Below are 57,671 nucleotides of genomic sequence, written 5' to 3' on the forward strand. Positions count from 1 at the left end.
CGGCACCGGGATGCTCGTCACCGCAGATGCGCCTGATGTGCAGGCGAAGGCGATGACCCACGCCTCGGCCAAATGGCGCTGGATCGCCGACGCGGCAGCATCGGGTCACCCCGGCCGCCACGTGCTGCGACTGAGCTACGGCCGCGCGGGGCAGCCGAGCACGATGGCCGACGACGAGCTGTGCGCACAGGCCGTTCGCGACGTGCGCGTGCTCACCGACGTCGACATCGCCGATCGGGCTGTGGCGGCGACGGCGGTGCATCGCTGGCTGAACGTGCAGCCGAGTGCTCGGGCTGATGAGATCCGGCAGAGAGTGGATGCCGCAGCCGCGAACCTCCGAGACCTCGCGGTGGTCGGGTCGTGGCGTTCGGGAACCGGCCTCGCTTCGGTGCTTCCGTACGCTCGTGAACAGACACTGAGACTGCTGGCTCACCCCGAGCGCCCTCGAAACGGCACATCGGGTGCGAGCACAGCAGACACAACATATGAAGAGGTGGCAAAGTGACAGGCACGACCATTCGTCTCGGCACACGAGGCTCTCGACTGGCGGTGGCGCAGTCGCAGCTGGTCGCCGACGCGCTCGAAGAGGCGACCGGACGTTCCGTCGAGCTCGTGCAGGTGGTCACCCACGGCGATGTGTCCAAGGCATCGCTTGCGCAGATCGGCGGCGTCGGCGTCTTCGCGACCGCCCTGCGGCAGGGGCTCGCCGCCGGCGACTACGACGTGGTCGTGCACTCGTGCAAAGACCTGCCCACCGCGCAGGAACAGCACCTCGACATCGCCGCAATGCCCGAGCGAGCTGATTCGCGCGACGTGATCGTGACCCGTGGCGGTGAGGGCCTGAGCGGTCTCGTGCAGGGTGCTCGGGTGGGCACCGGGTCGACACGTCGTCAGGCGCAGCTGCGCCGGGCACGCCCCGATGTCGAGATCGTCGACATCCGCGGCAACATCGACAGCCGCATCGGTCGGGTCTACGACGATCTGGACGGCGTCGTGCTGGCCGCCGCGGGGCTGGAACGGCTGCCCTCGGCGGCCGCCCACCACCACGAGGCTCTGCCCGTCGACACCTGGGTTCCCGCACCGGCGCAGGGTGTGCTCGCCGTCGAGACGAGGCGGGGAGAAGGCAGCCTGGTCGCGACCCTCGACCATGCGCCGACGCGTCTTGCTGCGACGCTCGAGCGTGCTGTGCTCGGCGGTCTCGGCAGCGGATGCGCCGCTCCGGTCGGCGTGCACGCGATCGTCTCCTCTGACCTGCGGTCGGTCGAGCTGCATGCCCGCGTCTATGACCTGTATGACGCGCAGCACGACGTCGCCGTCGACGAGGTTCTCGAACTCGGGAAGATGCTCGGCGCGGGTGCTGCACACGGCGCCCGGCAGCTCAGTGCAGCTGGTGCGGCCGACGCAGCGGCGATCGAGGCGTGGACCGCTGCGGAGGGCGAACGCGTCGCGCAGCAGCTCATCGCTGAAGGCGCCGCCCGAATCATCGCAGCGGCAGACGCACGGAGGTCGGAGTGACCGACAGCGCAGCTGTCAGCGCCGACGCACACGAGGCTGCCAGCGCAGGGCTGCGCGGATGGCGTGTGCTCGTGCCTCGCGGAGGGCCAGGCGGTGAGCGCATCGCCGCTGAGATCGCCGCTCGGGGAGGGGAGCCGGTCGTCGCGCCGTTGATCCGCAGCATTCCGCCAGCAGACGCCTCGAAGCTCGAACATGCGGTCGAGCGTCTGCAGTCGGGAGACTACGCCTGGCTTGTGCTGACCAGTCAGCGCACGGTCGATGCCCTCGCCGACTGCGGTCTGGCGTTCTCAGCGTCTGCCGGCACGCCGCGCTTCAGCACCGCGTGCGTGGGCGCCACGACGGCCGCAGCTGCGGAGGAGCGGCTCGGCCTCGGCCCAGATCTGCTCCCGCAGAAGCAGAGTGCGCACGGCCTGCTCGACGTCTTTCCACGACCTGACCACGCTCGTGCCCGGCTTCTGCTGCCGCACTCTGCGCAGGCACATGACTCGCTCGAACGGGGGCTGCGCGCGCTCGGATGGCAGCTCGACACCGTCGACGCCTACCGCACCATCGGCATCGCACTGTCGCAGCACGCCATCGAAGACGTGCGCCGCGGAGCGATCGACGCCGTGCTCGTCACCAGCGGCACGGTGGCGCAGCAGGTCGCCATCCAGTTCGGAGCATCGGCCGCGCAGACCGTGCTCGTCTCGATCGGAGAGCAGACGACGAACGACGCCGAGACACTCGGCCTCAACGTCGCGGCGACGGCGCGCGAGCACAGCATCCCCGGTCTGCTCGACGCCCTCGCCGAGGTCGCCGCCGGCCGCCGTCGCACCGGCGCGGCCACCACCATCTCGCGTGCACCCAGCATGCGTGCACCCGACGTGCGCGCACCCGGCGCTGCGTCGGCGCACGCCGCACCTGCACGCACAACAGACATCACAGACGACAACCACTGAGGAGTCAGCATGAACGACAGCACATCTCACGACATCAGCTCTGCCCGGGGTCTGCCCGCCGGAGGATCCCACGTTCCCGGTGATCCCGGGGCCCCGGCGCTCGCGGCCTTCCCGCGTGTGCGTCCTCGGCGTCTGCGCCAGTCGCCGGCCGTGCGCCGCATGGTGCGCGAGACCCGCATCGAGCCGTCGCAGCTGATTCTGCCGCTGTTCGTGCGCGAAGACGCCACCGAGCCGGTGCCGATCTCGGCACTGCCCGGCCAGGAGCAGCACACCATCGACTCGCTGCGTCGCATCGCCGCCCGCGCTGCTGAGGCCGGCATCGGCGGCGTGAATCTGTTCGGCATTCCGGCGCACCTCGACGCCGTCGGGTCGCAGGCGGATGCCGCAGACGGCATCGTGCAGCGCGGCGTGCGTGCGATGGTCGAAGAGGTCGGCGATGCGATCGTGATCCAGACCGATCTGTGCCTCGACGAGTTCACCGACCACGGCCACTGCGGCGTGCTCGATGCGCAGGGTCGCGTCGACAACGACGCCACGCTGGAGCGCTACGGCGCGATGGCGCTGGCTCAGGCCGAGGCCGGTTCGCACATGCTCGCGCCGAGCGGCATGATGGACGGCCAGATCGGCTACCTGCGCGACGTGCTCGACGCCAACGGCCACCAGGACGTCATGCTGCTCGCCTACGCGGCGAAGTACGCATCCGGGTTCTACGGGCCGTTCCGTGAGGCCGTCGACTCGCAGCTCAAAGGCGATCGCCGCACCTACCAGCAGGATCCCGCGAACGGTCGCGAAGGCGTGCGCGAGGCTCAGCTCGACATCGCCGAGGGGGCCGACGTGGTGATGGTGAAACCGGCTGCGTCGTTCCTCGACGTGCTCTACCGGGTGTCGCAGATCAGTCCGGTGCCGGTCTGGGCCTACCAGGTCTCGGGCGAGTACGCTTCGATCGAGGCCGCCGCCGCGAACGGCTGGCTCGATCGCGAACGGGTGATCGACGAGTCGGTCACCGGCATCTTCCGCGCCGGGGCAGAGGCCCTGCTGACCTACTGGGCGCTCGAGGTCGCCGACCGTCTGAAACACGGCAGCTTCGGGGAGTGACCCTGCCGCTGCGCGCCCAGTCGGTTCGGGTGCGCACCGTCTGCGCGGTCTGCGCGCGGGCTGCAGCCGACCACACGACCACGTGGGCAACAGACGGGCGCGAGCGGCGCATCCGCAGAAATGACTTCATCACAATCGAGAGGTGACACAGAACATGACTACGAACGCAGAACTGTTCGAGCGCAGTGGGCGCATCATTCCGGGCGGTGTCGACTCGCCGGTGCGGGCCTTCGGATCGGTCGGCGGCGTGCCCAACTTCATCGCCAGCGCCTCGGGGGCGCACGTGCGCGACGTTGAGGGAAACGAATTCGTCGACCTCGTCGGGTCGTGGGGGCCGGCGCTGCTCGGCCACGCGCAGCCTGAGGTCGTGGCGGCGGTGCAGGCCGCCGCAGCTCGTGGGCTGTCGTTCGGCGCTCCGACCGAAGGCGAGGCAGAGCTGGCCGAGGTCGTCGCGCAGCGTGTGCGTCGCGGCGGGGTCGCCCCTGTCGAGCGGCTGCGCTTCGTGTCGACTGGCACCGAGGCGACCATGACCGCCATTCGACTCATGCGCGGGGCAACCGGCCGCGACCTCATCGTGAAGTTCGCCGGTCTGTACCACGGACACAGCGACTCGCTGCTGGTGGATGCCGGGTCGGGTCTCGCGACGTTCGGTTTGCCCGCCTCTGCTGGTGTGACGGCGGCGGTCAGCGCGCAGACGATCGTGCTGCCGTACAACGACATCGAGGCCGTGCGTGCGCTCTTCGCCGAGCGCGGTGACGAGATCGCCGGCGTGATCGTCGAAGCCGCTGCGGCGAACATGGGCATCGTGCCGCCGCTGCCCGGCTTCAACGCCGAGCTGATCGAGGTCGCTCATGCGCATGGCGCGCTGGTGACGCTCGACGAGGTGCTGACCGGATTCCGCGTGAGCGACGCCGGATGGTGGGGGTTCGAGAACGCCGATGCGGCCGAGCCGTACCGTCCCGACCTGATGACCTTCGGCAAAGTCATCGGCGGCGGCATGCCGATCGCTGCCGTGGGCGGCGCAGAAGAGTACATGAACCTGCTCGCGCCGCTCGGCCCGGTGTATCAGGCCGGAACACTGTCAGGCAATCCGCTGGCGATCGCCGGCGGGCTCGCCACACTGCGGCTCGCAGACGCCTCGGTCTACGAACGAGTGAACGCTGCCTCTGAGGCGCTGCAGGGCGCGGTGTCCGAGGCGCTGGACGCTGCCGGCGTCGCGCATCGCATCCAGCGTGCGGGGTCATTGTTCTCGATCGCGTTCGGTGAGCACGACGGTGCGCTGGTGAACTACGACGAAGTCAAGGCGAGCGAGACGTGGCGGTATGCGCCGTTCTTCCACGCGCTGCTCGACGGGGGAGTCGCGGCACCGCCGTCGGCGTTCGAGGCGTGGTTCGTCTCGGCCGCTCATGACCAGAGCGTGATCGATCGCATCGCCGAGGTGCTGCCTGCCGCCGCTCGTGCGGCAGCCGCTGCCGAGCGCCCTGCGACCCCGCCGATCGGCGGGTAGTGGCGGCAACCCCGGCGCGGGCAGGCTGCTCGGCGTAGGCAGCCTGACGTAGGCAGTGCCTGGCGTGAGCGGTCTGGCGCGGGCAGCGCTTGGCGTGAGCAGCCTGACATGGGCTGACCCGTTACTGAGGGCATCTGGCACAGTCGACGTCAAGCAGACGAAGACACTTCGCTGACGCCACCTGCTCAGCCAGGAGCAGATTGAGCTGAGGCCAGAGAAGACAAGAGGCTTCCGGCATTTCGCGGTGCCGGAAGCCTCTTCTGGGCTGTGTTCAGTGCACTTGCGCAGTTCCTAGGCCGGCTCACGCCCCGGTTCACCATCCCTTTTGCGCGCTGGTCTGTGTTCAGTGCACTTTCTCATTGCCCAGGCCGGTTCGTGCTCGCTGCACCACACGTTTTGCCCGTCCTGCCACTTCAAACCCGCATCGATCCATGGCAAATGCTGTCCCAGCCCATCGAGTCATGCCAAGTTCCATGTCTCGATGGTTGTTGAGGTCATTTCCCATGTCTCGATGGGTGGCGACGGCATTTCCCATGCCTGGGTGCGGCGTGATCGGCATCTGTGAGAGACAGAGATGGGGCCGCCGAACGAATCGGCGACCCCATCGAATTCAGCGGCTCGGCTCAAACGAGCAGAGCGATCACGCCCACTTCGAGGCGAGGTGATCGGCCTCGATCCAGCGCACGGTGCCCGACTTCGAGCGCAGCACGATGCTCTGCGTGTGGATGTAGCCGTTGCGCGGCCCCTTCACACCCTTCAGCAGCACGCCGTCGGTCACACCCGTGCCGACGAAGTAGGTGTTGTCGCTGGCGACCAGCTCGGAATCGGTGTAGATCTTGTCGATGTCGAGACCTGCGTCGATGCCACGCTGACGCTCGGCGTCATCCTTCGGCGCCAGACGCCCCTGCATGACGCCCTTGAACGCCTTGATCGCCGCTGCGGTGATCACGCCTTCGGGGCTGCCGCCGCGGCCGAGCAGCATATCGGCGTCGCCCCAGGGGCTTGCCGCGTTGATGCCGCCGACGACGTCGCCGTCGAGAATCAGGTTGGTCTTCGCCCCGACCGAGCGAATGCGCTCGATCAGCTCTTCGTGACGCGGGCGGTCGAGCACGATGACGGTCATCTCGCTGACGGGCTTGCCGAGTGCCTTTGCCAGCTCGCGGATGTTCTCTTCTGGGGTCATCTCGAGCGAGACGACGCCTTCGCCGATCGAGCTGGTGACGATTTTGTCCATGTAGAACACCGTCGAGGCGTCAAGCATGCTGCCGCGGTCGGCGACGGCCATGATCGACACGGCGTTGGGGCGGCCAGCCGCGGTCTGCGTCGTGCCGTCGATCGGGTCGACTGCGATGTCGGCCTGAACGCCGGTGCCGTCACCCACGTGCTCTCCGTTGAAGAGCATCGGCGCGCGGTCTTTCTCGCCCTCGCCGATCACCACGACGCCGTCGAATGCAACAGTGTGCAGGAACTGGCGCATGGCGTTGACAGCGGCCCCGTCGGCCTCGTTCTTCTGGCCACGGCCGACCCACACCGACCCGCGGATCGCCGCGGCCTCAGTGGCACGCACCAGCTCCAGCGCAAGGTTGCGGTCGGGCTGCTGAGACTGTTCAGTCATCTGAAAACTCCTAAAAGCTGCCGACCGCATTTCGATCGGCGCGTCAGCCTCCATCTTACCCGGTACCGGTGACAACGGCGGCTGAAAGCGAGTGCCGAAATCACCCGCGCAGCAGCTCGGCCGCGAGCGCCGCGGCAGTTGGAGAGATGCGGCTGTGTCCGGCCGGCTCCGCTCGCGAGGCGAGTCGCTTCTCTCGGGTCTCGCGAACATCCCCGAGATTGGCGAACAGGGTGACGTAGCTGCTCACGTCGGCATACAGCGCCGACTCGTCGACGCCGCCGCCGCTCGCCGTGCGCCAGCCGAACGCGGTCATCTCGGCGGCGATCAGACGCATCTCGGGCTCGCGGCCCTCGGCGGCGACGTGCAGCAGGTAGAGCAGCCGGGTGAACTCTCGTGGATCGTCCAGAGTCTCGGCGCCCAGCCGTGCGCGCAACACGGTGACGAAGACCGCCGCGTCGGTGCAGGCCTGGCGACCGGCGCGCGACAGCAGAAGCCGTCCGCCGCGCACGTAGAGCAGCCCGAGCCGCTGCAGCAGTGCGCGCAGGTTCGCGACCGGCGGGGTCGAATCCTCGCGTGTGGCGCTGCCTGGCCAGCCGTCGCACGAGGGCAGCAGCTGCGCGACGGCCGACACGATGTGCGGGCGCAACCGCCCGGCCTCGGTGAGCTCGGCCCCGTCGTCGCCGATCAGGTCGAGCACGGCCATGATCGGTGCGAACGCTGCGGCGAACATGGTGTCGCGCTGCGCGTCGTCGGTGGATGCCTCGCCCGCGCCCGCCCCGCCATCGTGCGCCCGCAGCAGTCCGTCGACGATCTGCGCGCGATGCAGGGTCTCTTCGGCGATCGACGCCGGTGCCAGCCGCACGAGTCGCTGCACCGCGGCGCCCAGGTGTTCGAGCTGTCGAGCTGCCAACAGCTCGATCGACGCAATCACTTCGGCGACCGAGAACCGGTCTGGGGTGCGCTCGGCGAATGCCGACGGGTCACCCGCCGTGACCAGCCTCCGCGTGTTCTCAAGCGGGGCGGCCCGTCGGCCGTCGACGCAGGTCGCGGCAGGGGCATCCGCAGTCGACGTCTCCGGTGTCTCAGAGAGTTCGACGACACGCTCGAGACGCAGCGTCACCTGCCAGTGATCACCGTAGTCATAGACGTAGAACAACCGGTCGCCCGGCTGCTGCAGGGCTTCGTCGAGGTGAACTGAGGCCTCGGGTGTGCCTTCGGCGTCGCCCTCTTCGAGGTCGTATTCGCAGATGAAGGGCTCGACGCCTTGGCTGAGCGGCGACCCGCCGAGCGCGAAGCGATGCAGATGCGTGTCTTGCCAGGCGAACGCGGCCTGCAGAATCTGGTGCACCTGATCGAGCGTGAGGTCGCTGCGCAGATCGAGACGGCGCCAGATCTGCCGTTCACGAGGTGTGGGCTGCATGGCTGAAGATGCCTTGACACTGTTGGCAACGGTCGCGTCGGGCGAGATATCGATGTCGAGGTCGAGATCAACGCGGATGCGCAGCATCGCCGGTCGCGCAAGTCGAGGCCGGCGAAGGCTCGGGCGCTGTTCGGTGAGTTCGGACAATATGGTGTCGGTCTGTGGTGCATCGATCTCGTTGAGCAGTTGCAGGGCCTCTTCAGTAGAGAACTGACCGACGAGCGCGGCGAACCGCTGCTGCAGATCGCGGTCGCTGCGGTCTGGATCGTTCTCTTTGTCTGGGCCGTTCTCTGCGTCTGCGGCGGTCATGCGCACAGCCTACGGGCTGAGCGCTTCGCACGCGAGGGGTGGGGACAGACACCGTTGCTGCGCAGCGGGTGTCTTGTCGGAACGGCCGCTCTGGGGCGTGGTCAGCGGCGCCAACACTGTGACACGGAATCCAGGTGTCAGCACGAGGATTGCAACAGGTCAGCATTCGCTGTATGGTCAGCATGTGCTGACCATTGCATCTCGGATTGAAGTCATGAATCGGCTGGGACGTGCGATGGCCGATCCCACACGGTCACGCATCCTGCTGTCGCTAATGCGCAAGCCGGGATATCCGGCTCGCCTGGCGAACGACTTGGGGCTCACCCGAACAAACGTCTCGAACCATCTCACCTGTCTGCGTGGCTGCGGCATCGTGGTGGCCGAACCAGAGGGTCGGCGCACCCGCTACGAGATAGCCGACCCCCATCTCTCTGTGGCGCTCGACGCCCTGATCGACGTCACTCTTGCAGTCGACGAGGGTGTGCCCTGCATCGACGAATGCAGGCGAGCGCTGTGACGACACTTATGACTCACGAACGTTCGGCTGTTCTGCGCAGGCGCATCAGAGGCATCGTGGCCATAACCATCGTCTGGAATGTCATCGAAGCGGTGGTCGCATTGCTCGCCGGTCATGCGGCATCGTCGGCCGCACTGATCGGTTTCGGCCTCGACTCGGTCGTAGAGGTGCTCTCGGCGGCCGCGATCGCCTGGCAGTTCGCTTCGCCGACTCCTGAACGTCGGGAACGTACCGCTCTGCGTGTCATCGCGTTCTCGTTCTTCGGGCTGGCGCTCTACGTCACGACAGATGCGCTGCTCACGCTGTTCGGCGTGCAGCAGCCGGAGCACTCGCCGGTTGGCATCGTCATCGCAGGGCTCAGCCTCGTTGTGATGCCCGTGCTGAGCTGGTTCGAACGGCGCACCGGCAGGGAACTCGGGTCTGCTTCGGCCGTGGCCGATTCGAAGCAGACTCTCATCTGCACGTACCTCTCTGCAGCAGTGCTGGTCGGTCTGTTGCTGAACAGTCTGCTGGGCTGGGGATGGGCTGATTCGGTCGCTGCGCTGGCCATCGCCGTGTTCGCCGTTCGCGAGGGCATCGAGGCATGGCGGGGTGACGCCTGCTGCGCCTCATCGGCGGCGACTGCGATCGCTGCAGACGAAACGGAGGACGAACGTCACGACGACTGCTGCGCGCCGTAGGGTGCCCGCACCGAGTGGCGATCGATTGAACGGGCGAACGACGAAGCGGCCCTGACGGCTGCACTCGCACCCGACACCTGCGTGACTCGCGCATCAGCACCGGGTCAGGACGCCTGCGGCATCGAGCCGCAACTCGACGTCGAGGTGCAGGCGTTCGAGAAACGCGCGATCATGGCTCACCACGATCACCGCACCGCGATATGCGTCGAGTGCCTCGACCAGCCGGTCGACACTCGCCATATCCAGACTGTTCGTCGGTTCGTCGAGCACCAGCGCCTGCACCGCCGGAGTCGCCAGCAGTACCTGGGCCAATGCCACACGGAAACGCTCGCCGCCGGAGAGCGAGACGACCGGAGCATCCGCCATACGGCCACGCAGCAGCAGCCGAGCGAGCTGATTGCGCAGTTCGCGGTCGCCCAAGCCCGGAGCGAAGCGTGCCACGTTCTGCACCACGCTCTCGTCGTCGTGCAGCGAGGCGAGCTGCTGCGAGAGATATCCGACGTGATCGACGAAGAGCTTGCCGTGCGCCGTCTTCGCCAGGGCGCCACCGGGCTTCGCTGCGGCGACGTCGGCCTGACCGCAGAGCATCGCACGCAGCAGCGTCGACTTGCCGACGCCGTTCGGGCCGGTGAGGGCGACGCGCTCCGGGCCCTGCACCACGAACTCACGCCCGTCGGCGCCGGTCAGGCACGCGATGCGGCGGCCCACCGGCACGTCGGGGTCGGGCAGCTCGATCACAATGCGCTCGTTGTCGCGCACCTGAGATTCGGCATCGTCGACGGCACGCTGTGCGGCATCCACTCGGTTGTCGAGCGTGCCGCGGCGGGCCGCCTGCGACTTCTCGGCCGAATTGCGCCGGTCGTTGATCACGGCTTTGACGAACTTGCGATTCACGGCGTCTTTGCGCCCCTGCCGCGCGGAGTGCGCGATGCGCTGCTCGGCCTGCGTGCGCTGCCGGCGTTCGGCCTTCAGCTCCTGCTCGGCCGACCGCAGCGCCTGTTCGGCGGCCTGCTGCTCGTTGGTGACCTGAGCCTCGTACGCGCTGAACGCCCCGCCGTACAGGGTGATGCGCCCATCGCGCAGCTCGGCGATCGCATCGACATGCTCGAGCAGCTGGCGGTCGTGGCTGACCACGAGGAGGGCGCCGCGCCATCCGTCGATCAGACGATAGACCTGCTGGCGCGCGTCGGTGTCGAGATTGTTGGTGGGCTCGTCGAGCAGCGCGATGTCAGCTCGGGAGCGCTGTACCGCGAGCTGCACGCCGACGATTGCAGCGAGCATCGCCTCGCCGCCCGACAGCGTGTCGACAGTGCGGTCGAGTCCAAGATCGACGCCGACCGCGGCGAGGGCGGCGCTCGCCCGCGCCTCGACATCCCAGTCGTCGCCGATGCGTTCGAAGAGCTCGGGGTCGACGCCGCCGCGCTCCACGGCAGCGATCGCGTCGAGCACCGCGCGCACACCGAGCAGCTCGGCGACGGTCTGGGCGGGGTCGAACCGTTGGGGCAGGCACGCGACGACGCCCGAGCGCGTGATTCGGCCATCCGTCGGATGCAGGCGGCCGGCGAGCAGCGCGAGAGTGGTCGACTTGCCGGCGCCGTTGTCACCGATGAGGCCGGTGCGGCCGGTTGGGAACGCGGCGGTCACGTGCGTGAGGATGCTGCGGCCGTCGGGCCAGGCGAAGCTCACGTCGTGCAGCGCGATGGAGGATGCGGGCGTAGAGGTACCAGGGGAGTGCTGGGTTGGCAAAATGGTCTCCAGAGTGTCAGAGGATGCTGACACGAGACCGCGCGACAGTCGGCGCAGGGGTCGGTCAGCGATGGATGCTGGAACCGAATGCCCTCAACGTGATGCCTTTGCGCTTCATCTCTTCTCACAGCGGCCGTGTGCCGCAGAGATGCTGGGAGCAACGATAGTTGAGCGGTGGCGTGCGGGCAAGGTCGCGCGGGCAGAGTCCGTCTGGTGTCGGCTCTGCCCGCGCATGGCCTCTTCTCAGCGCGCCGACGGGCCGATCAACAGAGTCGCGGCTCGTGGTCGATGACGCGACGTGGTGAACGAGTCACCGCACCGTCCATCCATTCGACGACCCAGTCGTCGTCGGCGCTGAAGTGCAGCATATGCACATTCGCACGCACCGTCGGCATAGCCATGCCGCGGTGGGTTGGTCGCGCCGGGGTGATGAACCTCGTGTCTGACATGGTCAGCAGCCGGTCCATCTGCGGCCAGTTCCAACCGGGAAAGTGCTCGGTGACGTAGCGCTCAGTCATGCCTCGACTGAGCGGAACAGGATGGTCGAAGCGAATGAGCGCTCCCAGAGCACTCCGGTCAAGGCGGAAGGCCATGGCATGTGCGGCCTCCCGGTCGGCCTCTGTGGCGGCGTCATCAAGCTGTGGCTCACCTGACGCGTCGGTGACGGCGTGCTGGGTGCGAAACTGAACTCTGGTCTCGCCATCGTCGGCGAGCGCAAGCCCCGCTGCGAGGCGCAACGTCTCAATCTGTGCGACGATGCGGTCGTTCTGCCTGTCGATGAAGGCCTGCGCAGACTGGCTGCTGAGCGATTCGGCGGATGCCGGACTCGCCTCGTCTGGCCCGGTGCTTCCGCCAGCGCGGGTGAGATCGGTCGACCCGACCACTTTGTCTCTATTCATCACCGTCACCCGCAGGAGTTCGGCTCCGGTGAGCTGATCCAGACGTGCAGCGATGATCAGTGGAGCCTGAGACCAGCGCACGCCAAGTCGGATTCGTGCCACACGGGGCGTGGCGTCGTGGTGGCTCTGCTCGCGGTCGCCGGGCAGGTTCGGGGAATCGGTGTCTTTGCACATGGTGTGCCTTCCATCAGAGCTTGCGCGCGACGTCTGTCACGTGCCCGTTCTTCTCCTGGGGCACCCGGAAAGATGGATCGGGTTGCCGTGCGGCCAGCCAGGTACTGTCAGCCACAACTCTTGAACGTGGGTCAAGACTACCGGTACCCGACGACTGCCGTGTGTCAGGCGGTTCGATCCAGATTCTGTGAAGCCGCTTTCGGCGCGGTGCGTCTGGAGGTCAGACTCGAAGGCGAGGCAGTTGTTGCAGATTTTGCAACAACTGCCTGAGATGGCAAGACCTACAGCGTCGCTCTCTGCAACCTTGACATGGATATTTCGGTTGGCTATCGCGTGAAATCTCATGAAGGCGTGCGCTTTCGGCGCTGGGCAACCTTGGTACTGCGGGATTATCTGCTCATCGGTGTGGCGATTGATCGTCAACGCCTCGAACAGCTCGGCAAGGTCGTGCAGATTCTCAGCCGCTCGACCGACGAGCTTGCGTCGGGTATGGGCTGCTGTATCGAGATTCAGGCATCGCGATCATTGACAATGGGGCACTCGCCGCGCTCACACTTCTCGTCGCGAACTCTGACCCGCGAGAGAAAGAACTGCTGGTGCACCTGATCATCAGAGTGATCACCGGTGAAAACTAGTGTGAGCGCATCAGCGGCGGGTTCAGCACACCATCCGTGACGTCGGTGCCCGGCGCCAGTCGATAGAGGGCGGCCGGGCGGCCCACTGCCTGCGCGCGTGATGAACCGGTTGCCTCAAGAAATCCGGGTGTTCCGACCGCCTTGCGATGAAAGTTGCGAGCATCGATCGATGCACCCCAGACGGCCTCGTACACCTCGCGCAGCTCGGCGATCGTGAACTCGGGCGGGCAGAAGGCCGTCGCCAAGGGGGAGTATTCGATCTTCGCTCTCGCACGTTCGACCCCGTCGGCGAGAATCCGTGCATGGTCGAAAGCCAGCTGAGCGCCGTCATCGCCCAGCACATCCGCCACATCATGCCACGCGACTTCAGCGGCGTCGCCGCCCGCGCTCGGCACATCGAAAGCCGGAGCGAGCGCGAGGTAGGCGACCGACAGCACCGGCCCGCGTGGGTCGCGATGCAGCGGGCCGTAGGTGCGCAGCTGCTCGAGATGTCCGTTGGCACGCCCACTGTCATGTCCACTGAGGTGCGCGCTCGCGTGCTGACCTGTCGGTGCGTCAGAGGTGGGAGTCTGCACAGTCAGCCCACTCGGCTGTACGCCTGTCTCTTCTTCGAGCTCACGTCGCGCGGCGTCTTCAAGGGATTCGCCGGCGAGCACGAAACCGCCCGGCAGCGCCCAGCATCCTCGAAACGGGTCGAGCATGCGTTCGACCAGCAGCACCTGCAGGCGTTGGCTGCGCACGGTCAGCGCCACGACATCCACGGTGACGGCGATGTCGGCGGCAGTGCGGGGAATCGCTGCCGAATCGGTCTCAGCTTGTGCCCCAGCGTCAGCCGCGTCGTCAGCATCATGACGAGTTCTGCTCATTGCCCGATGGTGCGGGCTCTCCTTGGCGGACATACCCACAGCATAGCACTTATCGTCATCTTGACATTTACTCGAAACTGCGGTTATCGTCAGACTGACATAAACAACCGCAACGAAGGAGCACACCATGGCAACCATCAAGAGGCTTCCCGGGGTCCGCCGCTTTCTCGGCACCCCGACCGGCTACGTCGTCCACCTTCGCAAGGGCCAGTTGACGCACGAAGGCGTCGGGCAGGCGTTCTGGTTCTCACCCGCGACCTCGGTGCTCAGCGAGGTGCCCTCAGACGACCAAGAGCTGCCGCTCATGTTTCACGCCATCACAGCCGATCACCAGGACGTCACCGTGCAGGCCAACGTGACCTTCGGTTTCGTCGACCCGGTCACGGTGTCGCAGCGCCTCGACTTCGGCATCTTTCCGGCGAAGGCGGATGCCACCTCGACCGGCCTGCAGCAGGTCACCACGATCGTGGGTCAGGTCGCACGCAGCATCGCTGTCGACCACCTGGCCACGATGTCGCTGCAGAACGCTCTGCGCACTGGGATCAGCGAGGTGCGTGCCGCCTTGGTTGGTGGCCTGCAGGCCGATACTCGTCTGCAGAGCACCGGTCTCGCCGTGCTCGGCGTGCACGTGCTGGCGATTCGGCCCGAGGTCGATGTCGAGGTGGCGCTGCAGACGCCGGTGCGCGAGCAGCTGCAGGCCGAAGCCGATCGCGCGACCTACGAACGGCGGGCCCTCGCCGTCGAGCGTGAGCGTGCGATCTCAGAGAACGAGCTGGCGAGCAGCATCGAGCTGGCCACCCGACGCGAACAGCTGGTGGTGCAGGAGGGCGCCAACGCTCGTCGGCAGGCGGAAGAGGCTGCGACGGCTGCGCTCGTCGAGACTCGAGCGGCGTCTGAACGACGCGAGATCGACGCGGCATCCCGGGCGCAGGAGGTGAGTGTCGTCGGTGCGGCCGAGGCCGAGCGCGAGACGGCGAAGCTCGCCGCCTACCGCGACGTCGATCAGCAGACCCTGATGGCGCTGGCGCTGCGAGAACTGGTCGGCTCTGGTGCGCTGCCGAAGATCGACAATCTGACGATCACGCCTGATCTGCTCACCAATGTGCTGAGCGCCTTCACCGGAAGGCGGTGAGTGCCATGCGCAGCAGAGCGGTCGTCGTCTACCGGCGCACCGAGCTCGATGAACTGCTCGATCGCCACGGCACTCGGGGGCAGGCCGAGTTCTTTCTGCGCACCCGTGGTCGCACGCTCGACGAGGTGCAGCGCCGCCACGACGCGGCTGCGGCGGCGCGCGCGGCAGTCGCGGGCGGGCTGCCCGAAGGGTGGGCGCTTGCCGAGGTCGAGCGTGAGGATCTCAGCCGCTTTCTGGTGGCACCTGAGGATGTCATGGTCGTCGTCGGTCAGGACGGTCTCGTTGCGAACGTGGCCAAGTATCTCGACGGGCAGCTGGTGATCGGGGTCGATCCGGAGCCCGGTGTCAACAGCGGGGTGTTGGTGCGGCACTCGGCTGACGAGGCGCTGAGGCTGCTGCGGGCACCGGAATCGGCCGCGGTGTCCGGGCTCACCACCGTCGAGGCGAGACTTGACGACGGCCAGAGTCTCTGCGCCCTGAACGAGGTGTTCGTCGGGCACCCGTCACACCAGTCGGCCAGATACCTGCTGCAGGTGGGGGAGTACCGCGAGCGGCAGTCGTCTTCTGGGGTCATCGTCGGCACCGGCACCGGGGCGACCGGGTGGTGCGCGTCCATTGCACACGACCGCGGAGGCAGACGCCTGCCTGCGCCGAACGACGCGAGTCTCGCCTGGTTCGTGCGTGAGGCCTGGCCGTCACCGGCGACCGGAGCGAACCTCATCGAGGGGATGCTGGGCGGATCGGCCAGCCCGGGTGCCGTCGCTGGAGGCGCCGCCGAGCTGGTCGTCACCGTCGAATCTGATCGGCTCGTCGTCTTCGGCGACGGCATCGAGAGCGATCGGCTCACCGCGAGTTGGGGGCAGGAGATTCGCGTCGGTGTCGGTGGGCGCAGGCTGCGGCTCGCCCTGTGAGGCGGGTCAGGTGCGCAGAGCGGCGACGAGCAGAGTTGCGGCATCTCTGACCTGCTCGACCTGCTCGGGCGCCAGACGCAGCCGTTCGAGCATTCGCCTCGGCACCAGCTTCGCCTGCGCACGCAGAGTCCGGCCCTCAGGCGTCAGCAGAAGTCGCCGGCGCCGGTCGTCACGCGGGTCTGGCTCTCGCGTGACCAATCCCTGCGCTTCGAGGCGACGAACCAGGCCGGTGAGTGTCGCAGTCTCCATGCTGAGTATGACCGAGAGCTCCGTCGCAGTGAGCGGGCTCTCGGATGCACCCTCGTCGTGGTCATGCTGCCAGAGCGCCAGCATGACGAGGTACTGCGGATGGGTGAGACCCATTGGCGAGAGGACGTGTCGGTACTCCTGAACCAGCAGCCGGGCGGCGACGGTGACGGGGAAGCACAGCTGCGTCTCCAGGCGAAGGAGTTCGTCGTCAGAGAGTGCGTCGTCGTGCACCGTGGGAGCATTCGGTGTGTTCACGATGACGGAGTCTCGTCGCGCGGCTGTGCCTGCCCGGGCTGAGCCGTGGAGGTTCTGCGCCTGACCTCTTCGAGGGCACGCACATCATCGGGTGAGAGGGGAGAGACCGCCGGCGGGCCGATGAATCTCAGCAGGAACCGTGTCCACTTGCTGTCATTGGGGCGGCCCTGAGAGAGAGTGCGCTTGCGTGGCTCGGCGGGAATGTCATCTGGCATGGTTATTAGTGTACTGACAGTCAGCACACATGCGACTTTTTCAGCGAGGGGTCTTCGCTCAAGGAGTGTGCCCAGAGAGAAGAAGGGCATTCAATGGTCGCGCGACACGCGCGAACTTGCATACAACATGTATCTCACAGAAATACCTCCGTGCCCGCCTATGGTCTGGCCACAAGGCATATAGAGTGCCAGGACAGCCGCCGCCCCTGCTTGACAGCCCATGCTCAGGGCCGGAAGATTGCTAGTGGCCGTACCACGATGCACGGCAACACTCCCCTGCAATGACGCGTCGAAAGCGTCATGCGGGAGCAACTATCGACAGAAAGAATTGAGATGACTCCCTCTCAAGAGACAACGGGCGCAGAACACCAGGCGATCGGTGCCTTTAAGAGCATCGTTGGTGCCGAGAACGTGCTGACGTCAGAACGCGCCACCATGCCGTTCAGCAAGGGCTACCGCTTCGGCGGCGGCCCCATCTTCGCAGTGCTGCGACCGACCACGCTGGTTCAGATGTGGAAGGCGCTGCAGGTCTGCGTCGACAACAACTTCATCGTCATCCCGCAGGCGTCGAACACCGGTCTGACGGGCGGATCGGGCCCGGGCTTCCAGCCCTATGACCGCCCGATCGTCGTCATCTCGACTCACCGCATCAACGACGTGTACCTCATCAACGACGCTCGCGAGGCCATCTCGCTCGCCGGCACCCCGCTGACGCACCTGACCGAAGAGCTCGCCAAGCACAACCGTGAGCCGCACTCGGTGATCGGTTCGACATCCATCGGCGCCTCGGTCATCGGCGGCATCTCGAACAACTCGGGCGGCAGCCAGATTCGCAAGGGTCCGGCCTTCACCCGTGAGGCGATCTTCGCCCGGGTGAACGAGCAGGGCAAGGTCGAGCTGGTCAACCACCTCGGCATCTCGCTCGGCGACGACCCCGAGGTCGCCCTCGACCGTCTGCAGCGCGGCGACTGGTCGCCCGCAGACGTCACGCCGGCACCCGCTGACACCAGCGAGACCGAGTACGCCGAGCACCTGCGCAAGATCGAGCCGACCCCGGCCCGCTACAACGCGAACCCCGAGTACCTCTTCGAGGCGTCGGGCTCAGCCGGCAAGCTCATGGTCTTCGCCGTGCGCACACGCACCTTCCCGCTCGAAGTGAACCCCACCATGTTCTACATCGGCACCAACAGCACGCACGAGCTCGAAGAGATTCGCCGCATGTTCCTCGAGGCCGACATGCCGCTGCCCATCTCGGGTGAGTACATGGGCCGCAGCGCCTTCGACCTGGCCGAGAAGTACGGCAAAGACACCTATGTGTTCCTGAAGTTCATGAGCGCCGGCCTGCAGACCCGCATGTTCTCGTTCAAGACCTGGGCAAACGGTGTCTTCGGCAAGATCCCGGGCATCGGCCCGACCTTCGCCGACACCGTGTCACAGGTCGCGTTCGACCTGCTGCCGAACCAGCTGCCGAAGCGACTGATGGAATACCGCAACCGCTTCGAGCACCACCTGCTGCTCACCGTGAGCGCCGACCAGAAGGTCGAGAGCGAGAAGATGCTCAAGGCGTTCTTCGCCGAGCCCGAGCACAAGGGTGACTTCTTCGTCTGCACTGCCGACGAAGAGAAGAGCGCTTCGCTGAACCGCTTCGGTGCGGCCAGCGCTGCGACTCGCTACGCCAACATGAAGCGCAAGCACATCGCAGGCCTGATTCCGATCGACGTGGCCCTGCGCCGCGACGACTGGGACTGGCTCGAGGTGCTGCCCAAGGAGATCGCCGATCAGCTCGAGGTGACTGCATACTACGGTCACTTCTTCTGCCACGTGATGCACCAGGACTACGTCGCCAAGAAGGGCGTCGACCCCGAGAAGCTGCACGACCAGATTCAGGAGCTGCTCGAGGCGCGCGGCGCGAAGCTGCCGGCCGAGCACAACTACGGACGTCTGTACCACATGCCCGAGTCGATGGTGGAGCACTTCAAAGAGCTCGACCCGACGAACACCTTCAACGCAGGCATCGGCGGCACGTCGCCCAAGAAGAACTGGAAGTAATGTAGCGCGCTCAGCGGTGCGCTGCTGAGCGGTAGCCTGCTGTGCAGTTCAAGAACCCGCTCGTGTGACTTCGGTCGCGCGGGCGGGTTCTTTGCTGTCTTGAGGCTGGCGTGGTGCGTTGGCGGCGGATGCTGTGGTCGCCCTGTGAACCACTCATTCACCTTTGGTTCACACGGCGTTCAGGTAGCAGTAGGTAGCACTCCATCTGAGAGGCCTACCTTCAGAGAGCTCGATGCGGCTGTGTTGAGCCGGATACTGCGTCAACGCTGACAAGTTTCGCAGACCCCCTGACCCAGCCCCGAGAGGACTCTCATGTTCATCCCTGCCCCCACCCGTGATCGTCGCCGACTCTCTATCCGTCGATCCGCACTGGCTGTATTCACTGTCGGCCTCTTGGCCGTCGGCCCGCTCTTTGGTGGCGTGGCGGCCTCCGCGAACGAACAGGGGCAGTACTACAGCAGCAAGCAGCCCTACCCGGCGCCCACAGCATCTGACATCGCCGCCTATTCGGCGGCGCCTGCCGGGTATGCCCCGTTGTACACAGAGTCGGTCAACCGTCACGGGTCGCGCGGGCTCTCCAGCTACAAGTACGATGCTCTGCTGGCGCTGATGGCCAAGACGGCCGAGGCCGAGAACGGCTTCGTCTCTGAGACGGTCAAGCAGCAGTTCTTCTCTGACCTTCAGGGCATGACCGCAGCGAATGTGGACAACGGCTATGGCCTGCTGACCGACCAGGGGCGTGAGCAGCTGCGACAGATTGGCGTTCGCGCTCAGGAGCGCAACGCTGCACTCTTCGCTCAGGCTGATGCAGATGGCGACACGATCGCCTTTGAGACTTCTGGCGAGGCCCGGGCGACGGAGTCGGGAGAGAAGTTCGAACAGGGGCTGACATCAGGTGCGGGTCAGGAGCTGATTGACAACGTCGGAGCGATGAGCGTGCGCCCCGACCTGCTGTATTTCCACAAAATCGACAACCCAGACGGGTCTGTCAAGCAGCCGGGAACACCGGAATACGACACGGCGAAAGCCTACGAAGACTACATCGCTGCGCAGACTGCAGACGGTGGAACGATCGCCGCGCACTTGGACTCCATCGAGTCGCTGCCGACCAGCGGTCAGATGGCCGACGATCTGCTGTCGACGGTGTTCACCAGAGAGTTCATCGACTCGATCGGCTCCGACGGTCATGTCTGGTACAACACGATCGACGGTTCGAAGAAGGGCGCGACGAACTGCGCACCTGGCGCCGACCCTGCTCAAGACGCAGATGCCTGCGGCGAAGCGAGCAAGAAGATCAAGTCCAAGGTGGACGCTGCGAAGTACCTCTATGAGCTCTATATCACCGGCGCCGACATGGCGGCCGAGGGCGAGTCGTTGGCGTTCGACTTCACGAAGTACTTTGCCGGCCATGAGTCTGACGCAGAATGGTTCGCCTACCTTCTCGATGCCGAGGACTTCTATGAGAAGGGGCCGAGCCTGGCAGGCCATGATGACACCTACAAGAACGCGCAGGCCTTGCTCGACGACTTCTTCGCCGGTATCGATGCTCGCGCTGCGGGCGGTACGGTCGCTGCGACGTATCGATTCGGTCACGCCGAGACGGTGGTGCCGTTCGCCGCCCTGCTGAAGCTGCCCGGTTCGACGCAGCAGGCTCCGGCAACGGCTGACCCCACGTCGACCTCCGACGTGTTCAGCTACGAGACCAATGAATTCCGGTCTGAGTCAGTTGGCCCCATGGCAGCGAACGTGCAGTGGGATGTCGTGTCTCGAGAAGGCGTCGACCCGGCAACCGGGCAGCAGTACACGCCGCTGGTGCGCCTGCTCTACAACGAGCGCGAGACGGCATTCAACGCTTCGTGCACGGCGGTGAGCCCTGGGTCTCACTGGTACAAGGAGACCGAGCTCAAGCGCTGCCTCAACGGGCAGGAGACAAGCGAAAGCGCGTTGATCGCGCTGCCAGACTCTGGGAGCGACGGCCAAGTCGTGACCCCTGGATCAGGTCAGACAACGACTTCGACTGACGCGAACGCCTCGGCACAGCAGGCAGACACGAGTGGCGCAGACAATGCTGACGCACCCGGTGCCCTCGCCAGAACAGGTGCATCATCGACGCTCATCGTGTGTGCAAGTGCAGCAGCCTTGCTGCTTGTCGTCACTGGTGTCGGCGTCGTTGCCGTAGCTCGACGCCGTCATAGCTGAGGCACTCTCTGCGACGAATCCGACTTCGTTCTCGGAGTTCGTCGACTTCGTGGTCCCTGAACTTGAGAGCCGAGGCCTCTATCGACGTGAGTATGGGTCGACCGTGCTGCGAAATATTCTCTTTGACGACGACATCTGAGGTATTCACGTCACGAAGACGATAGCTGGTGCTACCTATAAGTATGTAGACGTATAGGTAGCATAAGGTGATTCTTGATGAGTGTCAGGGGTCCTTCAATCGCTTGTCGGCGTGAACCTTGCCATCTGGCGGCGTCAGCGCGGTCTGACGCAGGAAGACCTTGCGGCAAGTCTCGGATTCAGTGCGAAGTATCTGAGCTCAGTTGAGCGAGGTAAACGTAACCTGAGCCTGGCTTCGGTCGAACGTCTGGCCAGTGATATCGGAGTTGACCCGTTGGAGCTTCTGAGACGACCCTAGAATCCGTCTGCCCTAGGGGGTGTCCCTATCGTTTAGTCAAGCTGCGAGGGTGAGTTTTTCTGGGTGTCTGGGTTGGTAGAGGGTGCTGTGTTTGAGCATGGCGTAGAGGACGTCGCAGCGGCGTCTTGCGAGGCAGATGATGGCGGCGTTGCGTCGTTTGCCTTGGGCGCTTTTCTACTCGTAGTAGGCGTGTGATTCGGGATCGCAGAAGGCAGCGACGAATGCGGAGTGGAACAGGGCGTTTTTGAGTTGTTTGTTGCCGCCGCGGGCGGGGTCTTCGCCTCGGATGGAGGATCCTGACCTGCGGGTCGTCGGGGCGATGCCCGCGTAGGCGGCAAGATGTCCCGCGGTGGGGAACCCGGAGGCGTCACCAACTGCCAGGAGGATGGCGGCTGCGGTCTTAGCCCCGACTCCTGGCATGGAGACTAAGACATGGTGAAGAGGGAAGTCGTCCAGTAAGACTTCGACTTTGGTGGCGAGCTCGTTGCGCTGGGTCTTCAGGGTCTTGATGGCGGTGGCGATCGTGGGAATGATCTGTTCAACGGCCTCGGTGCCGGCGACGGTCACGGTCTGCTCGGACAAGGCTTGGAATACGTCAGGGATCAGTTTGGTCGCTGAACGGTGCCCGGTTTTGGCCGCCCATGCGCTGACCCGTTTGATGCCAGAGCGTTTGAGGCCGGTTGGGCCGCCGTAGCGGGCCAGCAGATCGAGAACCAGATCGGTGGTGAGTCTGCTGCCGCCAAAGACGCGCTCCAGTGCGGGGTGGATCTGCAGAAACAGTGACCGTAGCCTGTTGATCGACCTCGTGGTCTCATGGGTGAGATCCTCGTCGAACCCGGAGAGCACTTTCAGATTCGCGAGTATCTCGGAGTCGCGGTCGACACTGCGGAGCGTGTCGGGCATGCGCAGGGCGGTCGTGGCGATCACGAACGCGTCACGAGCATCGGTCTTCGCGTCTCCGGCCAGCAACTGGGCGGCCTTAAGCATCGCGGAGCCTGGCAGGTAAGCGACTTGGCAGCCGCAGTCCCTGGCAACTGCGACTGGCAGCGCCCCGATCGTGTTGGGCTGATCAACGACCAGCAGCACGGCTCCGTGCTTTTGCAGCCCGGTGAGGACTTCTCTGAGTTTCGCCTCGTCCTGCGGCAGGGGCTTATCGAACAACCGTTTGCCATCATGGTTCAGCGCGCACGCATGGTGCTCTCCTTTGCCAACGTCCAGGCCTACCCAGACATTGATTTCAGAGACGATCAGATCAGTCACCGTTTTCCTCCTCGACAACGTTCAAGGTCGTACTCTCTCAAGCGAGTCTTCATCGTCAGATCCTGGCATCCACATTTCGAAGAGACTTCAACCAAAGATCAGCTGGGCCGTGTCCCTATCAGCAGTCACCCGGCGCTCTGGACCCTGGCGACAACACCCCCGGATCATGACAACGACAGGGGCAAACAGTCATACCAAGGCCAGCGACCGCCCCCTGACCATCAGGGGCACTTAACGCGGTAGGGGGGGGCAGAGCCCGCAGATAGTATTGAGCTGTGGTGGATACGAAGCAGACGAAGACGATTGGGGAGCATCATGTCGCGGCAGAGTTGGCGCGACGTGGCTGGGCGCCAGCGTTGACCCGCGATGGGCTGGAGCGTACGGACATCCTCGCCGTGCTGACGGAGCTAGAGAATCGCCGCCTGGCTGAGATTCAGGTGAAGACGGCGCGCGGCGGGAGATGGGATTCGATCAGCTGGCCGCTCGGCCCGAAGTCGCAGAGCCCGAGCCAGCACGAGCGTGAATACTTCGTCATGGTGGCCGTGCCACACGATCTGACGCGGGCACCACGGAACTTCGTCGTGCCCCGCTCCCACGTCGCTGCCGCCGCCTGGATCGAGCACATGAACTGGCTGACCGAACCGGGCATCAAGCCGGGAAAGCGCAACGCGCCGGTTGAGCGTTCGCGTGTCTTACTGTCGACGTTCGCGCGCTACGAGGACCGCTGGGATCTGCTGCTGGTCGATGAGTCCGAGGCGCCGGTGCTCCTGCCGGAGCGCTACCGCGACTTCGCCCAGGAGGCACGGGTCGGGCTGCCCGAGGGACACGCCTGGCGGACGGTGCTTCCGGAGTGGTGATGACGTGACGGCAGATAGCCGGCGACCGGCGCGCAGCACGATCCGGCTCAATGCGGCGCAGACGGCGGTGCTGGAGTGGATTCAGACAGGCTGCCCGGAGGGGGTCTATCCCGATGACTCCTACACGCACCGGACCACCGCACGGGCGCTGGCGAGCCGAGGACTCGTGCGTATTAGCGGGCACGGCGCGTCGTGGCAAGCAGAGTTGACGAAGCGCGGCCGCGTGTGGCCAGATCCCACCGAAGACGACGAGAGCCCCGCCGCGCCGACCCCGAGCGCAAGATCACCGATTGCCGTGGCGGTCGACGACGAGCATGTCGATGCGACCGTGCGGGCGATGCGTCGTGTCCAGAAGAAGGAAGCCCGAGCGACGGGGACGCCGTCCAAGAAGCTCCGCACCCGGCAGGTGCAGAAGCAGGAGACATACATGAGATACAAGGTAGTCGTCACGCGCGTCCAGGTTGCTGAGCGCTGGGTGCGGGCAACGGACGAGGAAGATGCCGCGAAGAAGGTGCAGGAGGAGTTCTCCCGGCCGTACGGCTATTTCGGATCGTGGAAGGACATCGCGTCGGAGGTGGAGGTCGTCGAAGCCGAACAGACGACAGTGATCCGGCCGAACCTTCTGTCGGAATCCGGGCCGATGTTGCTGTCGCTCAAGGATGCAGGCAAAGCGCTCGGGATTCCTTACTCCGCTGTCTACGAGCTGACCAACCGAGGAGACATCGAGCACACCAGGATCGGCTCACGCAAGTACATCTCGCGTGAGTCACTGATGGCGTTCATTAAGGAGAACACGCACCGCGGCTACTCAGGCTGAAGCGTGTCGGGGCGCGACATGGGCACCATCATCGACTTCTTCGCTCGGCCCATGCCGACACGCGACACACCCTAACTTGAAGTGGTAATTCTTTCACTTGGTGCTGTAGGCTGAGGTCAGCTGTTCACGAGAAAGAGGTTCCTCATGGCGATTCGCACGCCGAAGACCCGCGAGGCTCTCGCGCGCCTGCTTGCCCCACTTCGACTTGAAGCGTCGGTGTTCGAGCGGGCTGTGTCGCTCGCAGCAGCAGAGAGCCGCACCTTCAGCCCCGGAGCGCCGAAGTCTGCTCCGGAGTTCACCAGGTGGGCACGCACGATCGAGACGACGCATGAGGGTCTGATGCTCCTGCAGCTCGGATGGCGGCGCTTCGATCCGGACAACCTCCCGTACTTCCTGCAGCCTGACCTCAACCTCGGACTCATCGTCAGCAGCGGCAATGCGTTCACCGGCGTCACCTACGGCAGCCCGACCACCAAGAACCCCAAGGGTTCTGCCTTCGCTCGCCGTGTTGACGAGAACGGTGCAGTCGCGATGTTCGGTCAGCCGACCGAAGAGGGCGAAGTGAATGTCGACGACGTCCGCATCCTCCTCTACGACGAGCGCGACGGCCTGGTGCACCTGGAGCTGTCGCGACCGGTCGGGAGACTGGGCAGCTACGTCAACAATTGGTCTGAGCGGATCATCTTCCCTGCCTTCGATCTCGCGCTAGGTGCCTTCGGCTTCGAAGAGGACGACGACGAGGGTGACTTCGGGTTCAAGATCGCCCGGCGATAAGGCGAAGGTCCGCACCCGATGAGCACTACCTTCGTTGCCGCACGCCTGGAGATGGCGCGTTCAATACGGCAGATGACCGCCACCGCGCTCGCGGCGGAGGTTGGCGTGACCGCGCCGTGGATCTCCCAGACCGAGAACCTGAAACGCGCGCCGAGCCCTGAGTTGGTGCGCGAGTTCGCACGCGTGCTGGATTTTCCAGTGGACTTCTTCTACCGGCCTGTCACTGCGTTACCACCCACGGACGCCTTCCACTTTCGCGCCACGTCGCGACTAGCCAAGAAGGATGAACAGACCGCTCGGGCACTCTCTACATTAGCCATCGAGCTGTCCGACTGGATCGAAGCGACCTACCAGGCTCCAGCACCATCGGTCCCTGAGCTCCAAGACCTGCTCGATGCTGATGAGATCTTGCCGCCTGACCAGGCAGCCGAGCTGCTCCGTGGCGCATGGGGTTTGGGGACTGCACCGGTCAAGAACTTGCTGCAGCTGCTCGAATCCAAGGGGGCCAAGGTCTACTCGGCCGGAGGGCCCCTGCAGGCGATCGACGCGTTCTCATTCAGGCACGGTGCGACGCCTGTGATCTTCCTCAATGTGCACAAGTCGGCAGAGCGACTGCGTTTTGACCTGGCACACGAACTCGGCCACCTAGTGATGCACGGCGGGTCCCTGCATGTGGAGCCTGGCAAAGAGAAGGAGCAGGCCGCGAACGACTTCGCCTCATCCTTCCTTATGCCTCGGGCCGATGTGCTCGGCTCGATCCGGGGCAACCTCATGCTCGAGGACATTCTCGTGCTGAAGCGCCGCTGGCGAGTTAGCGCTATGGCGCTGAACCTGCGTGCTCATCGGCTCGGGGTCATCTCTGACTGGACGTACAGCACGTTGGCTCGTCAGCTCTCCAGCGCGGGCTTCCGGCGCGGAGAGCCAGGCTCTGATCTGATCGCCGAGAGCTCCAGCCTGCTGACCCAGGTGATGGCCGACCTGCGTTCCCAGGGCAGGAGCTTTGTAGGTGTTGCGCGCGAGCTCAACGTGCGCGCCCAGGACATCAGAGCTCTCATGCTCGGCTTGGTTACCTTCGCGGTGGAGGGCGAAGCGCAAATCCGAACACCGAGCCGCGGCAACCTGCGAGCGGTGTGACCGAAGCTTCACGAAAAGAGCAGATCATGAGAGAATATGAGTAGATCGCGGTATCTGGTTGGGCGAGATTGCTCCCGACCGCGACTTTTCGCGGCTTGCGCGACGCTCACGTCTGCCGAGCATGTCGGTGGCGGTCGCTACCGTGAGACATATACGAACCAAGGAATATACACGCCATCGGCGTGAGGAGAACACACAGTATGACTTCGTCCAACACCAAGTGGTCGCGCACTCGGAGCGCCAAAGCGAGCAAACGTGACGCCCCCCGTCAGGAGGTCACGCGATGACCACTTCGGTGTCGGGGGAGTCCCCGGACGGACAGTCGGAGCTGATGGCCCAGCTGCGTGACTTGGTGCCGAGCGCGTTCCTCGACGGTGAGCTTGATCGTGATGCTCTAATCGCGGCGCTCGGACTCGATGGCGACGCCGAGCCAGCGTTCTCGTTCGCTTGGCCGGGGATCGAGCAGGCGCGCCAGGACGCGCGCCTCCCTACAACGGCAACCCTGGTGCCCGACAAGGACGCCTCGTTGAACTGGCCGGACGCCCGCGACGTTCTGATCGAGGGTGACAACCTACAGGTGCTGAAGCTCCTGAAGAACGGTTACTCCCGTGCAGTCAAGCTGATCTACATTGATCCGCCGTACAACACTGGCGACACCTTCACCTACAACGACGACTTCGCCGTGCCCGAGCGACAGTACCTCGAAGAGACCGGTCAGGTCGACGAGCAGGGCAACGCCACGACCAGTCGGATCGAGACCGGCGGGCGCAAGCATGCACCCTGGCTGACGATGATGTTCCCGCGCCTCGCGCTGGCCCGTCACCTGCTGCGCCGCGACGGCGTCATCCTCGTCTCGATCGACGACAACGAGATGCACCACCTACGACTGCTGCTCGACGCCGTGTTTGGTGCAGAAAACTTCGTCGGCAACTTCATCTGGAACGGGGGTCGTAAGAATGACGCGCGCCAGATGTCGGTCGGACACGACTATGTCTTGGCTTACGCCTGCGACCATGCTTATCTTCGGGAACAAGATGCGCGATGGCGTGAACGCAAGTCTGGGCTTGATGAGATTTACGCCAAGGTGGAGGAACTCCGGGCTGCCCACGGAACTAACTACGAGGCAGCGACTGCGGATCTGCAGGCCTGGTACAAGTCCCTGCCAGATGAAGCTCCCGCCAAGGCACATAAGCACTATCGCGTGATTGACGCACGAGGCGTCTACTTCGCTTCCGATCTACGAAGCCCTAATCCGCGGCCAAACCTGGTCTACACGTTCCGTGGCTATGAACCACACGTAAACGGCTGGGCATATGGGCGCGAGAAGATGGAAGCTTTTGCCGCTGACGACCGCATCGTCTACCCAAAGAAGGACGGCGGACGGCTCCAACTCAAGTCCTACCTGCACGAGCACGAGGAGTGGGCTCCCGCGTCGGTCTTCTACAAAGACCGACGCGCAGCGTCAAAGGCGCTCGACAAGCTCATGGGCACCACCGTCTTTGACTATCCCAAAGACACAGAAGTGCTCGCGCGCCTCTTCCATGCCATCACCGACGACGGCGACCTGATCCTCGACTTCTTCGCGGGCTCGGGTTCGACTGGACAGGCAATCTGGGAGCAGAAACCGAAGGACGGCAAGACTCGCCACTGGGTGCTTGTCCAGATCCCCGAGAAGCCGGACGCGTCAGAAGAGTCGGGCAAGAACGCGCTCGCCGCTGGGTACGAGACGATCTTCGCGGTGACTGCCGAGCGTCTGCGCCGGGCGGCGGCTTCGCTGCAGCAGGGCACCCTTGATGCGCCGCAGTTGGGCTTCCGTATCTTCCGCACCCGTCCAACGAACCTGATTATCGACAAGCCGTTGTTCGCGCTGCCGGAGATGACCGGCCAGGACTACCTGTCGCGGGTGCTCGACCACACTGCGGGCTCTCCTGTGGTTGACGGGGCGAAGCCGCTCGACGTCGCCTGGGAAGTGGCACTCAAGGCCACCGGGACGAAGCTCGATGCGCGCGTGACAACGTACGAGGTCGGCGGCGTGACGGTCTACGAGTTCGCCCCGGCTGAGGGTCAGGGCGCTTCCGGGCGTCTTCTGATCTCGCTGGATGCATTCTCACTGGCGACGGCGGATGCCCTCGGACTGAGCGACGACGACACCCTGATCCTCCGCGGTGACCGGGTGGAGGACTCGGTTACGCTCACGCTGGCACCGCGCCTGCAGTCAAAGCTGATTCTTCTGGAGCGGGTGCCTCGTGAAGTTTCGTTTTGATGATCAGCCGCACCAGTCGGCCGCCGTTGCTGCGGTGGTCGATCTGTTTGAGGGTGCCCTGGTGCCGCCGCGCGATGCGCTTGCCGGGCAGGCGCCTGGCGCGGATGGTCACGAAGGCTTCACGCTTGAACGTGACATCCTTACGGACAACCTGAAGGCCATCACCGCCCGCGAGGCCGTCGAACCCCAGGCTCACCTGGATCTGCTGGCCGAGACTGACCTGCAGGGCACCGACCGTGAGTTCCCGAACTTCTCCGTCGAGATGGAGACGGGCACCGGCAAGACGTATGTCTACATCTCAACGGCGCTGCGGCTGGCGGAGCTGTATGGGCTGCGCAAGTTCGTCATCCTCGTCCACTCGATCGCCATCCGTGCTGGCGTGGTCAAGACGTTCGAGCAGACAGAGGAGCACTTCCGGCTGAAGTACCCGGGCGTCCCATACAAGTGGGGTGTGCTCGGTGAAAACTCGGCGCTGAACGACTTCACCGAGCCGTCAGGGACCGTGCAGTTCCTGATCGCCAGCGTGCAGGCACTCGACAAGCCCGACACGAACACGCTCTACGCCAGCGCCGAGCAGCCACAGTTGTGGGGTGATTCGCTCAGTGGCGTGCAGCAGATCGCCAAGGCGCGCCCGATCGTCCTGATCGACGAGCCGCAGAACATGGCGACGCCGCTGCGTCGTCAGGCGATTGCCACACTGAACCCGCTGGTGGCGCTGCGCTACAGCGCGACCCACAAGGAGCCGTTCAACCTCGTGCACAGGCTCGGCCCGAAGCCGGCGGCGGAGGCTGGCCTGGTGAAGCGGGTGTCGGTCAAGGGCATCGTTGCAGGCGAGGACGGCAAGCCGTATGTGCGCCTCGATAAGTTGCGCAGCGTCCGCAAGCGTCTGATGGCCGAGGCCGTCATCGACAAGGCCGGTGGCAAGCGATCGCCGGTGGTGTTGCAGAACGGCACGGACCTTTTCGAGGAGTCCGGTGGCCTTCCCCAGTACAGGGGTTTGGTGGTCGACAGCATCGAACGCAAACCCGACCGCGTGATCTTCGAGAACAACCTCGTCGTGCAGACGGGCACCGAAACCGGCGTCGATACCGAGGCGGTATGGCGGGACCAGATCCGCCACACCATCCGCACGCACCTGGCCCGTCAGGGGCAGATCGACTCGATGAACCGTGACGTCAAGGTGTTGTCGCTGTTCTTCGTTGAGCGGGTGGCCGACTACGCCGGTGACGAAGCGGTGCTTCCCTCGATGTTCGATGAGTTGTACCGCGAAGAGTGGGTGCGGGCCGGCCATCCCGAGAGCGAGATGCCTGACCCCACCGAGCTGCGCGTGGCGTACTTCCCGTCAACCAAGACCGGCATCCTCAAGGACACCTCTGGGCGCAGTGGCGATGCCGAGTACGAAGCTCGCGCCTACCAGGAGATCATCGCCAACAAGGAACTCATCCTTGACCGCGCCAACCCGCGCGCGTTCATCTTCTCCCACTCCGCACTCAAGGAGGGCTGGGACAACCCCAACGTCTTCCAGGTCGGCTTCCTGCGCCACACCCGCTCCGAGCTGGAACGCCGCCAGCAGATCGGGCGCGGCCTACGCATCCCCGTTGACCAGTCGGGTCGGCGCGTCATGGACCCTGCGATCAACCGGCTGACGCTCATCGTCGATGAGTCGTTCACCGAGTTCCGCGACGGTCTGAACGCTGAATACAGCACATCCGGGGGCGATTCCGGTGAGGCCAGCCCCGAGGTCGACAACGCCGACAACGAGGTCATCGTCCGCAGGCGCCCTGCTCTGTTTGAGAGCCCCGAGTTCGCTGAGCTGTGGAAGCGCATCCGCTATAAGGCCCGCTACCGCGTCACCGTCGACCCGGACGCACTGCGGATCGTCGTGGCGGCATCCGAGCACCTGGCCGATCTCGAGTTCATCGAGCGGCGTGCCAACGTCGTACAGTCGGCGGATCTCGTCTACGACGACCAGGGGCACGTCATCACAGCGGACTCTGCCGTTGCCGAGTCCCGTGGCGAGCGGATCGTAGTTGTCGGACAGCGCCTTCCTGACGTCGTGCAGCTCATCGAGGATCAGTTGCAGTACGGCAAGTTCCCGCTGCAGCTCACCCGCCCGACCCTGGGCGGGATCGTGCGCGAGATCCTGAACTATCCCGACCGGGACTACGCCCGGCACGTTCTCGATGATCCTGACCGTTGGGCGCGGATCGTGGCGAACGCCATCCGCATCGAGACAATCGAGCAGATGGTGCAAGGCATCAACTACGAACCCATCGACGAGACGGACTGGTGGGACGCCGAAGTCGTGTTCCTCGAGGTCGAGTCCAAGAACCCGCCGCAGCCGCTGCCCGGCAACCCCGATCCGAAGAACGGCGTCCTCGCCGCACCTGCGGACGGCGTGAACCTATACGACCACGTCGATTACGACAGCCACGTCGAGCGGGCCTTCGCCGCGCAGCTTGAAGCCAGCCGCGAGCACGTCAAGCTCTTCACCAAGCTGCCGCGCCGCTTCCGCGTGCGCACGCCTGTCGGTGAATACTCGCCAGACTGGGCCATCGTCTACGACGAGAACGGCACCCAGCGGATCTACCTCATCCGCGAGACCAAGGACACCCGCAACCTCGACGACGTCGACTGGGACGAGGCGATGCGCATCCGTTTCGCCGAGCACCACTTCGACGCCGCACCGATCGGGCCGGTCGACTACAACTACACGACCGACAAGGCTGGCTTGTTGATCGGCGAGGCCTCGGAGGACTTGCGATGACGACGCCCCCTGCCGCCGAGTCCCAGGAGTCATTGTCGACGTGGAACCTGCTGGCGCTCACTCCGGGCTATCTGGAGCCTGAGCACGGGCCGTACGTTGCGGTGCTCACGAAGGCGCTGGAGAACGCCGAGATCAAGAACATCGCGCTCTCTGGCAACTACGGAGTCGGCAAGAGCAGCATCCTGAAGCGCCTCTCGGAACTTAAGAACGGGCGAGTTGTCGAACTGTCGCTGTCGACCCTCGCACCAATCGAAGCCTCGACGCTCGACGGCTCGGTGCCGGTGCAGGCAACGACCCCAACGAACCGAATTCAGCAAGAGATTGTCAAACAGCTTCTCTACCGCGAAGAGCCCAATCGCGCACCGGGATCGAGATTCCGCCGCATCGAGCGGTTCGAGTGGAAGCGTGAACTCGCGCTCGCTGGAATCGTTGGCCTCGCAGTGGCCGTCATCTTCCTGCTTGCGGGTTGGGGCGCGACCATCACGGCGACGCTCAAACCACTCGTCGATCTCGCGCTCTGGGTCTATCCGATCATTCTCGCCTTGGCGACCGGAGCTACCTTCGGAGTGAGGTTCCTGCTGCACGGCCGCGTGCACATCAAGACCTTCTCAGCGGGCCCGGCCGCTGTCACGCTGGACGAGAAGTCGGTCTCGTACTTCGACCAGTACCTCGACGAGATCGTGTACTTCTTCGAGACCTCGCCGTACGACATCGTCATCTTCGAAGACATCGACCGTTTCAACGACTCGCACATCTTTGAGACGCTCCGCTCGCTGAACACCCTCCTCAACGCGGGACCTGAGATCGACCGATCAGGTCGCATCATTCGCTTCGTCTACGCAATCAAGGACAGCATCTTCGACCGCATAGGGCTGGAGTCCGAGGGTAGAAAGGACGTCGCACTCGAGGACATCACTGACCCTGCACAGGCTGAGTCGGTTCGTGCTAATCGCACGAAGTTCTTCGATCTCGTCATCCCGGTCGTGCCGTTCATCACCCATCGGAGTGCCCGCAACCTCGCCAGCAAACTGCTCAAGGGGCTCGAGCACACCGTGTCGCCCGACCTCGTGGACCGTGCTGGACGCTTCGTGCCAGACATGCGGCTGCTTAAGAACGTCCGCAATGAGATCGTCGTGTTTCGCGACAGGATCTTCTCTGGTGAGGGCAAGGAGCTTGACCTCAGCGAGACTGACCTCTTTGCGATGATGCTCTACAAGAGCACCCACCTCAGCGACTTCGAGACCATCCGCCTCGGAAGCAGCAAGCTGGACAAGCTCTACGCCGCACATCGCAAGCTCGTGAGCACGAACATTCGACGAGTTGAGCGCGAGATCCGTGCCACGCGTTCCGCGCTCACTCGCGCCGGCAAGTCCGCAGAACGGAGCGAACGGCTCGGGTCGTCGCTCCTGGCGCACATTGCTCGGACCGCTCGTGCCGCCGGGTACCAGGAACACAGCCCGCAGTATGCACTCGGGTCAACTGCACGATCTGCCGCGGATCTGAAGCAACCAGCCTTCTGGCTGGAACTCGCAAGTTCAAAGGGCGCGGCACTCACCTGGCGAAACGGCTACTACAACCAAACGATGAGCTTCACCCGGGCAGACCTAGCTGAGGCGCTCGGGGATCCGATCGACGCGGCGGTGTGGGAGCAAGCCGATAAAGAGGCACTCAACGACACCCTGGCTGACCTGCTGGAGCAGCTCACGTTCCTGCGGAGCGCCGACATGGGTGGCACCATGAAGCGGCCGGAATTTCTCGTGAAGTACGAGGAGGAGGAGCAGTCGCTCGCCGCAGTCGCTGAGAAACTTCTGACTCGCGGCCTCGCGTTCGAACTGATCCGCGAGGGCTACATCAACAAGAACTTCACCCTCTGCACGTCGACGTTCCACGGCGACCGAGTGGGGCCGGCGGCAACGAACTTCATCATCCACCACGTCGAGCAGAACCTGATGGATGTCGATTTCCAGTTGTCAGGCGAGGACGTCGATGCGGTGGTGCGCGAACGTGGCACGGCTGCGCTCGGTGAGCCCGCGCTCTACAACATCGCCATTCTTGATCGGCTGCTCCAGACCGATGTCGAGACGGCTGACATCATGGTTACATCGGTCGCACGGCTCGGAGACTCGGCTCGCGAATTTCTCCAGGCGTACCTCAACGCAGGGCAGGAGCGAGCACGTTTCCTGGGGCGTCTCGTGCGCATGTCGACCCGAGTCCTGCCGTACCTCGTGTCGGAGGCGGAGCTCGACGATGCAACGCGTCTCCAGCTCGTGAGCGACGCTCTCGCGAATCTCGCGCACGGCACCAAGTATTCAACCGACGACGCGACCACCCGCTACCTCGCGGACCACTACACATCACTTCCGGCGTTGACCAAGGATGCTGTCGACCCCAAGACGGCCGTGAGCATCGCGATTCTCTTCCTCATGGCGGGGATCAAGATCGTCGATCTCAGGGCCCTCACCGAGGCCGTTCGCAGGGCGTTCGTCTCCCGGAACGGCTACGTCATCTCGAAGTCGAACCTCCTCGGCGCGCTCGGCAAGGATGCTGACCTCGCGCTCGATTCGATCCGCGCTCTTGATGAGGAGGTCTACGAGTATCTGCTCGACAATCTCGAGGACTACCTCAAGGCGGTCCAGGGGCATTCCACCACGGTCGATTCATCCGATGGCTTCGTTACGATCATCGAGGACATCCTCGAACACGACGCAGATCACCTTGAGGACATCATCGCGGGAGCAAGCAAGGAGAGCCGCGTCCTCAACCTCGCGGACGTGCCCGAAACGTCGTGGCCCCTGCTTGCACGATACGGTCATGTCCCGGCGACGTTCGGAAACGTCATCACTTACCTCGGTGAGGGTGACTCGATCGATGCCGACCTGTCCCAACTCCTCAAAGAGGCTCGCGCGATTACTGCGGTCGACAACGCCGCGGAGGCGGACAAGGTCCGTCTTGCGCTGGCGATCCTCGCCGCAAGTACACACATTCACTCCACGGTCCGTGTGCCGCTTGTCGTGAGCCTCAAGTTGAGCGAGGCGCTCGACGCCACGGCGATTGCCCCCTCCAACAGCATGTTGTTCCCTCTGCTTCTTGAGAGCCATCTCATTGCTGACGACGCGGGGACCTATGAGCACCTTGGCCAGGTCGACTGGAAGTGGCGCGAGGAACTGATCCGAGTTTCACGCCAGTTCAAGTCGTTCATGACCCCAGAGCTCGTCGGGGAAGATCTGGCGTCGTTGCTCACGAGCACGAGCATTGGGAAGGCGATCAAGCTCAAGACGCTGGACGAAGCCACCGACTACGCAAGCGCCAGTGATGCGTCTGGCCGAGGTCAGCTCGCCCGGTTCGCAGTCGCCAACGGGCGTGGACTCCCGCTCGATGTCGTCGTGCAACTGCCCGCGGATCGTGCCGACACCGCGACCGCGCTCGCACTACTAGAGCCACATCTGGAGGTAGTCGATGACTCCAGGCTGTTCACGATGCTGCACGCGATCGGCGGCGCATATGCCCAGTTGACGCACGTGGGACATGACCGACCGACCATCCCGGATACAGCTGCGAACCGTGCGCTTCTCAAATCGCTCGAACAGCGCGGCATCGTCACTAAGGCTGATATCGAAGGGGCGTCGCTTCGTGTCAGCAAGAGACACAAGTAGGGCGACGAATCATCTTGTCGTTGAACCCGAACTTCAGCGACATCTGCCGCGGTTACTCGCCGGCGCCACGTAGAGCTTGACAATTTCGGCACGTTCCGCTTCCAACTGGTGGTGTCTGGAGCTGTCGCCCGCTTGCGTTACCAGTTGCGCTGCGGGTTCCGCCGCGTCCACTCCTGCCGTTCGCCGTAGCTCAGATCGGGGCGTTCTCCCTGGGGAAGCCAGATGCGGCCACGTGGATCGGATTCCTGGAGGTGCGTCTCTGACCAGCTGAGGTAGCCCGCGAGGGTTTCGGCATACTCGTGCTCGGAGCCTCGCCGGTCGACTGCTTCACGAAGGCCAGCGACAGCATCGGTCAGCTCGCGATGGCGGACGAGGTCGGTGTGGAGCTGTTCAAGCGTCTCCACCCAGTTGCTGTATCGGGTCGCTCGCTTCCGAAGCTCTTCGGCGCGGCGTTGCTCCTCTGCCCGCTGGATCTCCCACTGACGATGACGTTCAGCCGCCTGGCGGGCATCGACCGACAACTGCTCGATCTTCTCAGTTGCGCGCCGGAGCTTATCTTCGATGCGAGTCGCTACGGTGTCGTCGAGGGTCAGCGCATCATGTGAGCCTGACCTGATTTCGAGGCGCATGCGTTCGGTCGGTACGTGGTCGTACTTGGGGTAGCTATGCCAGTTGTAACGTGCCTCGTCAGCGAGCTCCTTCTCAGTGGGTACGTGATCGATGCGCTTCTGCTGCATTCGCAGGCGGATCACTGCTGGGGCGTCGCCAGCGTCGATCGAGAAGAGATCGCGTCCCGGTGACACACGTGTCCTACGGCCATTCCAAGGATCCTTCTGGAAGGTTGAGGGGTTGGCGGTCACTGTCCACCCTCGACGAATCGCCTTCTGTGCGAGTGCGTGCAGGATGAGGATCGCCCGTTGGCGTTGCTCCGATGGCACGTCGAGGCGACCTTTGTGATCGACGATCTCGCGCACGGCCTGATGAGGGCGTCTGATCTGGACCGGCATCGGTATCGTCTCGTCTTCGACGACGCGCTCCGGCCGTGGTGGCGGCTCCGGACCGTTCCCTGGCTCGTTGCCCGTGTTCTCATCGGACTGGGAGGTTGCTGCCCGTGTGTCAAGCGTCGGGTCGGGGTTGGTAGAGAGTGACTTTCTCAGTATGCGTAGAGTACGGGAGTAGGTAGCTGGGTGGCCCAGCACTCTTTTTCGATTTGGGCTGGTGGGGGTTGGTCGAGCTGACCATGGAGGCAGCGTTCGTTCCAGTCGTCTACCCATTATGCGGTAGCAACCTCGGGGTCGTTGATGGATTGCTAGGAACCGTTGTTGCGGATGAGTTCAGGTTTGTGGAGCGAGTCCGTCGTTTCGGCCGTCGCGCGTTGTCATAACGGTCGCGTTTGGGGCCAACTGAGGCAACTGCCTCTCAGTCGGTGAGCCGGTCGGGGTAGCGCACGGCGCGATACTGTACCCCGCGATCGCCCTCACGGCGTAGCGCGGCGTGGATCTTCCCGACCCCGTACGCGCCATATTTGTTCTCGTGAATGAGGCCGATCACCTCGCATGGGCCACGGTCACGTAGTTCACGCATAGGTGAAGCCGATTCCTTGCTGCGTAGTAGGACGAGGGAGCGATCTGGGTGGGATGTCCTGCCACGCCGTGATGATCGGATCGACTCCGCACTCGTCTTTGCGCTGATCGATGATTATGATCCGGTCGTTTATCGAGAGGGGCGGTCCAACTTCGGCGCGAAAAAGTCGCGGAAGTCTTCAGGATTTGGTTCGCTCGGCGGAGTCCGCGATTCTCGCGCACGAGCCGGACCGCGCGCTCACGGATCTCGGCGGGGTGTTGCTGGGATATAGAGGTGGGTTTCTTCTGGGAATCTCTACTCTCCACCAAACACAACACGATTCACTTGACAGATATGCGTCCTTCGGTTGCCGCGTTTCGCTCCCAACCAGCAGCTTCGTACGCAACCCGCGCTCCGAAGTCGTGCGGGATGCGTTCGTTGTGGTCGATTGCTCGTTACACGGCAGGCGTCAGTTCGAAAATCGCGTGCCGCGGTGCTCGCGCCCTCTCCGAGTCGGTCAATCGTTCAAGGGTGTCTCTGATATCGGTACGAGCAGCGCGACGTGACATCCACGATCAGTGTTGGTGGCCGACTCGCTGCGCCCAATCTCAGCAACGACCGCATTAGCCCGTTGACGCCGCTCTGCTTGGCGAGTTCTTCGAGCTACTCTAAACCTGCTCTAACACTCGTATAGCAGTAGGTGTGAGAGTACCCCGTACCGCTCGGGCAACGTCGGGAGGGCAGCACCCGGGTGTGCTTGGGTTGCGTCAGCTCTGGGGTTTGGTCAGATGTGGGAGCCTGCTGGGCTCCCCGGGGATACTTTGGCCCTGTTCTGCTCTCGTGGGTCACAGCGGGTTTCGTGTGTTCAGAAGTTGGTGCGCTCTGGTGGCGGCCGACGTGCCTCATCGTGGTCGGGCCGGGAGAGATCAGCACCACGCCACAGGAATCCGGCTCATCCCGCGAACAGATGCTCCCGATGCCAACGCAAATACGCATCCTTCGGCTGCCGCGCTTCGCCCGGTACCAGCAGCTTCGTGCGTAAACCGCGCTCACCAAAGTTGTGGGCGATGCGTTGGTCGTGGTCGACCGCCCGTCGCACAGCCAGGGCCAGTTCAATGTCGAGTGCCGTGTTCACGGTGATGAGCCCTTGATCGAACGCCGCGTCATGCGTTGGGCAGGCGCAGATGCCGTTTGTGGTATCGATCCGCTCTGTCGAGGTGGCATCCTTCCACGGTTTGATGTGGCTGGCGATCAGCAATCGGTGAGCGCTGACTCCTGTAGCAGCGTCTGCGGGCGCGAACGCGTCAATGCTCAACCCGCAGAAGGCGCAGGTGCGCTGGTAGTTGGCCAAGACATCCTTGGCAAAGCGCTGCTGGCCGATGCGCTGGCTGGTGACGGCCAGGCGCTCGGTTTCGCCGATAGGCAGGTCGGGATGTTTCTCGCGCCATGTTGGGAGCTCGATCTGCACTGCCTGCTCAACTTGCCAGTCGGGGATCATGTCGACTTCGAAGAACGCGTCAATCTCGACGGGCTCACCATGAGGAACGATGTCCAAGAAGTCTGTAAGCACCTCGTCAGTGACTGCTACTTGGCGGGCGGCCAGCAGAATGGTCTGGTACAGGCGCAGGTAGCGGGGGATGTCACGGGTGAGTTCCAGCGCGAGCAACACCTCGTTCTTGGCGCCATTCGGGCTTGATCCGTCGAGGTTCGACATCTTGCGGATGATGCTCCCGCTGCTGCGTCGGAACAGTCGCGCGAGCTGGGGGATGGGTGCGGGGACCCGAGCGATATTGGCACCACCGAAGCCGTGCCCGTTGACGCGAAAGCTCGCGCCGAACGAGAGCAGAGTTTCGACTGGAGTGAAGGTTACCTGTCGCTGGCCTGGCAGCGGTGTCGAGCGCTGAGAGAGCGACTCCAGTTGTGCACGCGCATCTGCCGGAGTCAGCTGCAGATAGTCGTTCAGGTCGAGTGGCACGACACCAGGATAGTTGCTCGGTCGGACCACGACCGGCGGTGCTTCTGGCTGAGCAGAAGCTCAGCGCGCAGGCTCACCGCCGCACAATGCTCGCGGCGAAGCGGTCGAGAGCCTCGAGTACATCATTCTGCTGCCAGACGCGATTGCGCCGGTTCTTGGTGACTTCGCTGACGACTCCGTACTGAGCGAGCAGGTCGATGGTGTGTATCGCGGATGTCGGCGCGATGTCGAAACGAGCGGCGAGTGCAGCACTGGTGATGACCGGCTGTTCGACCAGGAACGGAATCACTTGGTGTGCGAACGCCCGCTTGCTGGCGGGAGCAATTCGTTCGCGCAGGGCAGCGATGATCGCTCGCAATTCCTGCACCAAATCGTGCCCCTGTTTGCGGCATACAGCTGAGGCTGCAACAAACGCCGCGACGATTGGCGCAGCATCCCCAGCGCGAAAGGCGGTGAGGGCGGCAAAGTACGACTCTTGGCTGTGCAGCAACCCAGCCGATACTGGTGCAGTGATCGAGCGAGTGACCTGTTTGTTGCGCAGGGCAGCTTGCACGAGGGCGCGACCGGTTCGACCGTTGCCATCCACAAAGGGGTGGATCGTCTCAAACTGAGCGTGGGCGATGGCGATCTGCGCAATCACTGGTGCATCGACTCGGTTCAAGAACTGCAGGGTGTCATCGACGAGGTCTGGTACGAGATCATGCGGCGGCGCGACATGCACGGCGTTGACCGGGCCAAAGGCAGAGCCCCTGATCCATACCGGTTGTGTACGGTATCTGCCGGCCTCGTGGCTGAGCCGCGGGTCACCGATCAACAGGGCGCGGTGCATGTCGAGCAGGGTGTCGGATGTGAGCCTGTCGGCGAGCTCAAGCGCGGTGTTCATGGCCAAGACATTCGACGCCACCAGACGTGCGTTTGGGCTCTGGCTCAGGTTGAGTTCAGCGAGCGCCAACTGCCGTGCGCCGACGGTCAGGTTCTCGATATTCGACGACGACGTGCTCTCACTGCGCAGCAGGACCGATGACATAGGCCCGAACGCGATCGTGTCAGACCCGAAGGCCGCGCTGACTTCGGCGTCGAACGCTCGCAACGCGCCTTCCGCCTCAGACACGTCGGTGGCGATTCCCTGGGGCAGCGCCAGGTTGAGCTGTGCGATGGGGCGGGGATGCTGTACGAGAAGTGGCCGGTCTCGCGCTGTCGGCTGCGTCGCGATTGACCAGCTTCTTGTGGAATCCAGATGTCTGGCTGGTGAGCTGGCAGCGCCACCGGGAGTATCTCGTCGGATGGGGGAGCGGGATGCTCTGGCACTGAACTCACCTTCGCTTCTGGCAATACGATGTTTCCTTATTTACAATGTATGGCTCTACTGTAAATAAGAGACCAAGGTATTCGCGGAGAGTGTGCCCGAAGAGGTGACAAACCTCTGCATACAAAGAGACCGCCCGATCACCTATGCGAGGCCATCAGCGATGACTCGCCCAGAGTCTGCCCGCCTGGTCGGCCGCAGCCGAGATCAGCTGCGTGAGTTCAGGGCGGTCCGGCACCGCGAACGGTGTGTACCCGCCGCGTCCGCCTTCGACTGGGCGACCATAGGCCTTGGCCGCGAGCGTGCCGTCGGGCAGCAGGCGAACATTGATGGTCTGCAGCTCGAAGCTGCGGTCACGACGCGTGTCGACCCATCGCAGCGCCGGCGGAATCTGCACGTTGATGGCGAGTGCACTGACCTGCGGCTCCTCGTCGACTGATGCCTCCTCACGCCGCACCGCATAACTCAGCTCCGCGAACCGACCGATCTGGCGCGTGCCCGTCAGTTCCAGCTCGCGCCAGCTCAGCGCTCGCGGCAGAAAGGGCTTGCCCTGCGCGAGCGTGGCCGGTGCGATGGTGACGATGATCTCGTCGAGCGCTCCGGCGTCGGCGAACTGCCCGGCCAAGTCGCCGCCGCCCACCACCCAGATGTCGCGATCGCCTGCGGCCTCGGAGATCGCCGCGAGATGCTGCCCGACCTCGCCTGAGATCAAGCGGATGTCAGCGCCGGGAACGAGCGGAAGCTCGCGTGACGTGAACACGAAGGTCGGGCGCTCGCCGTAGAACTCCTGCCAGCGTTCCGGATGATTCAGCAGGTCATTCTCGCGCAGCATCCACTCATAGGTGGCCGAGCCTTCGACTAACACGCCCACACGTTCCATGAAGGCGTCGGCTGCGCCGAGTGCGTTATCCTGCGGCACTTGGAGCAGCCAGTCGAGCGAGTCGTCGGTCGACGCGAGAAAGCCGTTGAGCGTCGAGGCTGCATAGTAAATGGTCTGGGGCATGGAGCCATCCTGACATGCTTGATAAATTTATCAACTGTGAGCGACAGCAACGCAGCAGCGCGCAACCAAACCGACGAGGCCGACTTCGTCTCGACCGACAATGCCACGGAATTTCTGCGGCTGATCAACGTGCTCGAACGTGAGCTGCGTCGACAGGCGGTGCGGCGTGACGAGCGCAACGCCGAGAAGATGCAGCTCAACGATCTGATTCGCGACTCCGATGCCCTCTTCACCCGTCGTGAGCGTGACGAACTGCACAGCTTTCGCGTGCTGCGCAACAGCATCGTGCACGAACCGTACGACAACCGTTCGCAGCAGTACCCGATCGCCGTGCCCCGCGATCAGTCGGTCGCTCGCCTCCGGGCACTCGTGAACAAGGCGGCTCAGCCGCCGAAGCTCGCTGACTTGCCCAAGCTCAAGACGCCCGTCGTGCTCGATGCGGACGCTCCGGTCTCACGATTCCTCGAACTGGTGGCACCGCCGCGTTCGTTCTCACAGGCGCCGTTGCGCGACGGGGACAGCTACGAGCTGGTGACTACCAACCTCGTGGCTCGCTGGCTCGCTGCAGAGTTCGTCAGCAGCGACGGTCGGCTCGTCGCCGAGACGCCGTTGCGAGCCTTACTCGAACATGCTGAGAAGCGCGATCGTGTCGAACTGGTCTCTGAGACGATGCCGGCCCTCGAAGCCCTGCGCGCACTGGGTGGCGACCTCGACGCCAGAAGCGACCCGAGCATCCCACCGGCGGCCCTGCTCGTGATGCGCGGGCGCGAGCCGGTCGGCATTCTCACGCAGTCCGACATCCCCGATCTGCTGCATTGGATCGAGGGGTAGCAGCCAGCCGCGACGTCGCGGCCCCCGCTTGCTACGCTGGCACGCATGAGCAGAGCCAGCGACAACATGCAGCGGGTGTTCGACATGAGCGTGGCCTCGGTCTACGCGCTCTATGTGGCGAAGGTCGAGCGCAAAGGGCGTACAGTCGACGAGCTCGACGAAGTGATCCAGTGGTTGACCGGATTCGATCACGACCGGCTGCACGCGCTGCTCGACGATGGCGTGTCGTTTCGCGACTTCTTCGCGCAGGCTGCGCTGAATCCCAAGGCATCGAAGATCACCGGAGTGATCTGCGGCGTGCGCGTCGAAGAGATCGACGACCCGCTCACGCAGCAGATCAGATACCTGGACAAGCTGGTCGACGAGATCGCCAAGGGCAAGGCGATGCAGAAGATTCTGCGGGGGTAGCCACGCGGCAGCCTGCTCACCGGCTGCGATGTCAGACCTCCCCGCTACGATATTCACCAACGACCGGAACACTCGGGAGGAAAGCATGCCATACACATCAGCAGGATCTCAGCCCGGACCAAGCGCAATCACCTCGCAAGAGGTGCTCGGCGCGCGCTTTCGCGTGACTCGGTTCAAACCTGGCTATGCGCAGGCCGCAGTTGATGACTTTCTCGACGAGATCACCGCATATCTGCAGCAGGTCGAACGCGGAGAGCCGGCCACGAGCGTCATGACTGTCGACCGCTTGCGCAGCGTGCGCTTTCCGGTCGTGCGCTTTCAGCTCGGCTATGCGCAGGATGCTGTAGACGACTTTCTCGACGACGTCGCGGCCCGCCTGCCCCGCGGCTGAGACACCACCGGTCTGAGTCAGTCGCGCACCTCGCCGTCGAGGTAGACCCAGCGGCCGTCGTCGCGCACGAACCGGGACCGCTCCTGCTGAACGCCGCGCTCGCCGCCAGTCATGTATGTGGCGCGAAACTCCACAATTCCCTCGGAGTCGTCGGACCCGCCGGCGACTGTGTCGACGATCTGCAGCCCCCGCCACCGAACCTCGGGATCGAATCGAAGCTCAGCAGGCCTCGTGCGCGGGTGCCAGGAGGCGAGCAGCCAGGCGGCATCCTCATGACGGAACGCCTCGAACCGTGACCGCATCAGCGCCTCGGCGGTCTCGGGCCACGCCTCGGGCGCGCTGGTCGACGATGAGGGCGCTGAAGCGGCGGACGGATCGGTCGATGCGGAATGATCATTGGTCACAGGGTGAGTCTACGATCGCACCGCGCCCACATATGCCCAGCCCGCACAGTCTCGCGTCGTAGACTCGCCACGTGCAAGATCTCGACATCTTTCTGAAGACCAAGCGGCCTGGCGACAATCTTCCGGGCGAAGCGGCGAGTCTGCGCTGGCTGGCCGAAGCCGAGCCCGATGGGGGAGTGCACATCGCCCGAGTCTTCCGCGTCGACGAGACCGAGCTCGCGATCGAGCGGGTGCACGAGACCATGCCGACTGCGGCATCCGCCCGAGCTTTCGGGCGCGCCCTCGCGCACACGCATGCCGCCGGGGCTCCGTGGTGGGGGTGCCCGCCGGACGACTGGGTGAGACCGTCGTGGGTCGGCCACTCCCACACCCCGCTCGTACTCGACGAGACGCAGGCGGCCCCGAACTGGGGCACGTTCTATGCCGACAGCCGCATCGAGGTGTTCGCCGAGCGTCTCAGCGACCGCGGAGACATCGATGCTGCCCAGCGTGCGGTGTTCGATCGGGTCTGCGACCGGCTGCGTGCCGGGGAGTTCGACGTCGTTCAGCCTGCGCTCGTGCGCGAAGCCGGCCACACCGTCGCCCGCAATCACGGAGACCTCTGGGGCGGCAACGTGATGTACGACGGCGGGCCGACCGGGGTGACGCTGATCGATCCCTATGCGCAGGGCGGGCACGCCGAGACCGATCTCGCGTCGCTCGCGGTCTTCGGTCTGCCCCTTCGTGCGGATGTCGTGGCCGCCTACGACGAGGTCTCACCGTTGGCAGACGGGTGGCGTGAGAGAGTCGGTCTGCACGAGCTGGCCATGATCATCATGCATGCGTACAAGTACGCGGGCGGGTATATCGAAGCGTCTGTGAACCTGGCCCGACGCTACTGCTGAGTTCGGGGTGCGGACTCTGTTCGCGGGTTCTGCGCTTTCGCAGCTGGGCGTATGCATTTGTCCTGCCGCGTGTGCAGAACCTGTCGACTTCGTTGCGCGAATGTGCAGTTCCTGTCGAATGCACGGCGAGTGTGTAGAAGGTGCGGCCATGCGTGGCTGATAGTCGCTGGTTCTGTGCTTTCGCGGTTGGGGATGCCGGAGAGGGTTCGTGAGTGTAGAGAATGTGCTGGACTGATCGTCCAGTGCGTAGAACCTGTCGACTTCGTTGCGGGAGTGAGTAGAACCCGTCGACTTCGTTGCACGGGTACGCCCTGTCTGTTGTCTCTTGTCGGCTGACTGCTGACTGCTGACTGCTGACTGCTGACAGCGCAGCGAGCGTCTGAACCGGAGCTCGAATGAGGCACAGCAACTAGGCTGTGTGCATGCTCATCTTCATCTCAGTGGTTTTGCTCGTCAACGCCTTCTTCAACGTGATCGTCTGGCCGCAGTTTCTGCGCCGTGTGTCGCAGGACAAGCGCGCTCGCGACGAGAACGGCAAGGCCACGAGCTTTCTGCGAGTGCACCAGATTCTCATCGCGATCGCCTTGACTCTCGCCGCAGTGAGCGCAGTCGCCGGGGTCATCGGTCTGGTGAGCGCCGCGACCGCTGCCTAAGGTGCGACAGCTGTGGAGAAGCGAAACAAGAAGAGGCCTGCGAACAAGCGAGTCTCTGTCGCCGCACCGCAGAACGAACCGTCGCCTGCAGACGCAGAACCTGCCAGAGTTCGCGCCGACTCGCAGCATCCGCTGAGCGCGTGGCAGTTCACGGGCACGCTGCGCACGTATCAGCGCGACATTCTGCAGCGCATCGAGGTGGGCAGCCACGAAAGCCTGCACATTGTCGCACCAGCGGGTTCGGGCAAGACGCTCGTCGGGCTCTTGCTCGCCATGCGCGATGGTCGGCGTTCCGTCGTGTTCGCGCCGACAGTGACCATCCGTCAGCAGTGGGGACGAACGGCGAGCGGTCTGGCGACCAGCGCCACACGCCCGGCGGCGTCGCCCGAGCCTGCGGTCTCCGAAGACCCGCAGCACCTCGGCGACCTCACCGCCCTGACCTATCAGATGGTCAGCACCGTCGCCGACTCGAATCCGTTCGACGACGTCGCAGCTGAGATGTGGGTCACAGAGCTCGTCGAAGGCGGGCGCACCGAGCACGATGCCCGCGCCTGGCTCTCCGCACTTGAGCAGAGCAACCCTCAGGCATGGCGTGCAGGAGTGCGCCGCCGCGCAGCTCGGGCCCGCAAGGCCGAGATCGCAGACGACCCCGCCACGATCGAACGTGCACTGCATCCGAACGCGGTCGCGCTGATCGACCGGCTCGTCGCGCACGGGGTGCGCACGATCATCCTTGACGAATGCCACCACCTGCTCGACCACTGGGCGCTGGTCATCCGCTGCCTCGTCGCGCGCATCCGAGCCACCGGCGACACTCCGCTGCTCATCGGGCTCACTGCGACGCTGCCCTCGAGCGAAGACCCGCACTACGCGAACTACGCACAGCTGCTCGGCGACGTCGACTACGAAGTGCCGACTCCGGCGGTGATCCGCGAGGGCAACCTCGCACCGTCTCGCGACATCGTGTGGTTCACCGAGCCGACCCCCGACGAGCAGCGCTTTCTGCGGCGTCACGACGACGAGCTGCAGCAGCTGATCGCCGACACCCTCGGCACGGCCGACGGGCACGACTGGCTGATCTCGGTGCTGCAACCGCCCGTGGCCACTTCCGTGTCGTCTGTTTCTGAGTCGTCTGCTGCCGTGCCGCCCGATTCCGAGGATGCTCCCGGCGCGTCCCTTGCAGCCTCCCGACCGCCCGCCCTTGAGAGCCAGGCGGCCAGAGACGCCGCCCTCGCACGGGCGTTCGACACCGACTTCGACCTCGCCCATGCGGCGGCCGTCATGCTCGCCGACCTCGATCCGAGGCATCCTCTGGTCGGCCGCCTGCCCGCCGGATCGACTGCCGCCCCGACCGCCGAAGACCGGTTCACCGTGCTCGCGAGATACGCGCTGCAGCGGCTGCTGATCGATCCCGAGCGCGAAGGCGACTGGCGGCGGATGCGACGCGTGCTCTCCGACTTCGGCTGGCGGCTGACCGATCGCGGGCTGCGCCGCGGGCGAGACACCGTCGAGCAGGTGCTGGCCATGTCCGCGGCCAAAGATCAGGCGGCCGTCGACATTCTGCATGAGGAGCTGCGCCGCGACGGCGAGCTCGTGCGTGCCGTGGTGGTCACCGACTTCGCGACGCACGGGAACTCTCGTTCGCAGCGGCGTGTCTCGGGCGTCTCAGACGTCTCGAGCGTGCACCGGCGCGGTGCCGCAGGAGGTGCGGCAGAGGGGTCGACGGGTTCGGCCCAGAGCGGCGCGCTGCGCGCCTTCGAGACCATCGCGGCAGATCCGATCATCGCCGAGTTGCATCCGGTGCTGGTCACCGGCCAGCATCTGCGCGCGAGGGCTGATCAGGCCGAGGCGCTCGCGGACGCCCTGTCTCAGCTGTGCGGAGCAGCCTGTACGGTGCGCGGCGGGGCAGAGGCCGAGCGCATGACCAGCAGGAACACGGCCAGTGAGGCCAGCGCGACGTCACATGAGACCAGCGCGAGGTCACAGGCGGGTGTGGCTGGCGCATCCGTCGCCGACATCGAAACCGACGCCAGTGCGGCCACCATCATCGCGGGCCTCAACCGCCTGGTCACCGAGGGGCGTGTGCGTGTGCTCGTAGGCACCCGCGGTCTGCTCGGCGAAGGCTGGGACTGCCCCGCGATGAACACGCTCATCGATCTCACCGCGACCGCGACCTCTGCGGCGACGCAGCAGCTGCGCGGGCGAACGCTGCGGCTCGACCCGGCGTGGCCGGGCAAGGTCGCCCACAACTGGACGGTCACCTGTCTGCTGCCGGCACGGTCGAAGCTTGACGGCAGCTCTGAGCTCAGCCGGCTGAACCGCAAACACGAACACCTCTGGGGCGTCGACCTCGAGAGCGAACGCGAGATCGTCACCGGTCTCGCCCATGCGCTCACAATGGAACAGGTCGCGCGGCTCAGCGTGCGGCTCGGACAGGGTGGCGAAACCGGCGGCACGACCACAGGCGGTGTCAGACCAGAGGCAGCGGAGAAGCTCACCGAGCGCAGCCTTGCGGCACTCGAACCGCGGCCCACGACCTGGAGACGCTGGGGCGTCGGCGAACCATATGCCGACCAAGAGGGTCAGGCCGCCGTTCTCGGCGACGGGAGCTCCGTCGCGAATCTGCACGTGCCGACGCTGCTCGGCCTCACCGCAGTGCTCTGGGCCGTTGCCGCGCTGTTCGCCGTGCTCATAGGACGAACGTTCTTCGGCTTCGGGCTGTCAGCGGGCAGCCTCATCGCTGCGCTCGTGTACCTCGTGGTCTGCGTCTGCGTGCTCTGGCGCCCCACGCTCGAGGCGGCCCGGCGCATTCGCTACCGGGCCCGTCCCGAGCAGGTCTACGTCGGCGCGCTGCAGTCGATAGCCGACACCTTCGCCGACGAGGGCACCACCGAGCGCATCGGCCGAGCCAACCTGACGGTGGCGGCCACTCGCGACGAGAAGAGGCGACCCCTCTCGTGGACGCTCGGCGTCAACGGCGGCTCCGAGGCCGACCGCCGCCTCATCATGGATGCCGTCGGCGAACTGTTCGGCCCGGTCGAGCGCCCGCGGTTCCTGCTGCGCATCGATCGCGGGCCGGTCACTTTGGCCAGCGTTCTGACGGATGGTCCGCTTGCCCTGCTCGATCGCCTGCTGCCCGCCTCGACGCTGCTCGCGGTGCCGAAAGAACTCGGTCGGCGTGCAGAGACCGCGAAGCGATTCGCGGATCGGTGGAGTCGCACCGTCGGGCCCTGCGAGCTGATCGAGGCGCGTGGCATCGAGGCCGCACCTCTGATGACCGAGGCGCGTCGAGGTCAGCGTCCGTCGCCGCAGCGACGTCGGGTGTGGAGCTGATCCGCTGTCGACGACGCAGGATCGCACTGAGCGATCGGCCGAACCGTGTCGAACTAGCGACTGATCTCGCGGCGCGAACCGGGCATCATCTGTCGTACCGCGAGCCAGGCTGCGACAGCGCCGACGCCGGCGAACGCGGCGAAGAAGAAGGTCAGCGACCGTGCGCTGCCGGGAATCGACGGGCCGCCGAGATTCACTAGCAGGCCGGCCAGCGCCGAACCGACCGTGTTTGCCAGCAGCTGCACCGTGTTCACCCCGGCTGAGGCCTTCTGCGATTCCACGGGGTCGTCCGTGCTGCGCAGTGCTGCGGCGGCCGTGTGTCCGAACGACGACCCGATGCCCAGGCCCGCGACGAACAGCGCGGCGAACCACAGCGCGACCGTGCCGAGTCCGGCATCCGCCGGCTGCACCATGGCGTAACCGGCCAGACCGACCGCAAGCAGTATCGGGCCGCCGACGCGCAGGGCAGCAACCCTGCCGTCAGACATGGCGCCTGAGGTGAGGATGCCGCCGAACGTCCAGCCCCACGAGATCATCGCGCCCAGAAAGCCGGCGACGAACGGCGACATCCCGGCGAGCTCCTGGCCGAAGAGCGGAACGAACGCCTCGACCGTCGAGGCGGCAGACAGGGCGGCGATCACGATGTAGATCCACCGCAGCGGCGAACCGCCCCAGTAGACGCTGCGCGGCAGCAGGGTGCGTGACCCGCTGCGTTCGACTAACACGAACGCGACTGCCAGCGCTGCGGCGACGCCGAGCAGGGCGAGCACCTGCCGCTGCTCGGTGAAGACGACGGTCAGCGAAAGCGCCGCCGTGACTCCGGTGAGCAGCGTGAGCGAGACGATCGGCATGCGTTCGAGCTGTTCCGCGGATGCCGTGCGCGGCAGCGTGCGCAGGGCCAGTCCGGCTGCGACGAGCGCGCCGATCGCCAGCGGAGCGAACGCCCCGCGCCAGATGCCGAACTCGGCGAAGAGACCGCCGAGCATGGGGCCGACGAAGTTGCCGACGCCCCACATCGCCGAGAGCAGGGCGATAGCGCGTGTCCAGAGTCGGGGAGCGAGAGTCACGCGCATGACCGCATAGGCCAGACCGGTCAGCAGGCCGCCGGCGCAGCCCTGCACGAACCGGCCCGCCAGGAACATCGGCATGTTCGGCGCGATCATGCTGAGCGCCAGGCCGGTGGCGAAGCCGAGAAACGCGACGAGGTACGCGCGGCGGGCGCCCCAGCCGGCCAGGGCGCGGCCGACGAAGAGCGAAGCGACCACCGAGGGCAGCAGAAATGCGGTCGACACCCACGCATAGAGCTCTTGGCCGCCGATGTCGGCGACCGCGCTCGGCAGCAGGCTCGCGGTCAGATAGACGTTGGTGCCGTAGAGCGCGATTCCGCTGGCGAGCACGATGACGGCTGCTCGGCTTGGGGTGGCGAAGAGATCGCGCCAGGACGCTGCAGTCTTCGGGGTGGTCGATGCGGTGGGTTCGGTAGACATACAGGGCACAGAATACCGGGTGCAGGTGGCTGAAGGTTCGGCGTCGTCAGAATGGCGTTCGCCATGTTCACGCGTGTGAACTAAGATAGATTGGCTCCTCGTTTCGTCTCGATGGAGCCCCGGCGGTTGCCGACCGCCGTCTGTTCCGTGCCCGACCTGGCACACACACATTTTGAGGATGAACCTGATGGCCCTAGTTTCACGCGAGGATCTTCGCAACGTCGCAATCGTGGCACACGTCGACCACGGCAAGACCACGCTGGTCGATGCGATGCTCCGCCAGACGAACTCGTTCGATTCGCATGCCGAGGTCGAAGACCGCGTCATGGATTCGAACGACCTCGAGCGTGAGAAGGGCATCACCATTCTCGCGAAGAACACCACGATCTTCTACAACGGCCCGGCCAGCGACGGCAAAGACATCACGATCAACGTGATCGACACCCCCGGTCACGCCGACTTCGGCGGCGAGGTCGAGCGCGGCCTGAGCATGGTCGACGGCGTCGTGCTTCTGGTGGATGCCTCTGAGGGCCCGCTGCCGCAGACGCGTTTCGTGCTGCGCAAGGCGCTGGCCGCACGTCTGCCGGTCATCCTGGTCGTGAACAAGACCGACCGCCCCGATGCTCGCATCGAAGAGGTCGTCGAAGAGAGCCAGGATCTGCTGCTGAGCCTCGCGGGCGATCTCGAAGACGAGGTGCCCGACCTCGACGAGGATGCACTGCTCGACGTCCCGGTCATCTACGCGTCAGGTCGTGCCGGCCGTGCCAGCTGGAACCGTCCCACCGACGGAGAGCTGCCCGACAGCGACAACCTGGAGCCTCTGTTCGAAGCCATCATGAAGCACGTTCCGGCTCCGAAGTACGATGACGAGGCTCCGCTGCAGGCTCACGTCACCAACCTCGACGCCTCGCCGTTCCTCGGCCGTCTTGCCCTGCTGCGCATCTTCAGCGGCACGCTCACGAAGGGCCAGCAGGCGGCGCTGATCCGCAGCGATGGCTCGCAAGAGAACGTGAAGATCACCGAGCTGCTCAAGACGAAGGCCCTGACCCGTGTGCCAGGTGAGAGCGCCGGCCCGGGCGAGATCGTCGCAATCGCCGGCATCCCCGACATCACCATCGGCGAGACGGTGACCGATCCCGAGGATCCCCGCCCGCTGCCTCCGATCATCGTCGACGACCCCGCGATCTCGATGACGATCGGCATCAACACCTCGCCGCTGGCCGGCCGCGTCAAGGGCGCCAAAGTCACCGCACGTCTGGTCAAGGAGCGCCTGGAGCGCGAGCTCATCGGCAACGTCTCGATCAAGGTGCTGCCGACCGATCGCCCGGACACCTGGGAGGTGCAGGGCCGTGGAGAGCTGGCGCTGGCAATCCTCATCGAAGAGATGCGTCGTGAGGGCTACGAGCTCACTGCAGGCAAGCCGCAGGTGGTCACCAAAGAGATCGACGGCAAGACCTACGAGCCGACCGAGCAGCTGACCGTCGACGTGCCTGAGGAGTTCCTCGGTGCGGTCACTCAGCTGCTGGCCGCACGCAAGGGCCGCATGGAGAGCATGACGAATCACGGCAGCGGCTGGGTGCGCATGGAGTTCATCGTGCCGTCGCGTGGCCTGATCGGCTTCCGCACGCAGTTCCTGACTGACACCAAGGGCACCGGCATCGCGAACACGCTGGCCGCCGAGTACGAGCCTTGGGCCGGCCCGATCTCGACCCGTGTGAACGGATCGATCATCGCCGACCGTGCCGGTGTGGTGACCCCCTTCGCGATCACCAACCTGCAGGAGCGCATGTCGTTCTTCGTCAAGCCCACCGAAGAGGTCTATGAGGGCATGGTTATCGGCGAGAACTCGCGCGCCGAAGACATGGACGTCAACATCACCAAAGAGAAGAAGCTCACGAACATGCGTTCGGCGACGGCTGACACTTTCGAGTCGATGACGCCGAGCCGTGAGCTCACGCTTGAGGAGTGCCTTGAGTTCGCCCGCGAAGACGAGTGCGTCGAGGTGACTCCCGAGGCAATTCGCATCCGCAAGGTCTCACTTGACGCGAACGAGCGCGCCAAAGAGGCCTCGCGTCGTCGCAACGCCTCGAAGTAGGTCGCGCGGCGTCTCCACGGCGTAGCACTCGTTTTCGGAGTGCCCGCGCCGCGGAGCGACATTCGTCTCAAGAGCGGGTGGTCAGTGGCAGCAAGGCCCACTGACCACCCGCTCTTTCTTTGTGCCTTGTGCTTTGTGCTTCGTGCCTTGTGCCTTGTGTCTTTTGCCGCAGCAGCTCACACCGCCGGAGCTCAAACCAGCTCGACACAGTTGCCGGCGGTCACGGTTTGGCTCGCTCGGCCTCTCGATCGCCTGGCGCGGTCACGGTTTCGCTGGCGCGGCCTCTCGATCGCCTGGTGCGATCACGGTTTCGCTGGTGCGATCACGGATTTGTCAGAATGCGTGTGATCTTGGCGGAAGGGTGCACAGGCCGGCGGAAGTGTGCACGGGCGGCGGAAGGGTGCACAGGCCGGCGGAAGTGTGCACGGGCGGCGGAAGGGTGCACAGACCGGCGGAAGTGTGCACAGGCCTGCGAGACGGGTGTTGTAGCAGAGTGCAAAAGATGGACTGCAGAGTGCAGACAGCAGTAGGCAGAAGGCAGAAGGCAGAAGACAGCAGACACCAGAAGGCAGAAGGCAGACAGCAAAAAGCCCTGACCCCAGTGTGAGCTGGAGGCCAGGGCTTCAGAACGTCGACGGTCAGATGCCGGGGTAGTTGCGCTCGACGTTGCCCATGTAGAGCTGATGCGGGCGACCGATCTTCGTGGTCGGGTCATCGTTCTGCTCGCGCCACTGTGCGATCCAGCCCGGCAGACGACCGATGGCGAACAGCACGGTGAAGAACTTCGTGGGGAAGCCCATCGCCTTGTAAATGACGCCGGTGTAGAAATCGATGTTCGGGTACAGACGACGTGACTGGAAGTAGTCGTCTTTGAGCGCGATCTCTTCGAGTTCGGTGGCGATCTCGAGCAGCGGGTCGTGCACGCCCAGCTCGTTGAGCACTGACTCTGCCGAGGCCTTGACGATCTTGGCGCGCGGGTCGTAGTTCTTGTAGACGCGGTGGCCGAAGCCCATCAGGCGGATGCCCGACTCTTTGTTCTTGACCTTCTCGACGAAGTCGCCGACGCTCATGCCCGACTCGCGGATCTGCTCCAGCATGGTGAGCACGGCCTCGTTCGCTCCGCCGTGCAACGGCCCGAACAGGGCGTTGATGCCTGACGACACGCTGGCGAAGATGTTCGCCTGTGTCGAGCCGACGAGGCGAACGGTCGAGGTCGACGCGTTCTGCTCGTGGTCGGCGTGCAGAATGAGCAGACGTTCGAGGGCACGGCTCACAACCGGGTTGACCTCGTACTCCTCAGTGGGCATGCCGAAAGTCAGGCGCAGAAAGTTGTCGACGTAGCCGAGCTTGTTGTCGGGATACATCAGCGGCTGACCCAGGCTGCGCTTGAGCGCATAGGCGGCGAGCACCGGCATCTTCGCGAGCAGACGCACCGACGAGACCTTGACCTGGTAGGCATCCTGCGTGTCGAGCGAATCCTGATAGAAGGTCGACAGTGCGCTTACCGCGCTGGCGAGCACCGACATCGGGTGCGCTTCTTTGGGAAAGACGTCGAAGTAGCGTTTGAAGTCTTCGTTCAGCATGTTGTGATGCATCACTCGGTACTCGAAGTCGGTCAGCTCTTCGGGCGTGGGCAGCTCTCCGTGGATCAGCAGCCAGGCGACCTCGAGAAAGCTGGAGTGCTCGGCAAGCTGCTCGATGGGATACCCGCGGTAGCGCAGGATGCCTTCGTCACCGTCGATGAATGTGATGTTCGACTTGGTAGAGGCGGTGTTCACGAAACCGGGATCGAACGACGTCAGCCCCGTGTTCTTGGTGAGCTTTGTGAAGTCGATCGCATCGTGTCCCGCCGTCGTCTCAAGGATGGGGAACTCGGTCTCACCGTTCGGATGAATCAGCTTCACAGTTTTGTTGCGGTCGCTCACTGCTGTCTCCCTTTACTGATGTGTGACGGCGTCACGGCGTTGTAGCACGGTCAAACGCAATCCTACGAGGTGCGGGTCAGTTCATGAAATCGAGCCCAGGATTCGCCGGTAGGTGTCGGAGAACCTCGCCAAAGACTGTCAGCCCAGCACAAGGCTCTCTGTATGAGAGGCACAAAGAGTGCGTGATATGAGCGGCGCGAAGAGCGCGTGCGGCGGCGCACCGCGACGATCGAGTCTCGTGGGTTCGCTGGCTTCGCGGCAGTCAGGCATCGATGTGATCGTGAGGCATCAGGCGGATGTGCCGGTGCCGCCCGCAGGTCAGTGCGACAGGCGAGCCGCGGCGGTCTCGATCGCGGCATCGGTCGCCGTGAGCGCGAGACGCACATACTGCTCGCCGGCCGAACCATAGAAGTGCCCGGGGCCGCCGATGACACCCAGCTCAGCGAGTGCGCGCATGGTGTCCCAGCCGTCCTCGCCACGAGTGCCCCACAGGTAGAGGCCCGCAGTGCTGTCAGAGATCTGCAGGCCCCAGGTGCGTGCCGCGGGCAGCAGCAGCTCGCGACGCCGACGGTAGACGGCCTTCTGCGCCTGGACGTGTTCGTCGTCGTCCAGTGCTGCGGTCATTGCGGCCTGGATCGGACGTGGCAGCGAGAGCCCGAACTGCTTGCGCAGGTTGACCAGCGACTGCACGAGCTTCGGGTCACCGGCGACGATGCCGGTACGGTAGCCCGCCATGTTGGACTGCTTGCTGAGGGAGTACATCGACAGCACGTTGTGCAGGTCGCCGTCGGTGACGGCGTCTTCCAGGATGCAGGGCACGTGCGCATCCCACGGGGCCTCCCAGCCCAGCTCGGCATAGCATTCGTCCTGCACGATGATCGCGTCGAGCTCGCGGGCCCGCGCGACGGCTCGACGCAGCAGCTGCACGTCGTTCACACGGCCGTCTGGGTTGCCGGGGGAGTTCAGCCAGATCAGACGAGTGCCAGCCGACCATTCGTCGGGATCGTCGCTGCTCACCAGTCGCGCGCCTGTCGCATCCGCGCCGACCGCATAGGTGGGGTAGTGCACGACGGGCTGCACCACGACGTCATCTGGCCTCAGCCCGAGCCAGAGCGCGAGCTGTGCGATGAACTCTTTCGAGCCGATCGTGGGCATCACCGCGTCGGTGTCGAGCTCCACCCCGCGGCGGCGGCCGTACCAGCCCGCGATGGCCTCCCGAAGTGCCGGCGAACCCGCGGCGGTGCCGTAGCCCGGCGTGTCGGCGTGATTGGCCAGTGCGCGCTGCACAAGGTCGGGAACCGGGTCGACAGGCGACCCGATCGAGAGATCGACGGGCCCGTCAGGATGCTGTGCGGCGCGTTCGCGAATCGGCTTCAGCTGTTCCCAAGGATAGGTCGGAGTCTGCGCGACGAGATTGCGTGGCATGCGTCAGTGGCCCTCACCCTGCGGCGGCAGATCGCGAACGGCGGGATGATCGTAGCCCGTTGGGCCGACTTTGGCGGCGCCGCCGGGCGAACCGAGCTCTTGGAAGAAGTCGACGTTGATGCGGTAGTAGTCAGACCATTCTTCGGGCAGGTCGTCTTCGTAGTAGATCGCCTCGACCGGGCAGACCGGTTCGCAGGCACCGCAGTCGACACATTCGTCTGGGTGGATGTACAGGGTGCGATCGCCCTCGTAGATGCAGTCGACCGGGCACTCCTCGATGCAGGCGCGGTCTTTGACATCGACACAGGGCAGTGCGATGACATAGGTCACAGAATCAGCCTCCGAAAGTCTTGCCGCAAGTGTACCGCCAGGCGCTGCCGCCAGCCGATGAGGATGTCCTCACCAGCTGCAACGAGCCGGTGCCGACGGCCTGGTCGCTCTCGGCCTCAGCTCGAATGGCTGCCGCTGCGGTGAGGCAGCGGAGCCACCGCGAGAACCGCGACGGCCAGCATGCCGCCGTAGAGCCAGATATAGCCGTTGACGCCGAGGCCGCTGATGATCACACCCTGCGTCGGCGGCGAGGCGGCGAACACGAACATGGTCACCCAGACGCCGACGGCATACCAAGCCGCCGACCATCGGCCTGCGAGCTCGAGCCGCAGCGCCAGAGCGACGCCGAGCAGCGCGACCAACGAGAAGACGAGACCGTAGGGAATCGTCGGCGAGGCCGAACCTGTCGGACGCCAGACGGCGTTGTGACTGAAAGTGGTGATGAACGTGACCAGCACGCCGAGCAGAATGAGCAGAATCGGCGTGAGCACCGAGTGTACGATGCGTCGTCTGCCGGTCGTGACGGCCCCGGTCGGCGGGCTGTAATAGACCTCTGATCGGCCGCTTCTGATGGGCTCCCAGCCGTTGACCAGATCGCGCTGAGCGTCTGGCGATGCCGCGTAGGCGCGCCCGCCGATCTCGGTGAAGTACTCGAAGCCGGGAACCGGGCCGCCGGTGCCGTTCGAAAGAGCGTAGTAATCGCCTTCGACGATCAGCTGGGTGCGGTAGCACTGCATGGCCCGACGAATCTGATCGTGGAAGGGCCGCACATCGACACTGGTGTCGATCTGCCGGTCGGGCACCGTCACCTGTCGGCTGTGGGGCAGTGGCTCGAATCTGCTGTTGGCCCGAGTGCGTGCGGCGTCGCGCCGCACTGCGCTGCGCGGACGCTGCACCGCGAAGAGCGTCGAGGGATGCCATGCCTCGTCGTCGAGATGGGCGGCGTCGAAGGCGCGCTGGGTCGCTCGATGCACCATCACATGGTCGGGGTGTCCGTAGCCGCCGATGGCGTTGTACGTGACGATCGCATGCGGCCTCACCTGTTGGATGACCGCCTGGATGTCTTCGGCGACCTGATCGAGCGGGGCGTTTGCCAAGGCGTTCTCGGGGGAGTCATCGGCAGGCTCGGCGACCCCGCCAGGCCCCCACTGCATGCCAGAGTCGCTGTAGCGATGCAGCGCGACGTCGGCGGGCTTGGCGTGTAGGCCGCCGAGCCATCGATGGTCAGTGACCCCGAGCTGTCGCACCGCCTGGCTGAGCTCGGCCTCGCGTGCCGCTGAGAACTCGGGCTGATCGTGTTCGAGGTACTTCAGCGACTCGGGAATCACCTCGCCGAGCTCGCCGCGCGTCGCGGTGAGTACGGTGACCTGAGCGCCCTGGGCGGCATATGTGGCGATCGTGCCACCGCTCCAGAGTGTCTCGTCGTCGGGATGCGCGTGCACAAAGAGCACGCGTTTGGCGGAATTCTCCATGCCGACCATTGTGGCACCAGCCGCCGACACGTGGGCAGCGGCTCGCTGCCCACCGCGGGGAAACCGCCGTCGAAGGCCGGCTCTGCCGTGGAATCCGAACGCTGCGTCGTTCGTCGGGGGCGCAGTCTCGCCGTTCGACCGCAGAGGCGATCCATCTGCGTGAACGGCTGAGCGAGGGCCGCCAACAGGCGTCGACAATCGCACAGGACCCGGTTGCGTGAGACAGACAAAAAAGTACGGCTTCCCGGAGCCAGAAATTCGGATTCCCGAATAGTGATCAACCCCGTGTGTACGGTCACTCCCGGTGCTAGTGTCAGGCGAGTCCACGCTTCATCTGATGATTGGAACGGTGTGTTTCTCGGCACGTTTTTGATCGGCCTGCGCGAGGGTCTCGAAGCCACGCTGATCGTCGGCATCATCGCTGCGTTCCTGCGCAAGAACGGCAAGCCGCTCAGGCCTCTGATCGTCGGCGTCACCGCTGCGGTGCTGCTCAGCATCGCCGTCGGCGTGCTGCTGCAGACCCTCTCCATGAATCTGCCTCAGGCCCAGCAAGAGGCCCTCGAGACCGTCATCGGGGCCATCGCCGTGGTCTTCGTCACGACGATGATTCTGTGGATGAACCACCACGCCAAAAGCATGAAGCGCGACCTCGAGCACGACGCCTCGAGCGCGCTGAACGCGGGTGGTGCCTACGCGCTCGCCGGAATGGCGTTTCTCGCCGTGGTCAAAGAGGGGTTCGAGACCGCTGTCTTTCTGCTTGCCGCCATTCAGGCCTCGCAGTCGAGCGAGGCCCTCGCGCTCATCGGAGCGGCTGCCGGCATCCTCGTGGCCGTCGCGATCGGATTCGCGATCTACGTCGGCGGGCTGCGTCTGAACCTGCGCAAGTTCTTTCGCATCACCGGCATCTTCCTCGTCTTCATCGCCGCAGGTCTGGTGCTGAACGTCTTCCGCACCGCACACGAGGCAGGCTGGATCGTCATCGGGCAGCAGCAGATCGGCGATTTCTCGGCCTGGATGCCGAAGACCTCGGTGCTGGGCGCGGTCATCACCGGCATGTTCGGCATTCCGACCGATCCTCGTCTGATCGAGGTGCTCGCCTGGCTGGCCTACCTGCTGCCGGTACTGGTCATCTACTTCTGGCCCGACTCGCACACCGTGCCGCTGCACCGTCGGCTGCGGCTGAAGATGTGGTTGGCCGGTGGCGCCGTGGTGCTGGCGGCGGCGCTGTTCGCCCTGGTGCCTCGCGTGCACACGGATGCGATGGGAGACACGCTGCAGGCCCAGCGCCCTGGTACGGCA

General features: G+C 64.7%; 45 protein-coding genes, 2 pseudogenes and 1 riboswitch (2 of these 48 only partly in view). Of the genes and pseudogenes, 28 read left to right on the forward strand and 19 right to left on the reverse strand.

Features of this window, described 5'->3' with window-relative positions; genetic code table 11:
- The 5 genes from F8O06_RS03340 to hemL form a co-directional block, all read left to right on the forward strand.
- Window positions 1-505, forward strand: the 3' end of a protein-coding gene (locus tag F8O06_RS03340; RefSeq protein ID WP_192496816.1) for a protoporphyrinogen/coproporphyrinogen oxidase. Its footprint begins 1,058 nt before the window's first position; 505 of the gene's 1,563 nt are visible here — the last part of the coding sequence; its start codon lies off the left edge, out of view; the stop codon is at window positions 503-505.
- A complete protein-coding gene (gene hemC, locus F8O06_RS03345; protein ID WP_158037426.1) occupies window positions 502-1,515 on the forward strand; it encodes a hydroxymethylbilane synthase in 1,014 nt (337 codons plus the stop codon). The genes F8O06_RS03340 and hemC overlap by 4 nt, the downstream gene beginning before the upstream one ends.
- On the forward strand, window positions 1,512-2,453 hold the full coding sequence (locus F8O06_RS03350) for a uroporphyrinogen-III synthase (RefSeq protein WP_158037427.1): 942 nt from the start codon (window positions 1,512-1,514) through the stop codon (window positions 2,451-2,453). Before hemC ends, F8O06_RS03350 begins: the two co-directional genes overlap by 4 nt.
- A gap of 9 nt (window positions 2,454-2,462) precedes the next feature.
- Window positions 2,463-3,548, forward strand: coding sequence for a porphobilinogen synthase (hemB, locus tag F8O06_RS03355; RefSeq protein ID WP_158037428.1), 1,086 nt, complete (start codon window positions 2,463-2,465; stop codon window positions 3,546-3,548).
- 154 nt (window positions 3,549-3,702) lie between these two features.
- Window positions 3,703-5,055: a glutamate-1-semialdehyde 2,1-aminomutase gene (gene hemL / locus F8O06_RS03360; RefSeq protein WP_158037429.1), complete on the forward strand. Its 1,353-nt coding sequence runs from the start codon at window positions 3,703-3,705 to the stop codon at window positions 5,053-5,055.
- Window positions 5,056-5,695: 640 nt separating this feature from the next.
- Here hemL and glpX read toward each other — a convergent pair.
- Entirely contained in the window at window positions 5,696-6,670 is a 975-nt protein-coding gene (gene glpX / locus F8O06_RS03365) for a class II fructose-bisphosphatase (RefSeq protein WP_192496746.1), read from the reverse strand.
- A gap of 100 nt (window positions 6,671-6,770) precedes the next feature.
- Window positions 6,771-8,399, reverse strand: coding sequence for a plasmid pRiA4b ORF-3 family protein (locus tag F8O06_RS03370; protein WP_158037430.1), 1,629 nt, complete (start codon window positions 8,397-8,399; stop codon window positions 6,771-6,773).
- Between the two features lie 184 nt (window positions 8,400-8,583).
- On the opposite strand from F8O06_RS03370, the gene cmtR reads away from it, so the two are divergent.
- Entirely contained in the window at window positions 8,584-8,916 is a 333-nt protein-coding gene (cmtR, locus tag F8O06_RS03375; protein ID WP_158037431.1) for a Cd(II)/Pb(II)-sensing metalloregulatory transcriptional regulator CmtR, read from the forward strand.
- Window positions 8,898-9,596, forward strand: a complete 699-nt coding sequence (locus F8O06_RS03380) for a cation transporter (protein ID WP_158037432.1) — start codon at window positions 8,898-8,900, stop codon at window positions 9,594-9,596. Before cmtR ends, F8O06_RS03380 begins: the two co-directional genes overlap by 19 nt.
- 93 nt (window positions 9,597-9,689) lie before the next feature.
- Here the strand turns inward: F8O06_RS03380 and F8O06_RS03385 are convergent, their stop codons facing one another.
- The gene (locus tag F8O06_RS03385) at window positions 9,690-11,342 is read right to left on the reverse strand and encodes an ABC-F family ATP-binding cassette domain-containing protein (RefSeq protein ID WP_158037434.1); all 1,653 of its coding nucleotides are present in this window, start codon (window positions 11,340-11,342) and stop codon (window positions 9,690-9,692) included.
- Between the two features lie 263 nt (window positions 11,343-11,605).
- Entirely contained in the window at window positions 11,606-12,415 is an 810-nt protein-coding gene (locus F8O06_RS03390) for a hypothetical protein (RefSeq protein WP_158037436.1), read from the reverse strand.
- Window positions 12,416-12,426: 11 nt separating this feature from the next.
- Window positions 12,427-12,541, reverse strand: a riboswitch (SAM riboswitch).
- A gap of 162 nt (window positions 12,542-12,703) precedes the next feature.
- Here F8O06_RS03390 and rhuM point away from each other — a divergent pair.
- Window positions 12,704-13,021 (forward strand): annotated as a pseudogene (gene rhuM, locus F8O06_RS12340) (RhuM family protein); the annotation flags it as partial.
- A gap of 25 nt (window positions 13,022-13,046) precedes the next feature.
- Here rhuM and F8O06_RS03400 read toward each other — a convergent pair.
- Window positions 13,047-13,916 (reverse strand): NUDIX hydrolase, encoded by an 870-nt coding sequence (locus tag F8O06_RS03400; RefSeq protein ID WP_158037437.1) that lies wholly within the window; start codon window positions 13,914-13,916, stop codon window positions 13,047-13,049.
- 127 nt (window positions 13,917-14,043) lie between these two features.
- Between F8O06_RS03400 and F8O06_RS03405 the strand changes: the two genes are divergently transcribed.
- Window positions 14,044-15,048 carry an SPFH domain-containing protein gene (locus F8O06_RS03405; protein WP_158037439.1) on the forward strand — a complete coding sequence of 335 codons (1,005 nt, stop codon included), beginning with the start codon at window positions 14,044-14,046 and terminating at the stop codon, window positions 15,046-15,048.
- A gap of 5 nt (window positions 15,049-15,053) precedes the next feature.
- The gene (locus tag F8O06_RS03410; RefSeq protein WP_158037441.1) at window positions 15,054-15,959 is read left to right on the forward strand and encodes a hypothetical protein; all 906 of its coding nucleotides are present in this window, start codon (window positions 15,054-15,056) and stop codon (window positions 15,957-15,959) included.
- A gap of 6 nt (window positions 15,960-15,965) precedes the next feature.
- Here F8O06_RS03410 and F8O06_RS03415 read toward each other — a convergent pair whose 3' ends face one another.
- Both F8O06_RS03415 and F8O06_RS03420 read right to left on the reverse strand, forming a co-directional pair.
- Complete coding sequence (locus tag F8O06_RS03415; protein WP_225733354.1) at window positions 15,966-16,463, reverse strand: MarR family winged helix-turn-helix transcriptional regulator; 498 nt, start codon at window positions 16,461-16,463, stop codon at window positions 15,966-15,968.
- On the reverse strand, window positions 16,460-16,678 hold the full coding sequence (locus tag F8O06_RS03420) for a hypothetical protein (protein WP_158037443.1): 219 nt from the start codon (window positions 16,676-16,678) through the stop codon (window positions 16,460-16,462). Before F8O06_RS03420 ends, F8O06_RS03415 begins: the two co-directional genes overlap by 4 nt.
- A gap of 333 nt (window positions 16,679-17,011) precedes the next feature.
- On the opposite strand from F8O06_RS03420, the gene dld reads away from it, so the two are divergent.
- The 3 genes from dld (at window position 17,012) to F8O06_RS03435 (ending at window position 21,362) form a co-directional block, all read left to right on the forward strand.
- Window positions 17,012-18,727, forward strand: a complete 1,716-nt coding sequence (gene dld, locus F8O06_RS03425; protein WP_158031940.1) for a D-lactate dehydrogenase — start codon at window positions 17,012-17,014, stop codon at window positions 18,725-18,727.
- Window positions 18,728-19,039: 312 nt separating this feature from the next.
- Window positions 19,040-20,926, forward strand: coding sequence for a histidine-type phosphatase (locus F8O06_RS03430; protein ID WP_158037445.1), 1,887 nt, complete (start codon window positions 19,040-19,042; stop codon window positions 20,924-20,926).
- Between the two features lie 250 nt (window positions 20,927-21,176).
- Window positions 21,177-21,362: a helix-turn-helix domain-containing protein gene (locus F8O06_RS03435; protein WP_225733379.1), complete on the forward strand. Its 186-nt coding sequence runs from the start codon at window positions 21,177-21,179 to the stop codon at window positions 21,360-21,362.
- Window positions 21,363-21,398: 36 nt separating this feature from the next.
- Here the strand turns inward: F8O06_RS03435 and F8O06_RS03440 are convergent.
- Window positions 21,399-22,610 (reverse strand): annotated as a pseudogene (locus F8O06_RS03440) (IS110 family transposase).
- 290 nt (window positions 22,611-22,900) lie between these two features.
- Between F8O06_RS03440 and F8O06_RS03445 the strand changes: the two are divergent.
- From F8O06_RS03445 to F8O06_RS03475, 7 genes are all read left to right on the forward strand, one after another.
- Entirely contained in the window at window positions 22,901-23,479 is a 579-nt protein-coding gene (locus F8O06_RS03445) for a hypothetical protein (RefSeq protein WP_225733355.1), read from the forward strand.
- A gap of 4 nt (window positions 23,480-23,483) precedes the next feature.
- Window positions 23,484-24,296 carry a helix-turn-helix domain-containing protein gene (locus tag F8O06_RS03450; protein WP_158037450.1) on the forward strand — a complete coding sequence of 271 codons (813 nt, stop codon included), beginning with the start codon at window positions 23,484-23,486 and terminating at the stop codon, window positions 24,294-24,296.
- A 144-nt stretch (window positions 24,297-24,440) separates the two neighbouring features.
- A complete protein-coding gene (locus F8O06_RS03455; RefSeq protein ID WP_158037451.1) occupies window positions 24,441-25,070 on the forward strand; it encodes a hypothetical protein in 630 nt (209 codons plus the stop codon).
- A gap of 18 nt (window positions 25,071-25,088) precedes the next feature.
- Window positions 25,089-26,204 (forward strand): helix-turn-helix domain-containing protein, encoded by a 1,116-nt coding sequence (locus F8O06_RS03460; protein ID WP_158037452.1) that lies wholly within the window; start codon window positions 25,089-25,091, stop codon window positions 26,202-26,204.
- A 283-nt stretch (window positions 26,205-26,487) separates the two neighbouring features.
- On the forward strand, window positions 26,488-28,467 hold the full coding sequence (locus F8O06_RS03465) for a site-specific DNA-methyltransferase (RefSeq protein WP_225733356.1): 1,980 nt from the start codon (window positions 26,488-26,490) through the stop codon (window positions 28,465-28,467).
- Entirely contained in the window at window positions 28,451-31,234 is a 2,784-nt protein-coding gene (locus tag F8O06_RS03470; RefSeq protein ID WP_225733357.1) for a DEAD/DEAH box helicase family protein, read from the forward strand. The genes F8O06_RS03465 and F8O06_RS03470 overlap by 17 nt, the downstream gene beginning before the upstream one ends.
- Window positions 31,231-34,887: a DNA-binding protein gene (locus F8O06_RS03475; RefSeq protein WP_158037453.1), complete on the forward strand. Its 3,657-nt coding sequence runs from the start codon at window positions 31,231-31,233 to the stop codon at window positions 34,885-34,887. The genes F8O06_RS03470 and F8O06_RS03475 overlap by 4 nt, the downstream gene beginning before the upstream one ends.
- Before the next feature lie 137 nt (window positions 34,888-35,024).
- Here the strand turns inward: F8O06_RS03475 and F8O06_RS03480 are convergent, their stop codons facing one another.
- The 5 genes from F8O06_RS03480 to F8O06_RS03495 all read right to left on the reverse strand — a co-directional run bounded on the left by F8O06_RS03480 (window position 35,025) and on the right by F8O06_RS03495 (window position 40,734).
- Complete coding sequence (locus tag F8O06_RS03480) at window positions 35,025-35,894, reverse strand: hypothetical protein (RefSeq protein WP_158037455.1); 870 nt, start codon at window positions 35,892-35,894, stop codon at window positions 35,025-35,027.
- A gap of 412 nt (window positions 35,895-36,306) precedes the next feature.
- Window positions 36,307-36,471 (reverse strand): hypothetical protein, encoded by a 165-nt coding sequence (locus F8O06_RS12145; protein ID WP_192496817.1) that lies wholly within the window; start codon window positions 36,469-36,471, stop codon window positions 36,307-36,309.
- Between the two features lie 931 nt (window positions 36,472-37,402).
- Entirely contained in the window at window positions 37,403-38,425 is a 1,023-nt protein-coding gene (locus tag F8O06_RS03485; RefSeq protein WP_158037457.1) for an HNH endonuclease, read from the reverse strand.
- A gap of 73 nt (window positions 38,426-38,498) precedes the next feature.
- Window positions 38,499-39,536 (reverse strand): Fic family protein, encoded by a 1,038-nt coding sequence (locus F8O06_RS03490; protein ID WP_225733360.1) that lies wholly within the window; start codon window positions 39,534-39,536, stop codon window positions 38,499-38,501.
- 352 nt (window positions 39,537-39,888) lie between these two features.
- Window positions 39,889-40,734: a dihydrofolate reductase family protein gene (locus F8O06_RS03495; RefSeq protein ID WP_158037460.1), complete on the reverse strand. Its 846-nt coding sequence runs from the start codon at window positions 40,732-40,734 to the stop codon at window positions 39,889-39,891.
- A 36-nt stretch (window positions 40,735-40,770) separates the two neighbouring features.
- On the opposite strand from F8O06_RS03495, the gene F8O06_RS03500 reads away from it, so the two are divergent.
- The 3 genes from F8O06_RS03500 (at window position 40,771) to F8O06_RS03510 (ending at window position 42,364) form a co-directional block, all read left to right on the forward strand.
- Window positions 40,771-41,565 carry a hypothetical protein gene (locus F8O06_RS03500; RefSeq protein WP_158037461.1) on the forward strand — a complete coding sequence of 265 codons (795 nt, stop codon included), beginning with the start codon at window positions 40,771-40,773 and terminating at the stop codon, window positions 41,563-41,565.
- A 66-nt stretch (window positions 41,566-41,631) separates the two neighbouring features.
- Window positions 41,632-41,973 carry a DUF2200 domain-containing protein gene (locus tag F8O06_RS03505; RefSeq protein WP_158037611.1) on the forward strand — a complete coding sequence of 114 codons (342 nt, stop codon included), beginning with the start codon at window positions 41,632-41,634 and terminating at the stop codon, window positions 41,971-41,973.
- Between the two features lie 85 nt (window positions 41,974-42,058).
- A complete protein-coding gene (locus tag F8O06_RS03510) occupies window positions 42,059-42,364 on the forward strand; it encodes a DivIVA domain-containing protein (protein WP_192496818.1) in 306 nt (101 codons plus the stop codon).
- Between the two features lie 17 nt (window positions 42,365-42,381).
- Here the strand turns inward: F8O06_RS03510 and F8O06_RS03515 are convergent, their stop codons facing one another.
- Window positions 42,382-42,768: a YchJ family protein gene (locus F8O06_RS03515; protein WP_225733361.1), complete on the reverse strand. Its 387-nt coding sequence runs from the start codon at window positions 42,766-42,768 to the stop codon at window positions 42,382-42,384.
- Window positions 42,769-42,839: 71 nt separating this feature from the next.
- Here F8O06_RS03515 and F8O06_RS03520 point away from each other — a divergent pair, with 71 nt between their 5' ends.
- From F8O06_RS03520 to F8O06_RS03530, 3 genes are all read left to right on the forward strand, one after another.
- The gene (locus F8O06_RS03520) at window positions 42,840-43,652 is read left to right on the forward strand and encodes a fructosamine kinase family protein (protein WP_225733362.1); all 813 of its coding nucleotides are present in this window, start codon (window positions 42,840-42,842) and stop codon (window positions 43,650-43,652) included.
- 422 nt (window positions 43,653-44,074) lie between these two features.
- Window positions 44,075-44,305 (forward strand): SCO4848 family membrane protein, encoded by a 231-nt coding sequence (locus F8O06_RS03525; protein WP_158031918.1) that lies wholly within the window; start codon window positions 44,075-44,077, stop codon window positions 44,303-44,305.
- A 12-nt stretch (window positions 44,306-44,317) separates the two neighbouring features.
- Window positions 44,318-47,638, forward strand: a complete 3,321-nt coding sequence (locus tag F8O06_RS03530; protein WP_158037463.1) for a DEAD/DEAH box helicase family protein — start codon at window positions 44,318-44,320, stop codon at window positions 47,636-47,638.
- A 53-nt stretch (window positions 47,639-47,691) separates the two neighbouring features.
- Here F8O06_RS03530 and F8O06_RS03535 read toward each other — a convergent pair whose 3' ends face one another.
- Window positions 47,692-49,125 carry an MFS transporter gene (locus F8O06_RS03535; RefSeq protein ID WP_158037464.1) on the reverse strand — a complete coding sequence of 478 codons (1,434 nt, stop codon included), beginning with the start codon at window positions 49,123-49,125 and terminating at the stop codon, window positions 47,692-47,694.
- Between the two features lie 187 nt (window positions 49,126-49,312).
- On the opposite strand from F8O06_RS03535, the gene typA reads away from it, so the two are divergent.
- Window positions 49,313-51,220, forward strand: a complete 1,908-nt coding sequence (gene typA, locus F8O06_RS03540) for a translational GTPase TypA (RefSeq protein WP_158031915.1) — start codon at window positions 49,313-49,315, stop codon at window positions 51,218-51,220.
- A gap of 638 nt (window positions 51,221-51,858) precedes the next feature.
- Here the strand turns inward: typA and F8O06_RS03545 are convergent.
- From F8O06_RS03545 to F8O06_RS03560, 4 genes are all read right to left on the reverse strand, one after another.
- The gene (locus F8O06_RS03545; RefSeq protein ID WP_192496819.1) at window positions 51,859-53,145 is read right to left on the reverse strand and encodes a citrate synthase; all 1,287 of its coding nucleotides are present in this window, start codon (window positions 53,143-53,145) and stop codon (window positions 51,859-51,861) included.
- 318 nt (window positions 53,146-53,463) lie between these two features.
- Window positions 53,464-54,570 carry a succinyldiaminopimelate transaminase gene (gene dapC / locus F8O06_RS03550; RefSeq protein WP_158037466.1) on the reverse strand — a complete coding sequence of 369 codons (1,107 nt, stop codon included), beginning with the start codon at window positions 54,568-54,570 and terminating at the stop codon, window positions 53,464-53,466.
- A 3-nt stretch (window positions 54,571-54,573) separates the two neighbouring features.
- The gene (gene fdxA, locus F8O06_RS03555; RefSeq protein WP_158031912.1) at window positions 54,574-54,900 is read right to left on the reverse strand and encodes a ferredoxin; all 327 of its coding nucleotides are present in this window, start codon (window positions 54,898-54,900) and stop codon (window positions 54,574-54,576) included.
- 116 nt (window positions 54,901-55,016) lie between these two features.
- Window positions 55,017-56,372, reverse strand: a complete 1,356-nt coding sequence (locus F8O06_RS03560) for a PIG-L family deacetylase (protein ID WP_192496820.1) — start codon at window positions 56,370-56,372, stop codon at window positions 55,017-55,019.
- Window positions 56,373-56,723: 351 nt separating this feature from the next.
- Between F8O06_RS03560 and efeU the strand changes: the two genes are divergently transcribed.
- Window positions 56,724-57,671: the 5' portion of an iron uptake transporter permease EfeU gene (gene efeU / locus F8O06_RS03565; protein WP_192496821.1), read on the forward strand. 684 nt of this gene lie beyond the right edge of the window; only the first 948 of its 1,632 coding nucleotides appear in the window; the start codon lies at window positions 56,724-56,726; its stop codon lies beyond the right edge, outside the window.

It is taken from the genome of Pseudoclavibacter sp. CFCC 14310, assembly GCF_008831165.1.
Classification (GTDB): domain Bacteria; phylum Actinomycetota; class Actinomycetes; order Actinomycetales; family Microbacteriaceae; genus Pseudoclavibacter_A.

Bases quoted from the DNA above. Each gene is read 5' to 3' on its own strand.
- hemB (WP_158037428.1), top strand. From the start codon at position 2,463: ATGAACGACAGCACATCTCACGACATCAGCTCTGCCCGGGGTCTGCCC.
- hemL (WP_158037429.1), top strand. From the start codon at position 3,703: ATGACTACGAACGCAGAACTGTTCGAGCGCAGTGGGCGCATCATTCCG.
- glpX (WP_192496746.1), bottom strand. From the start codon at position 6,670: ATGACTGAACAGTCTCAGCAGCCCGACCGCAACCTTGCGCTGGAGCTG.
- F8O06_RS03370 (WP_158037430.1), bottom strand. From the start codon at position 8,399: ATGACCGCCGCAGACGCAGAGAACGGCCCAGACAAAGAGAACGATCCA.
- F8O06_RS03380 (WP_158037432.1), top strand. From the start codon at position 8,898: ATGCAGGCGAGCGCTGTGACGACACTTATGACTCACGAACGTTCGGCT.
- F8O06_RS03390 (WP_158037436.1), bottom strand. From the start codon at position 12,415: ATGTGCAAAGACACCGATTCCCCGAACCTGCCCGGCGACCGCGAGCAG.
- F8O06_RS03400 (WP_158037437.1), bottom strand. From the start codon at position 13,916: ATGAGCAGAACTCGTCATGATGCTGACGACGCGGCTGACGCTGGGGCA.
- F8O06_RS03405 (WP_158037439.1), top strand. From the start codon at position 14,044: ATGGCAACCATCAAGAGGCTTCCCGGGGTCCGCCGCTTTCTCGGCACC.
- F8O06_RS03410 (WP_158037441.1), top strand. From the start codon at position 15,054: ATGCGCAGCAGAGCGGTCGTCGTCTACCGGCGCACCGAGCTCGATGAA.
- F8O06_RS03420 (WP_158037443.1), bottom strand. From the start codon at position 16,678: ATGCCAGATGACATTCCCGCCGAGCCACGCAAGCGCACTCTCTCTCAG.
- dld (WP_158031940.1), top strand. From the start codon at position 17,012: ATGACTCCCTCTCAAGAGACAACGGGCGCAGAACACCAGGCGATCGGT.
- F8O06_RS03430 (WP_158037445.1), top strand. From the start codon at position 19,040: ATGTTCATCCCTGCCCCCACCCGTGATCGTCGCCGACTCTCTATCCGT.
- F8O06_RS03455 (WP_158037451.1), top strand. From the start codon at position 24,441: ATGGCGATTCGCACGCCGAAGACCCGCGAGGCTCTCGCGCGCCTGCTT.
- F8O06_RS03460 (WP_158037452.1), top strand. From the start codon at position 25,089: ATGAGCACTACCTTCGTTGCCGCACGCCTGGAGATGGCGCGTTCAATA.
- F8O06_RS03465 (WP_225733356.1), top strand. From the start codon at position 26,488: ATGACCACTTCGGTGTCGGGGGAGTCCCCGGACGGACAGTCGGAGCTG.
- F8O06_RS03475 (WP_158037453.1), top strand. From the start codon at position 31,231: ATGACGACGCCCCCTGCCGCCGAGTCCCAGGAGTCATTGTCGACGTGG.
- F8O06_RS03480 (WP_158037455.1), bottom strand. From the start codon at position 35,894: ATGCCGGTCCAGATCAGACGCCCTCATCAGGCCGTGCGCGAGATCGTC.
- F8O06_RS12145 (WP_192496817.1), bottom strand. From the start codon at position 36,471: ATGCGTGAACTACGTGACCGTGGCCCATGCGAGGTGATCGGCCTCATT.
- F8O06_RS03495 (WP_158037460.1), bottom strand. From the start codon at position 40,734: ATGCCCCAGACCATTTACTATGCAGCCTCGACGCTCAACGGCTTTCTC.
- F8O06_RS03505 (WP_158037611.1), top strand. From the start codon at position 41,632: ATGCAGCGGGTGTTCGACATGAGCGTGGCCTCGGTCTACGCGCTCTAT.
- F8O06_RS03510 (WP_192496818.1), top strand. From the start codon at position 42,059: ATGCCATACACATCAGCAGGATCTCAGCCCGGACCAAGCGCAATCACC.
- F8O06_RS03525 (WP_158031918.1), top strand. From the start codon at position 44,075: ATGCTCATCTTCATCTCAGTGGTTTTGCTCGTCAACGCCTTCTTCAAC.
- F8O06_RS03535 (WP_158037464.1), bottom strand. From the start codon at position 49,125: ATGTCTACCGAACCCACCGCATCGACCACCCCGAAGACTGCAGCGTCC.
- typA (WP_158031915.1), top strand. From the start codon at position 49,313: ATGGCCCTAGTTTCACGCGAGGATCTTCGCAACGTCGCAATCGTGGCA.
- dapC (WP_158037466.1), bottom strand. From the start codon at position 54,570: ATGCCACGCAATCTCGTCGCGCAGACTCCGACCTATCCTTGGGAACAG.
- F8O06_RS03560 (WP_192496820.1), bottom strand. From the start codon at position 56,372: ATGGAGAATTCCGCCAAACGCGTGCTCTTTGTGCACGCGCATCCCGAC.